Annotated in this window: 50 protein-coding genes, 6 tRNA genes and 2 pseudogenes (1 of these 58 only partly in view); 18 read left to right on the top strand and 40 right to left on the bottom strand. The window is 72.9% G+C overall.

Annotation, left to right across the window (positions count from 1 at the left end):
* The 6 genes and pseudogenes from ABD350_RS24705 to ABD350_RS24680 all read right to left on the bottom strand — a co-directional run.
* Positions 1–442, bottom strand: partial view of a carbohydrate ABC transporter permease gene (locus ABD350_RS24705; protein WP_382466904.1) — the start only. It extends 530 nt beyond the left edge of the window; only the first 442 of its 972 coding nucleotides appear in the window; the start codon lies at positions 440–442; its stop codon lies off the left edge, out of view.
* Entirely contained in the window at positions 442–1,725 is a 1,284-nt protein-coding gene (locus ABD350_RS24700) for an ABC transporter substrate-binding protein (RefSeq protein ID WP_344350505.1), read from the bottom strand. Before ABD350_RS24700 ends, ABD350_RS24705 begins: the two co-directional genes overlap by 1 nt.
* A 347-nt stretch (positions 1,726–2,072) precedes the next feature.
* Positions 2,073–2,603 (bottom strand): annotated as a pseudogene (locus ABD350_RS24695) (alpha/beta fold hydrolase); the annotation flags it as partial.
* Positions 2,604–3,016: 413 nt separating this feature from the next.
* Positions 3,017–3,497 (bottom strand): annotated as a pseudogene (locus ABD350_RS24690) (alpha/beta fold hydrolase); the annotation flags it as partial.
* 983 nt (positions 3,498–4,480) lie between these two features.
* A tRNA-Val gene (locus ABD350_RS24685) sits at positions 4,481–4,552 on the bottom strand.
* Between the two features lie 85 nt (positions 4,553–4,637).
* Entirely contained in the window at positions 4,638–5,102 is a 465-nt protein-coding gene (locus ABD350_RS24680; RefSeq protein WP_344350504.1) for a TIGR02611 family protein, read from the bottom strand.
* A gap of 191 nt (positions 5,103–5,293) precedes the next feature.
* Between ABD350_RS24680 and ABD350_RS24675 the strand changes: the two genes are divergently transcribed.
* Complete coding sequence (locus ABD350_RS24675; RefSeq protein WP_004002642.1) at positions 5,294–5,707, top strand: SsgA family sporulation/cell division regulator; 414 nt, start codon at positions 5,294–5,296, stop codon at positions 5,705–5,707.
* A 420-nt stretch (positions 5,708–6,127) separates the two neighbouring features.
* Positions 6,128–6,688, top strand: coding sequence for a CGNR zinc finger domain-containing protein (locus tag ABD350_RS24670; RefSeq protein WP_344350503.1), 561 nt, complete (start codon positions 6,128–6,130; stop codon positions 6,686–6,688).
* 99 nt (positions 6,689–6,787) lie between these two features.
* Here ABD350_RS24670 and ABD350_RS24665 read toward each other — a convergent pair whose 3' ends face one another.
* On the bottom strand, positions 6,788–6,940 hold the full coding sequence (locus tag ABD350_RS24665) for a hypothetical protein (protein WP_344350502.1): 153 nt from the start codon (positions 6,938–6,940) through the stop codon (positions 6,788–6,790).
* Positions 6,941–7,092: 152 nt separating this feature from the next.
* Entirely contained in the window at positions 7,093–7,554 is a 462-nt protein-coding gene (locus ABD350_RS24660; RefSeq protein WP_344350501.1) for a hypothetical protein, read from the bottom strand.
* Positions 7,555–7,739: 185 nt separating this feature from the next.
* Here ABD350_RS24660 and ABD350_RS24655 point away from each other — a divergent pair, with 185 nt between their 5' ends.
* A complete protein-coding gene (locus ABD350_RS24655) occupies positions 7,740–8,273 on the top strand; it encodes a DsbA family protein (RefSeq protein WP_344350499.1) in 534 nt (177 codons plus the stop codon).
* Between the two features lie 258 nt (positions 8,274–8,531).
* Here the strand turns inward: ABD350_RS24655 and ABD350_RS24650 are convergent, their stop codons facing one another.
* From ABD350_RS24650 to ABD350_RS24640, 3 genes are all read right to left on the bottom strand, one after another.
* A complete protein-coding gene (locus ABD350_RS24650) occupies positions 8,532–9,356 on the bottom strand; it encodes a GNAT family N-acetyltransferase (RefSeq protein WP_344350498.1) in 825 nt (274 codons plus the stop codon).
* Positions 9,357–9,466: 110 nt separating this feature from the next.
* Positions 9,467–10,288: an aminotransferase class IV gene (locus tag ABD350_RS24645; protein ID WP_344350497.1), complete on the bottom strand. Its 822-nt coding sequence runs from the start codon at positions 10,286–10,288 to the stop codon at positions 9,467–9,469.
* Positions 10,285–11,340 carry a chorismate-binding protein gene (locus ABD350_RS24640; RefSeq protein ID WP_344350496.1) on the bottom strand — a complete coding sequence of 352 codons (1,056 nt, stop codon included), beginning with the start codon at positions 11,338–11,340 and terminating at the stop codon, positions 10,285–10,287. The genes ABD350_RS24645 and ABD350_RS24640 overlap by 4 nt, the downstream gene beginning before the upstream one ends.
* A 178-nt stretch (positions 11,341–11,518) precedes the next feature.
* Here ABD350_RS24640 and ABD350_RS24635 point away from each other — a divergent pair.
* The 5 genes from ABD350_RS24635 to ABD350_RS24615 all read left to right on the top strand — a co-directional run bounded on the left by ABD350_RS24635 (position 11,519) and on the right by ABD350_RS24615 (position 11,987).
* Positions 11,519–11,591, top strand: a tRNA-Gly gene (locus ABD350_RS24635).
* Between the two features lie 38 nt (positions 11,592–11,629).
* Positions 11,630–11,703, top strand: a tRNA-Cys gene (locus tag ABD350_RS24630).
* A gap of 1 nt (position 11,704) precedes the next feature.
* Positions 11,705–11,776 (top strand) — tRNA-Val (locus ABD350_RS24625).
* Positions 11,777–11,814: 38 nt separating this feature from the next.
* Positions 11,815–11,886, top strand: a tRNA-Val gene (locus tag ABD350_RS24620).
* Between the two features lie 29 nt (positions 11,887–11,915).
* Positions 11,916–11,987, top strand: a tRNA-Val gene (locus ABD350_RS24615).
* A gap of 52 nt (positions 11,988–12,039) precedes the next feature.
* Here the strand turns inward: ABD350_RS24615 and ABD350_RS24610 are convergent.
* The 3 genes from ABD350_RS24610 to ABD350_RS24600 all read right to left on the bottom strand — a co-directional run bounded on the left by ABD350_RS24610 (position 12,040) and on the right by ABD350_RS24600 (position 13,897).
* Positions 12,040–12,339: a TFIIB-type zinc ribbon-containing protein gene (locus ABD350_RS24610; RefSeq protein WP_344350495.1), complete on the bottom strand. Its 300-nt coding sequence runs from the start codon at positions 12,337–12,339 to the stop codon at positions 12,040–12,042.
* An 80-nt stretch (positions 12,340–12,419) separates the two neighbouring features.
* A complete protein-coding gene (locus ABD350_RS24605) occupies positions 12,420–13,466 on the bottom strand; it encodes a phosphotransferase family protein (protein WP_344350494.1) in 1,047 nt (348 codons plus the stop codon).
* A gap of 254 nt (positions 13,467–13,720) precedes the next feature.
* Entirely contained in the window at positions 13,721–13,897 is a 177-nt protein-coding gene (locus tag ABD350_RS24600) for a hypothetical protein (RefSeq protein ID WP_030613749.1), read from the bottom strand.
* Between the two features lie 604 nt (positions 13,898–14,501).
* Here ABD350_RS24600 and ABD350_RS24595 point away from each other — a divergent pair.
* A complete protein-coding gene (locus ABD350_RS24595; protein WP_344350493.1) occupies positions 14,502–15,950 on the top strand; it encodes a serine/threonine-protein kinase in 1,449 nt (482 codons plus the stop codon).
* Between the two features lie 278 nt (positions 15,951–16,228).
* On the opposite strand, the gene ABD350_RS24590 is transcribed toward ABD350_RS24595, so the two are convergent.
* The 10 genes from ABD350_RS24590 to ABD350_RS24545 form a co-directional block, all read right to left on the bottom strand.
* Positions 16,229–17,047 (bottom strand): TrmH family RNA methyltransferase, encoded by an 819-nt coding sequence (locus ABD350_RS24590; protein ID WP_344350492.1) that lies wholly within the window; start codon positions 17,045–17,047, stop codon positions 16,229–16,231.
* Between the two features lie 124 nt (positions 17,048–17,171).
* The gene (gene cobA, locus ABD350_RS24585) at positions 17,172–18,404 is read right to left on the bottom strand and encodes a uroporphyrinogen-III C-methyltransferase (protein ID WP_344350490.1); all 1,233 of its coding nucleotides are present in this window, start codon (positions 18,402–18,404) and stop codon (positions 17,172–17,174) included.
* A 278-nt stretch (positions 18,405–18,682) separates the two neighbouring features.
* Positions 18,683–23,203 (bottom strand): nicotinate-nucleotide--dimethylbenzimidazole phosphoribosyltransferase, encoded by a 4,521-nt coding sequence (cobT, locus tag ABD350_RS24580; RefSeq protein WP_344350488.1) that lies wholly within the window; start codon positions 23,201–23,203, stop codon positions 18,683–18,685.
* A 343-nt stretch (positions 23,204–23,546) separates the two neighbouring features.
* Positions 23,547–24,830 carry a precorrin-6y C5,15-methyltransferase (decarboxylating) subunit CbiE gene (cbiE, locus tag ABD350_RS24575; RefSeq protein ID WP_344350487.1) on the bottom strand — a complete coding sequence of 428 codons (1,284 nt, stop codon included), beginning with the start codon at positions 24,828–24,830 and terminating at the stop codon, positions 23,547–23,549.
* A 91-nt stretch (positions 24,831–24,921) separates the two neighbouring features.
* Positions 24,922–25,560, bottom strand: a complete 639-nt coding sequence (locus tag ABD350_RS24570) for a GNAT family N-acetyltransferase (protein ID WP_344350486.1) — start codon at positions 25,558–25,560, stop codon at positions 24,922–24,924.
* A gap of 161 nt (positions 25,561–25,721) precedes the next feature.
* The gene (locus ABD350_RS24565; protein WP_344350484.1) at positions 25,722–26,549 is read right to left on the bottom strand and encodes a MetQ/NlpA family ABC transporter substrate-binding protein; all 828 of its coding nucleotides are present in this window, start codon (positions 26,547–26,549) and stop codon (positions 25,722–25,724) included.
* 21 nt (positions 26,550–26,570) lie between these two features.
* Positions 26,571–27,401 carry a MetQ/NlpA family ABC transporter substrate-binding protein gene (locus tag ABD350_RS24560; RefSeq protein WP_344350483.1) on the bottom strand — a complete coding sequence of 277 codons (831 nt, stop codon included), beginning with the start codon at positions 27,399–27,401 and terminating at the stop codon, positions 26,571–26,573.
* Between the two features lie 65 nt (positions 27,402–27,466).
* Positions 27,467–28,204, bottom strand: coding sequence for a methionine ABC transporter permease (locus ABD350_RS24555; protein ID WP_344350481.1), 738 nt, complete (start codon positions 28,202–28,204; stop codon positions 27,467–27,469).
* The gene (locus ABD350_RS24550; RefSeq protein WP_344350479.1) at positions 28,201–29,292 is read right to left on the bottom strand and encodes a methionine ABC transporter ATP-binding protein; all 1,092 of its coding nucleotides are present in this window, start codon (positions 29,290–29,292) and stop codon (positions 28,201–28,203) included. Before ABD350_RS24550 ends, ABD350_RS24555 begins: the two co-directional genes overlap by 4 nt.
* Positions 29,293–29,581: 289 nt before the next feature.
* The gene (locus ABD350_RS24545) at positions 29,582–30,232 is read right to left on the bottom strand and encodes an HAD family hydrolase (RefSeq protein WP_344350478.1); all 651 of its coding nucleotides are present in this window, start codon (positions 30,230–30,232) and stop codon (positions 29,582–29,584) included.
* 69 nt (positions 30,233–30,301) lie between these two features.
* On the opposite strand from ABD350_RS24545, the gene ABD350_RS24540 reads away from it, so the two are divergent.
* Positions 30,302–30,661, top strand: coding sequence for a hypothetical protein (locus ABD350_RS24540; protein ID WP_181795687.1), 360 nt, complete (start codon positions 30,302–30,304; stop codon positions 30,659–30,661).
* A 1-nt stretch (position 30,662) separates the two neighbouring features.
* A complete protein-coding gene (locus ABD350_RS24535) occupies positions 30,663–31,082 on the top strand; it encodes a hypothetical protein (RefSeq protein ID WP_344350476.1) in 420 nt (139 codons plus the stop codon).
* A gap of 72 nt (positions 31,083–31,154) precedes the next feature.
* Here the strand turns inward: ABD350_RS24535 and ABD350_RS24530 are convergent, their stop codons facing one another.
* The 3 genes from ABD350_RS24530 to ABD350_RS24520 form a co-directional block, all read right to left on the bottom strand.
* Positions 31,155–31,652, bottom strand: coding sequence for a GNAT family N-acetyltransferase (locus ABD350_RS24530; RefSeq protein WP_344350558.1), 498 nt, complete (start codon positions 31,650–31,652; stop codon positions 31,155–31,157).
* Positions 31,653–31,697: 45 nt separating this feature from the next.
* Positions 31,698–32,204: a sigma-70 RNA polymerase sigma factor region 4 domain-containing protein gene (locus ABD350_RS24525; RefSeq protein WP_344350475.1), complete on the bottom strand. Its 507-nt coding sequence runs from the start codon at positions 32,202–32,204 to the stop codon at positions 31,698–31,700.
* Between the two features lie 90 nt (positions 32,205–32,294).
* Complete coding sequence (locus ABD350_RS24520; protein ID WP_344350474.1) at positions 32,295–33,470, bottom strand: glycerophosphodiester phosphodiesterase; 1,176 nt, start codon at positions 33,468–33,470, stop codon at positions 32,295–32,297.
* 322 nt (positions 33,471–33,792) lie between these two features.
* Here ABD350_RS24520 and ABD350_RS24515 point away from each other — a divergent pair, with 322 nt between their 5' ends.
* Positions 33,793–34,482: a lysophospholipid acyltransferase family protein gene (locus ABD350_RS24515; RefSeq protein ID WP_381563165.1), complete on the top strand. Its 690-nt coding sequence runs from the start codon at positions 33,793–33,795 to the stop codon at positions 34,480–34,482.
* A 122-nt stretch (positions 34,483–34,604) separates the two neighbouring features.
* Entirely contained in the window at positions 34,605–36,218 is a 1,614-nt protein-coding gene (locus ABD350_RS24510; protein ID WP_344350472.1) for a multicopper oxidase family protein, read from the top strand.
* Between the two features lie 20 nt (positions 36,219–36,238).
* Here ABD350_RS24510 and ABD350_RS24505 read toward each other — a convergent pair whose 3' ends face one another.
* From ABD350_RS24505 to ABD350_RS24485, 5 genes are all read right to left on the bottom strand, one after another.
* Positions 36,239–37,765, bottom strand: coding sequence for an MFS transporter (locus ABD350_RS24505; protein WP_344350470.1), 1,527 nt, complete (start codon positions 37,763–37,765; stop codon positions 36,239–36,241).
* Entirely contained in the window at positions 37,762–38,313 is a 552-nt protein-coding gene (locus ABD350_RS24500) for a TetR/AcrR family transcriptional regulator (protein ID WP_344350468.1), read from the bottom strand. Before ABD350_RS24500 ends, ABD350_RS24505 begins: the two co-directional genes overlap by 4 nt.
* A gap of 83 nt (positions 38,314–38,396) precedes the next feature.
* On the bottom strand, positions 38,397–39,368 hold the full coding sequence (locus tag ABD350_RS24495; protein WP_344350467.1) for an aldo/keto reductase: 972 nt from the start codon (positions 39,366–39,368) through the stop codon (positions 38,397–38,399).
* A gap of 164 nt (positions 39,369–39,532) precedes the next feature.
* The gene (gene argH, locus ABD350_RS24490) at positions 39,533–40,966 is read right to left on the bottom strand and encodes an argininosuccinate lyase (RefSeq protein WP_344350465.1); all 1,434 of its coding nucleotides are present in this window, start codon (positions 40,964–40,966) and stop codon (positions 39,533–39,535) included.
* A gap of 115 nt (positions 40,967–41,081) precedes the next feature.
* Positions 41,082–42,284: an argininosuccinate synthase gene (locus ABD350_RS24485; protein WP_344350464.1), complete on the bottom strand. Its 1,203-nt coding sequence runs from the start codon at positions 42,282–42,284 to the stop codon at positions 41,082–41,084.
* A 126-nt stretch (positions 42,285–42,410) separates the two neighbouring features.
* Between ABD350_RS24485 and ABD350_RS24480 the strand changes: the two genes are divergently transcribed.
* The 5 genes from ABD350_RS24480 to ABD350_RS24460 all read left to right on the top strand — a co-directional run bounded on the left by ABD350_RS24480 (position 42,411) and on the right by ABD350_RS24460 (position 46,405).
* Complete coding sequence (locus tag ABD350_RS24480) at positions 42,411–42,998, top strand: pyridoxamine 5'-phosphate oxidase family protein (RefSeq protein WP_344350463.1); 588 nt, start codon at positions 42,411–42,413, stop codon at positions 42,996–42,998.
* Positions 42,999–43,001: 3 nt separating this feature from the next.
* Complete coding sequence (locus ABD350_RS24475; RefSeq protein ID WP_344350461.1) at positions 43,002–43,706, top strand: L,D-transpeptidase family protein; 705 nt, start codon at positions 43,002–43,004, stop codon at positions 43,704–43,706.
* Between the two features lie 82 nt (positions 43,707–43,788).
* A complete protein-coding gene (locus ABD350_RS24470; protein WP_344350459.1) occupies positions 43,789–45,171 on the top strand; it encodes a ferredoxin reductase family protein in 1,383 nt (460 codons plus the stop codon).
* A 17-nt stretch (positions 45,172–45,188) separates the two neighbouring features.
* Positions 45,189–45,626, top strand: a complete 438-nt coding sequence (locus tag ABD350_RS24465; RefSeq protein ID WP_344350458.1) for an FMN-binding protein — start codon at positions 45,189–45,191, stop codon at positions 45,624–45,626.
* 38 nt (positions 45,627–45,664) lie between these two features.
* Complete coding sequence (locus ABD350_RS24460; protein ID WP_344350557.1) at positions 45,665–46,405, top strand: FAD:protein FMN transferase; 741 nt, start codon at positions 45,665–45,667, stop codon at positions 46,403–46,405.
* 95 nt (positions 46,406–46,500) lie between these two features.
* On the opposite strand, the gene ABD350_RS24455 is transcribed toward ABD350_RS24460, so the two are convergent.
* The 8 genes from ABD350_RS24455 to ABD350_RS24420 form a co-directional block, all read right to left on the bottom strand.
* Positions 46,501–47,046, bottom strand: coding sequence for an arginine repressor (locus ABD350_RS24455; RefSeq protein ID WP_289967386.1), 546 nt, complete (start codon positions 47,044–47,046; stop codon positions 46,501–46,503).
* Between the two features lie 7 nt (positions 47,047–47,053).
* Positions 47,054–48,259, bottom strand: a complete 1,206-nt coding sequence (locus ABD350_RS24450) for an acetylornithine transaminase (protein ID WP_344350457.1) — start codon at positions 48,257–48,259, stop codon at positions 47,054–47,056.
* Positions 48,256–49,155, bottom strand: a complete 900-nt coding sequence (gene argB / locus ABD350_RS24445) for an acetylglutamate kinase (protein WP_344350455.1) — start codon at positions 49,153–49,155, stop codon at positions 48,256–48,258. Before argB ends, ABD350_RS24450 begins: the two co-directional genes overlap by 4 nt.
* Positions 49,152–50,303 (bottom strand): bifunctional glutamate N-acetyltransferase/amino-acid acetyltransferase ArgJ, encoded by a 1,152-nt coding sequence (gene argJ / locus ABD350_RS24440; protein ID WP_344350454.1) that lies wholly within the window; start codon positions 50,301–50,303, stop codon positions 49,152–49,154. Before argJ ends, argB begins: the two co-directional genes overlap by 4 nt.
* An 88-nt stretch (positions 50,304–50,391) precedes the next feature.
* Positions 50,392–51,420, bottom strand: a complete 1,029-nt coding sequence (argC, locus tag ABD350_RS24435) for an N-acetyl-gamma-glutamyl-phosphate reductase (protein ID WP_344350452.1) — start codon at positions 51,418–51,420, stop codon at positions 50,392–50,394.
* 45 nt (positions 51,421–51,465) lie between these two features.
* Positions 51,466–51,834 carry a GtrA family protein gene (locus ABD350_RS24430; protein WP_344350451.1) on the bottom strand — a complete coding sequence of 123 codons (369 nt, stop codon included), beginning with the start codon at positions 51,832–51,834 and terminating at the stop codon, positions 51,466–51,468.
* Entirely contained in the window at positions 51,834–52,784 is a 951-nt protein-coding gene (locus ABD350_RS24425) for a glycosyltransferase family 2 protein (protein WP_344350450.1), read from the bottom strand. The genes ABD350_RS24430 and ABD350_RS24425 overlap by 1 nt, the downstream gene beginning before the upstream one ends.
* Positions 52,785–52,806: 22 nt before the next feature.
* On the bottom strand, positions 52,807–55,356 hold the full coding sequence (locus ABD350_RS24420; RefSeq protein WP_344350449.1) for a YfhO family protein: 2,550 nt from the start codon (positions 55,354–55,356) through the stop codon (positions 52,807–52,809).
* Positions 55,357–55,498 lie beyond the last annotated feature (142 nt).

The raw sequence follows: 55,498 nt of genomic DNA, 5'->3' as shown, positions 1-55,498 counted from the left end.
AGCCGACCGAGACGCTCGCGCCGATGAGCGAGGGGGCGTAGAAGGCGGCCCGGTAGAAGGCCTGGCCGCGGCGGCTCTGCGCGAGGAGCAGGGCGACCCCGAGGGCGAGCAGCAGCTTGAGCGGGGTGCCGATGACGACGTACTTGGCCGTCACCTCCACCGACTTCTGCCAGCGCGGGTCGTCGAACATCTTGGTGAAGTTGTCGAGACCGACCCACTCAGGGCTGGTGAAGAGGTTGTAGTCGGTGAACGCGAAGTAGAGGGAGGCGATCATCGGGCCTGCGGTCAGCAGCAGGAACCCGGCGATCCACGGGGACATGAACAGATAGCCGGCGAGATTCTCCCGCCGCCGGCCCGGCCGTCCCGTCCTCGCGGTGGCGGCCCGGCGCGCGCCGCGGGTCGCGGGCACGGAGTCCTTGACGAGCGTCACGGCGTTTCCCATCAGGCCTGGAAGGCGGCTTCGGCCTCGGTGAAGAACTGCTTCACCGCGTCGGAGACCTTGGACTTGCCCTGTCCGAGGTCGCCGCCGATGCGCAGGAAGGCGGCCTCGATGGTGTCGGCACCGGAAGGGTGCGGGGTGATCGCGCCGAGGACGCCGGCCTTGGCCGTGTCCTCCTCGTACCGCGCGATCTCCTTGTTGATCACATCGGCCGGCTTGTACGCCGCGTACTGCTCGGTGCTGGTGAGGATGCCGCGGTCGTACCCCATGATCTTGCCGACCCGGGGGTCGTGGACCATGAAGTCGATGAACTGCGCGACCTCCTTGGGGTGCGAGGTGCGGGCGGAGGCGCTGAGCATCAGGGAGGCGAGGTACTGGCCGGTGTGCTTGCCGTCCGTGGTGGGGATGGGCGCGAGGCCGTACTCGCTGTCGCCCTCGGCCGCGTAGCGGACGGTGAAGTTGTCCCAGGTGAACTCCGAGGCGCCGTGGCCGGCGGAGAGGGAGGACTTGGGTTTGTCCTGCTGGACGACCTTGGGGTCGGTGACGGCGCCGGCCTTGACCCGGTTCAGGCCGTCGGTCCACCACTCCGTCAGATCGGTCTGGTCGAACCCCAGTCCGTCGTCGGTGAAGAAGGCCTTGCCGTTCTGGCGCAGGTAGAGGTCGTACAGGTACATGATGGTGAAGTAGCCGGTGTCCCCGGGGACTCGCGTCTTGTCCCGGATGGTCTCCAGGGCCTTGAAGTACTCGTCCCAGGTCCAGCCCGGCCGGGGTTCGACGCCCGCCTTCCGGAAGACCTTCTTGTCGATGACGAGTGACATGGTGTTGGAGCCGACCGGAATTCCGAGCTGCTTGCCGTCGACCTCGCCGACCTTCGTGACGCCCGCGCGAAAGTGATCCAGGCTCAGATGACCGGCCTCCACCTGAGGCCGCAAGTCGAGCAGAATTCCGCGCTTGTCGTACTTCCTGAGGAAAGTGACGGCGCTTTGGAAAACGTCCGGGGGGTTTCCGCCGGCGGCCTGGGTCTGGAACTTCTCCCAAAAAGATTCATACGTCTGGAAGTCGGTTTTTACCTTGATCTTGGGGTATTTCTGCTCGAAGAGGGCGATGGACTGATTGATCTTCTTGGCCCGCTCCTCGGCACCCCACCAGGAGTAACGGATCGTCACCGTGCCGTTGCCGGAGCCGCTTCCACCGCCGCAGCCGGTGGCCGCGGCGAGCCCGAGCGTGGCCGCCGACGCCCCGGCCGCCTTCAGGATCGTACGCCTGTCAAGATTCCTGGTTCCCACAGTCGGGCCTCCCCGCAGCATTTCCGCCCCGCGCATGAATCGTTTCAAGTAAGCGCTTGCTGGCACAAGGTACGAAGGGGTCCGGGGTGCGTCAATGACCCCGACAGGATTTTCTTGCGGCCGACGGGAGTGGCACGGGGGACGGGCGTCCGCCCCCACCGCCGGAAACGGGCCGGCCCGTCGGCCGTTCCCACTGGTGAGGGAGACGCGGCCGACGGGCCGAACGAACCGGAACGGGCCGGACGGGCCGGGCAGGCGGACCGGGCGGGCCGGGCAGGCCGGGCAGGCGGACCGGGCGGGCCGGGCGGGCGGGCGGGCCGGACGGATTGGACGGGTCGGACGGGGAATCAGGCGGGCAGGGAGGCCAGCCAGTCGAGCAGGATCCGGTTCGTCTCCTCCGGGCGCTCCTGCTGGACGAAGTGCCCGCAACCGTCCAGGATGTGCGAGCCGAGAAGGCCGGGCAGGGTCTCGGGGTAAGCCTTGACGGCGTCGGCCAGCCAGGCGAGGGAGGCGTCGCGTTCACCCCCGATGAACAGTGAGGGCCGCGTGATCGGCTGCCCCGCCCAACGGGCCAGGTCGGCCCAGTCGCGGTCCATGTTCCGGTACCGGTTCAGGGCGCCGGTCATCCCCGTCCGCTCGAACTCACCCGCGTAGACGTCGAGGTCCCCCTCCCCCAGCCAGGACGGCAGTACGCCGACGGGGAAACGCTCGCGCAACGTCCCGCCGGCACCGGTGAAGTGCGGGTCGGGGGCGCCGGGGGCGGGCATGGTGTCGGCGGACAGAGCCGCGTAGAAGCCCGCGAGCCAGCCCCGCACATCGGGTTCCATCTCGGCTTCGGCCCGTCCGGGCCGCTGGAAGTAGGAGACGTAGAACTCCTGGGGGCGGGGGCGGTCACCGGCCGCTCCACTTGACTTCTTGCCATCGGGGGCCGTGCCCGCGGGAGCTGTGCTGGCGGATGCCGTGCCGCCGGGTGCCGTGCCGACAGGAGTTGTGCCGCCGGGTGCCGTGCCGACGGGAGCTGTGCCGCTCGGTGCCGCGTTGCCGGGCTCCTCGGCAGGGAGCGCCTCGAAGTCGGGCCCCTCGGCGGCGGGCACCTCGCCGCCGGGTCCTCCGGTGCCGGGCCGCTCGCTGCCAGGCGCGTCACCACCGGATGCCGAGTCGCCGGGTGTCGTGCCGCCGCCGGATGTCGTACCGCCAGGTGTCGCGCCTAGGGACCCCTCGACACCAGGCCGCTCGCCGCCGGGCTCCTCGATGCCAGGCCCCTCGCCGCCGGGCCCCTCGTCTGTGTCGGCTCCGCTCATGCGGGCGAAGACCTCGCTGGGGCGGGGGCCGCCGGGCGGGGTGTACGGCACGCCGAGCAGGCCCACGGCCCGGAACACGTCCGGCCTGGTCAGAGTGGACATCGCGGCGATCGTCGCGCCCCAGTCGTGCCCGACGACCACGGCGGAACGCTCGCCCAGCCCCTCCACCACGGCGACGTTGTCCGCGATCAGGTCGAGCATCCGGTACTCCTCCACGGCCTCCGGTTTGGAGGACCGGCCGTACCCACGGACGTCGATCGCCACCGCGCGGTACCCCGCCGAGGCGAGCGCCGCCAACTGATACCGCCAGGCGTACCAGGACTCCGGGAACCCGTGCAGAAGCAGCACCAAGGGCCCGCTGCCCTGCTCGACCAGGTGGATACGGCCGGCCGGGGAAGGGAGGAGGCGGTGGGTGGGAGTGCTGGAGGGCGCGGCGGAGGCGGCGGGGCTGGAGGCGGTGGTGAGTGGCACGGGGTCTCCTGGGGCTTGTAGGAGCTGGGAGTGGGGGCCGGGGTGGTGTCCTGAAGGTGGGGTGGGGGCTCGTGGGGGTTTAGGGGCGCCGTCAGTCGGCTCTGGGGGGCGGGGGTGGCGCGTCGCTGGGCGGGGGATGGGGTGGGTGACGTGCTGGGAGCAGGGCGAGCCGTAGGCGTGCCGCCGGCCGATTGATTCCGGGCGCGGCCCGACGAAAGGGCCGGTGGGACGGTTCCGGTGTGCTGAAGGCGTGGGCGGGTGTGGGGGCCGTGCTCGGGGCCCTGGACACGATGATCCGGCGGGTGGGCGGGCCCGGACGAGGCTTGTTGCCGGTTCGGCAAAACACGTCTTCCCGGCGGTGAGCCGAACCGGCCACCGTCCGTAGGACCAAGTGACAGAGCGAGTGTCTGGCGCCAGGCCGAGTCGCCGGTCGGGAACGGGTCCGGCGTGCTGGAGGCGTGGGCGGTGCGAGTGTGCGGGTGCCGGAGGCGGTGGGGTGGCGTTGCTTCATCAGGGAGTGTCCCGGACCGTCGCCCCCTTGCGCCGACGCGGTCGGTGGGAGGCTCGGGAAGGCCACGGGTCCTGGAGGGAGGGCGGGGGGCCTCTGAGGGCGGGGGCCAGGCGCGCCAGGGTCCCGTGAGGCCGCTGGGGCGGGCGAGGTACCGAGAGGGCCGGAAAACGTCCAGGAGGCCCGGCTGGGCAGCCTGTCGGGGGCTCTGGAAGTCCCCAAGGGCCGGAGGGACGGCAGAGTCCTTCGGACTCGGGGACTCAGGGGCTCGGAGGCGCAGGGCGCGGCGGTGGGAGGGCACGAAGGCGGGAGGAGACGAAGGTGCGCGGGCGTATGGCGGCTGGAGGGCGCGGCCGGTGATCCGGCACGGTGGTGCACCGGATCACCGCGCCCAGGAGCGGCCGGCGAAGGCTGCGGAACCGTGTGGATACGCCGACGGCCCATCTGCCTGTCGCAGATGGGCCGTCGGTCCGGGTGGGCGATACTGGGTTCGAACCAGTGACCTCTTCGGTGTGAACGAAGCGCTCTCCCACTGAGCTAATCGCCCGGGCGCAGGAAGAACATTACCCCATGTCAGGGGGTGCTTCCGACCAGGGGCCGGGCGACCGACGCGACCGACCCCCGGCGCCGCGTCACTGGTCCTTGATCTTCCAGGGCATGACGAGGCCGAACTTCCACAGGTAGATCCCGACGAGCACGGCGATGATCACCAGCCCGATCACGGTGAGGGTGATGTTGCGGCGGCGCACCCTGGGATCGAGGGCCCGCTGGGCCGCCTCGGTGACCTTGCGCTTGGTCCAGCGGAGCACGAGCTGGGCCCAGACGAACTCGGTCGCCCAGATCGCCATGCCGCCGAAGATCACCACCCAGCCGGGCCCGGGCAGCGGCAGCATGATGATGCCCGCGACGACCACCGCGAGGCCGATCACGAAGACCCCGACCTGCCAGCTCAGATGCAGGAGCCGTCGGGACTTGATGAATTCCGGCGCCCGCGAGCCCAGCCCGCGCTCGGCCTCTTCGCCGGTCGCGGACCGGTCCGTCTCCGCCTTGTTGTCTGCCACGGCGACCTCGCCCGGTTCGTCACTCCCCGTATTCATACAGACAAACCCTACCCGAGTGAAACCAGTCACCGGAATGGTCGTAGATCCGGTACGAGTTCTCGGCCGGAAGAGTTACATAAACACACGCAAAACCCTCAGAGGGGTTTACAACGGCACCGTAGGTGGCATGTCGATTTCGCCGACGTGCGAATCCCCGAGCGCACACTGAGCGAAAGGCCCTGGCGCTTATGAACACCACGGTCAGCTGCGAGCTGCACCTGCGCCTCGTTGTGTCGAGCGAGTCCTCCCTGCCTGTCCCCGCAGGCCTGCGGTACGACACGGCCGACCCCTACGCCGTGCACGCCACCTTCCACACCGGAGCCGAGGAGACCGTCGAGTGGGTGTTCGCCCGCGACCTCCTCGCCGAGGGCCTGCACCGGCCCACCGGCACCGGCGACGTCCGCGTCTGGCCATCCCGCAGCCATGGTCAGGGCGTCGTGTGCATCGCCCTCAGCTCCCCGGAGGGAGAGGCGCTGCTCGAGGCCCCCGCGCGGGCCCTGGAGTCCTTCCTGAAGCGAACCGACGCCGCCGTGCCGCCCGGCACGGAGCACCGGCACTTCGACCTGGATCAGGAGCTTTCGCACATCCTGGCGGAGAGCTAGGCCGCGGCCCTTCCGAGCAGCCCGGCGCCGTCCACTCGGGGAGACGGCTCGGGCCAAGACAACCGCATACGGCAACGGACCGACGCCGCCGCGTGAGGGTTCACGGGCGGCGTCGGTCTGCCGTCGGCCCGCCGTCCACGGTGGGCGATCGGCCGACCGCCGTACGTGTGCGGCGGGGGTCCGCAGGTCCGGCCGCGGTATGCGCGCGGTCGGCCACCGCTCCGCGTTGTCCGGCCGCCCCTCGGCCTTGCCCCGCCCTCATGCCGCGCGGGCGGAGGGGTGTGCCTGGAACCCCGTGCGGCGCGGGGACGTTCTACCGGCAATCGGGGTCCGGGAGGGCGGGTGCGGTCGGCGCGGTTGTCGCTACCATCGGCCAGCATCGGCGGGCGCCCGCCCGTCCCCCAGGCCAGGGAGCGAAATGTGCTGATCACCCACGACACCCGGTGTGCCCTCGACACCGTGGTGGATCTGGTGAACTCCGCGCCCGAGGACGATGCGGCGGCGGACGGTCTGCCCGACGTCCAGGCACTCACCGATTTCGTGCGAAGCCACGAAATCAGCGATGTCGGCGTGCTGTCGGAGCTGGATCTCTCGGCGGTGCGCAGGCTCAGGGGGCGGTTCGCCGCGATCTTCGCGGCCCCGGACGCCCGGTCCGCGGCCTTGCTGATCAACGAGTTGGTCGCCGCCGCGGGCACCACCCCCCGGCTGACCGACCACGACGGCTACGACTGGCATGTGCACTACTTCGCGCCGGGCGCCTCCGTGGCCGACCATCTCGCCGCCGACTGCGGAATGGCGTTGGCCTTCTTCGTGGTGGCCGGGGAGCAGGAGCGGCTGCGGCGCTGCGAGGCACCGGACTGCCGGCGTGCCTTCGTGGATCTCTCCCGCAACCGCTCGCGTCGCTACTGCGACAGCCGTACCTGCGGGAACCGGCTGCATGTCGCCGCCTACCGGGCCCGGCGCAAGGAAGCGGCGGGCTGAGCGGGGGCGGATGGGGACCGGTCACCCACGGTGCCCCGGACAGGGTGCTCCGATGCGACGTCGGTCCCGGCGGGTGGCGCCGGGACGGACGTGTACGGCTCACAGCAGCAGCAGGTCGTGCAGCGCAGCCATGAGCAGCAGACACCCGATCACCGCTAGGAAGATCATCAGCGGTGGCTGGGAAAGGGCGAAGAGGCACCCGCGAGGCTCGTCCTTGGGCGGCACGGCCTCGCTCTGTGTAGTGTCCAGCATCTCGCGGCAGATCATGGCGCACCCGGTGCCCGGTCGCGATCAGCGCTCGGAGATCTTGGGAGTTCGCCGAATACCGTGAGGTCTCGTCCGGCTGGTGAACGATTCCGGCCGTCCGGGGACTCACTGTGTCCCTTCAGCCAGTCATGTGACTGTCATATGCCGTGCTTCTTGAGGATGGCCTCGATGTCGCTGAAGTCCTCCGACGCGCCGGCGGACCGGGGGGTGGGCCGGGAAGCGGAAGGGCGGGCCGAAGCGGGTGGGCCGGCCGTCGTCCCGCCGAGGGGCGGTGCCGTGGCCGCGGGGGCCACCGCCTCCCGCTCCGCCCGTCTTGCCGCCTTGCGCTCGGCACCGGTGGTTCCGCGCCGGCGCTCCACGGCTCGCGTACCGGCGAACAGGAGCCAGGCCGCGCCCAGCACTCCGAAGCCGGCCCAGGCGGTGGGGCTCAGCGCGGTGTCGGCGACCCAGCCGACGGCCCCGGTCATCACCAGGCCGACCGGGACGAGCGAGTAGGCCGCGAGGCGGGCCGCCGTCAGGAAGCGTCTGCGGTAGGCCGTGACCACCGCGATACCCAGGCCCGCCGCGGAAACGGCGGAGCAGACTGTCTCGGCAATCATCCGGTCCTCCTGGCGGGCTCGGTCGTCGCTTCCATCGTGCACCGCCGGATCCCCGCGAGGCCATGGTCCAGCCGGACATCAGGGACATCTCCGGGTCCTCTCCTACTGGGGCCTTGGTGCGCGGCCGGTCCCGGGCGCCGAGGTCCGGTTGGGCCGCCCGGGCCCGGCCTGGAAGACTGGTGGGCATGAGCGACTCCTCCCCTGCCCGCACCGCCGCCCTCGTCCTCGACGTCTGGTGTGAGCTGCAGTGCCCCGACTGCCGTACGGCCCTGGACGACGTACGCGCCCTGCGTGCCCGTTACGGCGACCGGCTGGAGTTGCGGCTGCGGCACTTCCCGCTGGAGAAGCACAAGCACTCCTTCGCCGCCGCGCAGGCCGCCGAGGAGGCGCTGGAGCAGGGCAAGGGCTGGCCGTATGTGGAGGCCGTGTTGGAGCGGGTGGCGGAGCTGGACCGTCAGGGGGAACCCTTCCTGGTCGAGGTGGCGCGGGAACTCGGACTGGACGCGGAGGAATTCGACACCGCGCTGATCGACGGCCGGCACATCCTGGCCGTGGACGCCGACCAGGCCGAGGGCAAGGCCATCGGCGTGACCGGCACGCCGACGTACGTCATCGGCGGCGAGCGTCTGGACGGCGGCAAGAGCCAGGAGGGGCTGCGCGAACGCATCGAGCACATCGCGGACCGCCTGCTGGCCGACCGCGCCTCCGAAGAGGGCTGAGCACCGGCCCGGGCGCCGGACAGGGCCGAGCACCGGCCCTGTCGGCAGCCCAGCCGGCGGACGGTCTGCGTACCGGCCGAGCGGCCGCCGCCGAACGGCCCGCGCACCGCGCCGGGACGATCGGCCCTGGAGTGCCTGGCCGCGGAGGCCGCCCGGCACAGCGCTCGTTCCGGCGCCCGTTCCGGCGGCTCCTCCGGCACGCCGGGCGCTCTGCCGTGAGGGCGCGTCGCGGAGCGGAGGTTGCGCCCGTGGCGCCGTCTACAGCAGGGGCTTGCTCAAGAAGCGGGTCACCGTTTCGTAGCCGAGTGACGTGTACAGGGTCTCGGCGGGGGTGTTTCCCGCGAAGACGTTGAGGCCCAGGACCGGGCGGCCGGAGCCGATCGCCTGGCGTTCGGCCAGGAGCATGAGCGTACGGCCGTGTCCGCGGCCCTGGTGGGCGGGATACGTCCGTACGTCGAACACGAACGCCTTGTCCTCCTGGAGTGCCACCCACAGGATGCCCACCGGGCCGCCGTCGTGCTCCAGCACGCTCAAGAGCATGTCGTCGGTCGCGAGGCCGTGCGGCAGCAGCCGTGCGTGGTCGTCGTGGGACTTGGCACGGGCGGCGGCCTCCGGGATGCCGAGGTCGGTCCACGTGCGCGCGAACCGCTCGTGCTGCGCCTCCAGCCAGGCGTCGAACTCCTCCCCCGTCATGGGCCGCGCACGGCTGCCCGGGGGCAGCGCGGGCGGGGTGGTGTCGAGGCGTTTCTCCATGCCGCGGTTGCGCACGGTGTAACCGAGGGTGCGGAACAGGCGCAGGGCGGCGTCCGCCGCGACGGGCACCGGGACCTCCAGCTGCGCGCAGCCCCAGCCGCGGGCCACCTCCTCCGCGGCCAGCGCCGCCACGGTGCCCCGCCCGCGCCGCCGGTCGGGCTCGGCGATCCGCAGGTCGATGATGCGGGCCACGGAGTCGCCGAGGGTCGGCGAGGTGCCGAGGTGGATCTCGCCGACGGGACGGCTGTTCACGCACACCGCGTAGCGCCGGGAACGGGTCCCGTCGGGGTTCTGCCGGAGCGGCTCGGCCGGCCGCAGGGTCGTCGTCATCACAGAGGTTCTACCCACGCCGACCGGCCGAGTCAGCCGGTTTTCGGCCCCCGCCCACGGCCCGGGCGCCGGGCGGGCCGTGGGTCGCCGTCGCCGGTCCGGTTCCCGGCTCAGGGGTCCTGGTCCTGCCCGGACCGCTCCTCGAAGACGCGCATCGCCTCGGCGGTCACCCGGCCCCCGGTGCCCGGCAGTTCGCGGTCGTCGACGCGGTGCAGGGCCTGTACGTCCCGCAGGGACGAGGTGAGGAAGACCTCGTCGGCGCGCTGGAGGACGTCCAGCGGCAGGTCGGTCTCCCGGGCGCCCGTCCACTCGACGACCAGGGCGCGGGTGATGCCGGGCAGACAGCCGGAGGTGACCGGCGGGGTGTGGATCTCGCCGTCCAGGACGACGAAGACGTTGGTCGCGCTGCCCTCGCAGAGCAGTCCGGCCGTGTTGCCGAACAGCGCCTCCGAGGCGCCGAGTTGGCGGGCGCGGTCGAGGGCGACGAGGTTCTCGGCGTACGACGTGCTCTTCACGCCGGCGAGGGCGCCGCGCTCGTTGCGGGTCCACGGGACGGTGACCGCCGCGGTGGAGTCGGGGCGGCGGGTGGTCTCGGCGACGGTGACCACCAGGGTCGGGCCGTGCTCGCCGCGGCCGGCGCCAAGCGGGCCGTGGCCGCCGGTGCAGGTGATCCGCAGCCGCCCCAGGGGCAGGGGATTGGCCTCCAGGACGGCCGTACAGGCGCGGCGGATCTCGTCGTGGTCGGGGTCGGGCAGGCCGAGGACACGGGCCGAGCGGGTCAGCCGGTCGAGGTGCCGGGTGAGCGCGAACGGCCGGCCGTGGACCGTCTTGACGGTCTCGAAGACGCCGTCGCCGACGGTCAGGCCACGGTCGAGGACGCAGACCCGGGCGGTTTCCGCCTCGCACAGTCCGCCGTCCAGCCAGATCCTCATCCGAGGGCCTCCTCGGTCTCCCCGTACGCGCCCGACGCCAGCGCGAGCAGCCGGGACGCCTTCAGCTCGGTCTCCCGCCACTCCTGCTCCGGGTCGGAACCCCAGGTGATGCCGGCGCCCGTGCCGAACCGCAGGACGCCGTCGGCGCGGTCGATCCAGAAGGTGCGTATGCCCACGGCCAGCTCGGCGGTGCCCCGGTCGGCGTCCACCCAGCCGATGCCGCCGCAGTAGGGGCCGCGCGGCGCCGTCTCCAGCGCCTCGATGATCTTCAGGGCGCTCGGCTTGGGGGCGCCGGTGACCGAGCCGGGCGGGAAGGCGGCGGCCAGCAGCTCGGGCCAGCCGGCGTCCGGGCGCAGCTCGCCGCGCACGGTGGAGACGAGATGGACGAGTCCGGGGTGCTTCTCGACCGCGCACAGGTCGGGAACGGTCACGCTGCCGGTCGCGCAGACCCGCCCGATGTCGTTGCGGACCAGGTCCACGATCATCACGTTCTCGGCGTAGTCCTTGTCCAGGAGGTCCGCCTCGGTGCGCCCGGTGCCCTTGATCGGTCCCGACTCGACGGTACGGCCGTCCCTGCGCAGGAACAGCTCGGGCGAGGCGGTGGCGATCTCGACGCCGTGCTCGGGCAGGCGGATCGTTCCCGCGTACGGGGCCGGGTTGCCGCGGGCCAGTACGGCGGTCAGGGCGTCCACGTCGGCGCCGGGGGCGACGGGCGCGCTGAGCACGCGGCAGAGGTTGGCCTGGTAGACCTCGCCGGCCGCGATGTGCTCGCGGATGCGATGGACGGCCGCCGTGTACCCGGCGCGGTCCAGGGAGGACGTCCACCGGCCCGGCTCCGGGCCCCGCCACCGGCCGGGCCGCGGCGCGGGGACCGGCTCCTCGCGTACGTCGGCGAAGCGGGCGCAGGTCAGCTTCCCCTCGAAGTCCGCGCAGACGGCCCAGAAGCCGGTGGAGTCCAGGGCGGCCGGGTCGCTGGTGACGTCGAGCAGGCCGGTGGCGACGCGGTCGCCGAAGCGGGCGAGAGGGGGGAGACCGGATGGGTGGTGGAGCACATGGCCGAGTCTAGGTCGGGTGTCCGCCGGGTGACTCCGGGATGTCCCGGAGGGGGCGCTGACCACGGGGTACGCGGGGCGCACCGCAGCACGCTGCGCAAACGCGTTTTTGTACTGGCCGGGGAATCCGCTAGAGTTCAACACGTCGCCGGGACGCGGAAGCGGACCGAAACGACAAGCGGACGTAGCTCAGTTGGTAGAGCGCAACCTTGCCAAGGTTGAGGTCGCGAGTTCGAGCCTCGTCGTCCGCTCGAAGGAAGAAGGGGTCATCCCGATCCCCTACACTCCTGGTGGAGTGGCCGAGAGGCGAGGCAACGGCCTGCAAAGCCGTCTACACGGGTTCAAATCCCGTCTCCACCTCCAAGGACGATTAGCTCAGCGGGAGAGCGCTTCCCTGACACGGAAGAGGTCACTGGTTCAATCCCAGTATCGTCCACTGGATCTTCGGATCCCGGATCTTCTCGAAGGTCCCCCGCGCGATTAGCTCAGCGGGAGAGCGCTTCCCTGACACGGAAGAGGTCACTGGTTCAATCCCAGTATCGCGCACCGCCTGTGACCCCCGGGTCACGGTCCGCGGACGATTAGCTCAGCGGGAGAGCGCTTCCCTGACACGGAAGAGGTCACTGGTTCAATCCCAGTATCGTCCACACAGCAAGAAGCCCCCGGCCGTCTCGTACGGCCGGGGGCTTCTTCGTGTGCTCAGCTGGAGAACAGCATGCGGCCGAAGCTCTTGTGGCGCTGGTGGCCGTAGTGACCGTGGTCACCGTGGTGGCCGCCGTGCGGGGCGCCCCAGGCGGGCGTGGGCGGGGCCGCCGCGGGGTAGGCCTGCGGGGCGGGCGGCGGGGGCGGGGCCGGCTGGGACCACTGGGCCTCCAGGCGGGTCAGCGCCTCCAGCTCGCCGTAGTCGAGGAAGATGCCGCGACAGCCGCTGCACTGCTCGATCTGGACGCCGTTGCGGTTGTAGGTGTGCATCGGCGCATGGCACTTCGGACACTGCATGCTCGGCTCAACTCCTCGCCGGTCGGTACTGCTTCGTGTTTCCCCAGGACAGACACCGTCCGGCCCGGGGCGGTTGCAGCCTAGCCCGGGATTTCGGGCGCCCGGCGGGGAGGGTGCGCGGGAGCGGACGGCATGCGCGCGCAGGCGTCGGCCAGGGCCTGCTCCACCTCGTCCAGCGGGCGGCCTGCGGTGAGCGCCTTGGTGAGCGCCAGGGCGGTCGTCTGCACGGTGAGCGCGCGGGCCGGGACGTCCAGGGCGGGCCAGGGGTCGCCGTCCGCGGGCACGGCCGGGCCGCCGGCCCGGCGGTAGGCGGTCAGGAAGCGGGTCCAGTCGTCGGGCGGCAGGAGTCCGCAGGCGTACCAGGCGGCGGGGCGCGCGAGGTCCCAGGCGGGGAGCCCGGCGCCGAGGTCGTCCACGTCGATGAGCCGCCACGGGCCGTCGGGCGCGGGGTGCCGGACGAGCTGGCCGAGGTGCAGATCGCCGTGGCAGAGGGCCGCCGGGCCGGGCATCGGGGCCGCGTCCCTGGCCCAGGCGGGCAGGGCGGCCCAGGCGGCCAGCACCGGGTGGGCGTAGGGGCGGGCGGGCCCGTGGGGCGTGGCGCGCAGGGCCGCGTGGAGCCGGTCGAGGGCGCGGGCGGCTTTGGCCGGGCCGCGCATCGGGGGGAGGCCGGCGGGGACGGGGGTGCGGTGCAGCCGGGCCAGGAGGGTGGCTACGGCCTCCCAGGGGGCCGCGTCGGGGTCGTCCCGGTCCACGGGGGTGCCGTACGGCCAGAGGGTGACCAGGCGGCCCTGGGGGGCGTACGAGTCGTGCGCGTACGGGTCGTACGGGTCGTCCGGGTCGCGCAGGAGGGTCGGGGCGGGGGTGAGGGGGGGTAGCAGCAGGTCCGGGAGACGGGCGGCCGTGGCGACGCGGAGGGTCAGTGCGTCGGGGTCGGTGTCCGGGGCGTGGGCCTTGGCCACGGCGTCGGCGTGCCGGACGACCGTGGCGTCGGGGCGGACGGCGAGGGGGGTGGTGGCGCACGGGCAGGAGACCGGGGTGCCGTGGGCCGCCGCCCTGACCCGGGCGGTCAGGGCGGCTATGAGGGGGTCGGTGGGGGTCTCTGTGCCTGTGGATATGTCTGCGGTCACCGCTGCCTCGGGGAAGGGTCGCTGTCCGGCCGAGGGTACTGGGGTCGGTCGCGGGGACGGCCGTCGGCCCGTGGCCGGGAAGGGCCCGTGGAGACAGCGTGCCCTCTTCGGCGCGCCGTGGCGGGAAACGGCTGATGCCGGCGCAGCTCCCCAGCTGCGCCGGCATTCTTGCCGTCCGCCGTACCCCCGTCCCCACGGGGTTTCATGGATCGATGTCCCCGCCCGGACCGCTCTTCCGGGCCTGGGGTCGCCGCTCAGCGCCCCAGCATCGCACCCACGGACGACGCTTGTGTGGCCACCGTCTCCCAGCCGTCGAAGACGAGCAGGAGCAGGGCCGCGAGGGGAAGGGCCATGAGCGTCGCCACCAACGGGTGGCGACGGCCCGTGCGGCGGGAGGCGAACGCCGGGCGTCGCGGTGCCGTGTGGGCCATGGTCCCTCTCCTGACTGTTCGGTTGTGTCGTCGACAGCGGCGGGCGTCCGAGCTCGGGGGACGAGTAGCGCACCCGCCGCTTGTCCATAAATCTAGGCGGGCCGCGCACGGGGGACGTCATGCCCTCGTACCGATTGCCGGGCCTCCGCGAGGATGAGCCCCGAGCCGCCGAGTACTCCCCTGGGTGGAGACGGGGACCCGGCTATCGGGGTCTTCCCTGAGGGGTCGTCCGCTCTGTCCGGTCATTTCGGAAGCATCCCGCTCACCGGGTGGAGTGACTTCGATCACTCGGACCGGTGCGGGGAGGGGTGTCGGAGGCGGATCGCGATCCGGGACCCGGCCCCGGCCACGCACGGCCTGCGCCCGGCGGCCGGCAGGGGCGCCGCCCGGGGTGCTCCGGCTCCGGGTGAGCCCAACCTCCCGGAACGGCAGGCGAGTTGGGGGCACCGTCGGAGCGAAGTCGCGGTAACGCCTGGCCCGCTGACCGGGTTTCACCTCCTTCGGGCGGCCCGCACAATCCGTCCCGCCGAGAGGGCGCGGCCTATGCGCGCGGGCGGCCGTGGAAACGTAAGCTGTGCCACGTCACAGGGACCGGGCAGCGGGGATGAACATGGCGATGATGCGCCTGAGGCGCGAGGACCCGCGCGTCGTCGGCTCGTTCAGGCTTCACCGACGGCTCGGCGCGGGCGGAATGGGCGTGGTGTATCTCGGCTCCGACAAGAAGGGGCAGCGGGTCGCGCTGAAGGTGATCCGGCCGGACCTGGCGGAGGACCAGGAGTTCCGGTCGCGGTTCGCGCGCGAGGTGTCCGCGGCCCGGCGGATCCGCGGCGGCTGCACGGCCCGGCTCGTCGCCGCCGATCTGGAGGCCGAGCGGCCCTGGTTCGCCACGCAGTACGTGCCCGGCCCCTCCCTGCACGACAAGGTCGCCGAGGAGGGGGCACTCGGTGCGGCGGACACGGCGGCGATCGGCGCGGCCCTGTCCGAGGGGCTGGTCGCCGTGCACGAGGCCGGTGTCGTCCACCGGGACCTGAAGCCCTCCAACATCCTGCTGTCCCCCAAGGGCCCGCGGATCATCGACTTCGGCATCGCCTGGGCCACCGGCGCCTCCACGCTCACCCATGTGGGCACCGCGGTCGGCTCCCCCGGCTTCCTCGCCCCCGAGCAGGTACGCGGCGCGGCGGTCACCCCGGCCACCGACGTCTTCTCGCTCGGCGCCACGCTGGCGTACGCCTCGACCGGTGACTCGCCCTTCGGGCACGGCAGTTCCGAGGTGATGCTGTACCGGGTGGTGCACGAGGAACCGCAGCTGGCCGGCGTACCGGACGCGCTGGCTCCGCTGGTCCGGGCCTGCCTGGCGAAGGACCCCGAGGAGCGGCCCAGCACGCTGCAGCTGTCGCTGCGGCTGAAGGAGATCGCCGCCCGGGAGGCGCAGGGGCTGAACGACGTACGCCCGCCCCACCCGCGGGCCGCCGAGGCCGACCGGCCCACCGGACGGCTCGCCGACACCTACCCCGAGCCGCAGCGCGCCCAGCGGCGGGGCTCCCCCGGCACGCCGCCGCCTCGCCCGGGCGTCCCGGTCCGGGGCGGTACGCCGTCCAGGGGAGGCGCCTCGGCACGCGGTGACGTTTCGTCCCGTGGGGGTGTGTCCGGGCGCGGCGCCGGCGGTGGGCGCGGCGGGGCCGCGTCCGCCCGGCCGGGTACGGTACGCCCCACCCCGGCGCCCCGCGGCGGCGGCCCGCGCTCCGGCGGCGGCAGCCGTCCGGCTCCGCGTGGCGGTTCCGCGCGGCGCCCGACGGGGACCGGCCTGCGGCCCGCCAATCCGCGGCTGCTGCGGCAGCGGCTGTTCGTGTTCGTGGTGGTGACGCTGCTGGTGGCGCTCGGCATCGCGGTGGCCCAGGGCTGCCAGGGTCCGGCACGCGGGCTGGGCGGCGACGGCGGGGTCCAGCGGGCACGGCACGCGCAGCCGGGCGCCCCGGCACATCAGGACCCGATGGCGCGGCCCGGCAATCCGCCGACGGGTGACGGCGGGTTCACGGCGGACCGGTCGGCGTAGACCCCGGACCACGGCACCTGGAGCCTGCGGCCGGCCTCCGGGACCTCAGAGGCCGGGCGAAGCCCGGGAGCCGGACGCACGCCGGAAGCGGCTCCGCGCGTCCGGCGCCCAGGGCGACGGCCGGGCGCCGAGGACAGTGGGCGGGCTCCCAGGACAATGGGCGGGCCCCCAGGGCGGCGGACCGGCGCCGGGAGCGAAGGCCCGGTCCCCAGGACGACAGCCCGGTATCGAAGGCCGTGGGCCGGGGCCCCGGGTCGGAGGCGGTGCCGGGGTTGGGGTCAGGGGTGGGGGCGGCCCGTCGCTACCGCGTAGAACGCCACCGCTGCCGCCGCGCCCACGTTGAGGGAGTCGACGCCGTGGGACATCGGGATGCGGACCCATTCGTCGGCGGCGACCAGGGCTTGCGTGGACAGGCCGTCGCCCTCCGCGCCGAGCATGAGCGCCACCCGGTCCATGCGGTGCGGCGCGGCCTCGTCCAGGCTGCTCGCCTTCTCGTCCGGGGTGAGCGCGAGCACCGTGAAACCGGCCTCCCGGACCGACTCCAGCCCCTTCGGCCAGGTCTCCAGACGGGCGTACGGCACGGAGAACACCGCGCCCATGGAAACCTTGACGCTCCGCCGGTACAGCGGGTCGGCGCAGTCCGGCGACAGCAGTACCGCGTCCATGCCGAGGGCCGCCGCCGAGCGGAAGATCGCGCCGATGTTGGTGTGGTCGTTCACCGACTCCATGATCACCACACGGCGAGCGGTGCGGAGCAGTTCGCCGGCCGTCGGCAGCGGCTTGCGCTGCATGGACGCGAGGGCGCCCCGGTGCACGTGGTAGCCGGTGACCCGTTCGGCGAGTTCCGGGCTCACGGCGTACACCGGGGCCGGGATTTCGTCGATGACGTCGCGCATGGTGTCGATCCACTTGGCCGAGAGCAGCATGGACCGCATCTCGTAGCCCGCTTCCCTGGCCCTGCGGATGACCTTCTCGCCCTCGGCGATGAACAGGCCCTCCGCGGGCTCCCGCCGGCGGCGCAGCTCCACGTCGGTCAGGCCGGTGTAGTCGGTCAGGCGGGGGTCGTCGGGATCCTCGACGGTGATGAGCTCGGCCACAGGGTGATACTGCCTTGTCCTGGATGTGCTGCCAACGGCTGGGGAAGGGACGCGAGGTTACGTTGTGTTACCCGGAGTCAGTTGTGTTACCCGGGGCCACCCGGGTGGGTCCCGGCGGGTGTGATCAGGCCGCGGGCTCCGGGCCGACCCCCACGACCTCGCCGACGACGATGACCGCCGGAGGCTTCACGCCCTCCGACCGTACCGTCTCGGCCACCGTGGCCAAGGTGGCGTCCACCCGGCGCTGGGCGGCCGTGGTGCCCTCCTGGACCAGGGCCACCGGCGTCGTCGGCGGCTTACCGTGGGCGACGAGCGTCTCGGCGATCTTCCCGATCTTGTCGACGCCCATCAGGATCACCAGGGTGCCGGTGAGCTTGGCCAGCGAGGGCCAGTCGACCAGGGAGCGCTCGTCGTCGGGCGCCACATGGCCGCTGACCACGGTGAACTCATGGGCGACCCCCCGGTGCGTGACCGGGATGCCGGCCGCGCCCGGGACCGAGATGGAGCTGGAGATACCGGGAACCACCGTGCACGGGATGCCGGCCTCGGCGAGCGCCTGGACCTCCTCCATGCCCCGGCCGAAGACGAACGGGTCGCCGCCCTTGAGCCGGACCACCGCCTTGCCCTGTTTGGCGTGCTCGATCAGCGCGTTGTTGATGGCCTCCTGGGCCATGTAGCGGCCGTAGGGGATCTTGGCCGCGTCGATCACCTCGACGTGCGGCGGCAGCTCGGCGAGCAGATCGCGCGGGCCCAGCCGGTCGGCGATGACGACGTCCGCCTCGGCGAGCAGGCGCCGGCCGCGGACGGTGATCAGGTCGGGGTCGCCGGGGCCGCCGCCGACCAGGGCCACGCCGGCGGTGCGGGTGCGGTGGTGCGGGGCGACGAGGGTGCCGTCGCGCAGGCCCTCCACGACCGCGTCCCGGATGGCGGCGGTGTGGCGGGGGTCGCGGCCGCGCGCGTGGGTGGTCAGTACGGCGACGGTGACGCCCTCGCTGTGGCCGGTCGCCGGGGTCCAGGCCGTGGCCTGGTCGGCGTCGTCGGAGCGGACGCACCAGACGCGGTGCCGCTCCGCCTCGGCGGAGGCGCGGTTGTTGGCGTCCGGGTCGCTGGTGGCGATGAGGGCGTACCAGGCCGCGGCGAGGTCGCCTTCGGCGTACGCCCGCCGCTCCCAGATGATCTCCCCCGCCTCGGCCATGGCCTCGACCGAGGGAGTGGCCTGCGGGGATACGACGGTGATGTCCGCGCCGGCCGCGATCAGGGCGGGCAGGCGGCGCTGGGCCACGGTGCCGCCACCGAGGACGACCACGCGGCGGCCGGAGAGGCGGAGGCCTACGGGGTAGGCGGGGTGTTCGGCCATGAGGGCGTCCTCCGGTGGCTGTGCGGTGGCGCTGACGTGCGGATTTTACGGTGGCGGCGGTGCGGGTGGGGGCAGGTGTCCGGTGGCTGGGCAACGAAGCTGGGCACCGGTGCCGGGCACCGGTCCGTGGACACCGGTCCGTGGAGGCCGGTCCGTGGACGCCGGAAGACGCCCGGCACCGCGCGCCGGGCGCCCGTCCCCTACTTCTGCTTCCGGACTTCTGCGTCCGGACTTCTGCTTCCGGACTTCTACTTCCGGTGCTTCTACTTCTCGTGCCTCTACTTCTCGGTGACGCCCGCCGCGTCGAACGTGGCCACCTCGTGCATGGCCCTCGCCGTGCTCTGGACCAGCGGGAGTGCCAGCAGGGCGCCCGTACCCTCGCCGAGGCGGAGGTCGAGGTCGACCAGGGGGCGCAGGCCCAGCTTGTTCAGCGCGGCGACGTGGCCCGGCTCGGCGCTGCGGTGACCGGCGATGCAGGCCGCGAGCACCTCGGGGGCGATCGCGCGGGCGACGAGGGCCGCCGCACCGGCGCTGACGCCGTCCAGGATCACCGGCGTACGCAGGGACGCGCCGCCGAGCAGCAGGCCGACCATGGCCGCGTGCTCGAAGCCGCCGACGGCCGCGAGAACGCCGATCGGGTCGGCCGGGTCCGGCTGGTGGAGTTCCAGCGCGCGGCGGACCACCTCGGTCTTGCGGACCAGCGTCTCGTCGTTGATGCCCGTGCCGCGCCCGGTCACCTCGGCCGGGTCGGCGCCGGTGAAGACGGAGATCAGCGCGGCGGACGCGGTGGTGTTGGCGATGCCCATCTCACCGGTGAGCAGCGCCTTGTTGCCGGCCGCCACCAGATCGCGGGCGGTCTCGATGCCCACCTCGATGGCCGCCTTGGCCTCCTCGCGGGTCATCGCGGGGCCGGTGGTCATGTCGGACGTACCACCGCGGATCTTGCGCGGCAGCAGGCCCGGTGTGGCGGGCAGGTCGGCGGCGACGCCGACGTCCACGACGCACACCTCGGCGCCGACCTGGGCGGCGAAGGCGTTGCAGACGGCTCCCCCGCCGAGGAAGTTGGCCACCATCTGGGCGGTCACCTCCTGCGGCCAGGGGGTGACGCCCTGGGCGTGCACGCCGTGGTCGCCGGCGAAGACCGCGACGGCGGCGGGTTCCGGGATCGGCGGCGGACACTGCCGGGACAGCCCGCACAGCTGTGCGGAGATGATCTCCAGCATGCCGAGCGCGCCGGCCGGCTTGGTCATGCGCTTCTGGCGCTCCCATGCCTCGCCGAGCGCCTTGGCGTCGAGCGGGCGGATCTGTGCGACGGTCTCGGCGAGCAGGTCGTGGGGTTCCTCTCCGGGCAGGGCGCGGCGGCCGTATGTCTCCTCGTGCACCACCCAGGACAGGGGGCGTCGCTTGGACCAGCCGGCCTGCATCAGCTCGGGCTCGTCCGGGAACTCGTCGACGTACCCGACACACAGGTAGGCGACGACCTCCAGATGCTCGGGCAGGCCGAGCGCGCGGACCATCTCCCGCTCGTCGAAGAAGCTGACCCAGCCGACGCCGAGGCCTTCGGCGCGGGCGGCGAGCCAGAGGTTCTCCACCGCGAGCGCCGAGGAGTAGGGCGCCATCTGCGGCTGGGTGTGACGGCCGAGGGTGTGCCGGCCGCCGCGGGTGGGGTCGGCGGTGACGACGATGTTGACCGGGGTGTCGAGGATGGCCTCGATCTTCAGTTCCTTGAACTGCTTGGCCCGGCCCTTCGGCAGCGACTTGGCGTACGCCTCGCGCTGTCGCATCGCCAGTTCGTGCATCGTCTGCCGGGTCTCGGCGGATCTGATGACGACGAAGTCCCAGGGCTGCGAGTGGCCCACGGACGGCGCGGTGTGCGCGGCCTCCAGGACCCGGAGCAGCACCTCGTGCGGGATGGGGTCGCTGCGGAAACCGTTGCGGATGTCGCGGCGCTCGCGCATCACCTTCAGGACGGCCTCGCGCTCGGCGTCGGCGTAGGGCGGCGCGGCCGGGCCGGTGGACTGTCGTGCTTCCGCCACCGCGGCCGTGCCTTCTTCCTGGTCGGCGGCCCTGGTGTCCAGGCCCTCCGTGTCCCCCGTGTCTTCCGTGTCCCCCGTGTGCTGTACGGCATCCGGGGTGGGCTGCGCGTCCGCCCCGGCCGGTACCTGGGCCGGCTCGCCCTCGCGGGGCGCGGGCACCGTGGCCACCGGTTCCGGCTGCTCCGGCGGGGCCTGCGGCTCGGCCGCGGACCGCACCGCGGGCTGCGGCGCGGTGGGCGCCAGGTGCGGGGCGGTGGGCACCTGCCCCTGCACCGGCACGAACTGCCCGAGCGGCTGCTCGGGGTCCGGTACGACGGTGTCCGGCGCCGGCGCGGATGCCTGCGGCCGGGGGTCGGGCTGCGGCTGCGACCGGGGACCGGCGGTCGGTGCGGGTTCGTCGGCCGGTGCCGTCTGCGGCTGCTGCTCCGGTGCGGCGGGAGCGGCCGGGGCCCCGGCCTCCGCTGCGGCGCCCTGCGGGGCGTTCTCGGCGAGCTGGGGCCCCTGCGCCGGGAGGACGGCCGGCTCGGTCGCCTCGGCCGGTGCGTGGGACCCCGGTGCCTCCGAGGCCTGGGCCACGGCGGGCTGGGCAGCCGGTACGGCGTCCGGTGCGCCCGGGCCCGGCTGAGCCGGAGCGGCGATGGGCGCGGGCTCGGCGGGGGCCTGCGGGGCTGCGGGCTCGGCCACCTGGGCGGCGGGGTCGGTGCCCGGAGCGGCGGGGGCACTGCCCGGGGCGGCGGGCTGGGCCGCCGGAGCGGCGCCGTCGGCCGGGGCTTCGGAAGCGGCCGGGACCTCGGTGGAAGCGGGGGCGGAGGCCTCCGCCATCTCCTGGGCGGTGGCCTGGGCCGCGTCCTGGACGGCGGCGGGGGCGGCGACCGGGGCCGCCTCCTGGACGGCGGCCGGGACCTCGGCGGAGGCCGGGGCGGGGGCCTCCGGCATCTCCGGGGCGGTGGCCTGGACTTCGGCGGGGGCCTGGTCGGGGGCCTGGGCCGCGCCCTGAGCGACGTCTTGTACGGCGGCCGGGGCGGCGGGCGCCACTGGCTCCGGGGCGTCGGCGGCAGGCTGGGCCTGGGCGGGGTCGGCGACCTGCGGGGCCGTGTCCGGCTGCACTCCCTGAGTGGTCCGGGGGTCCTCGGCGGGCTGCGCGGCCTCGGTGGGCTGCGCGGCCTCGACCGGCTCCGCGTCCGTGCCCGGCTGGACCGGATCGGTCAGGGCAGGGTCGGCTACGGGAGGTTCGGTTGCGTGAGGTTCCGTTACGTGAGCTTCGGTCACGGCGGCCTCGGCAACGACGGGTTCGGGTCCGCCGGGTTCGGTCGCGGCCGCTTCGGCGGTCTCGACCTCGGCCTCGGCCTCGGCCTCAGGGGTCACCGCAGCGGTCTCAGCGGCAGCGGCAACCTCGGCATGCGTCGCAGCGGCCTCGGCAGCCTGCGCGAGCTGCGCGGCCTGTTCCGGTGTCACCTGGACCGCAACGTCCGGCTCCGCCGTGTCGACGTCGACTGCGTCCGCGCCGCCCTCGTCCCCGGCCTCGGCGGTCGGCGCCTCCGCCGGTGCGGTGTACGCACCGTCGTGACCGTGCGCGACGGGGAACCGGCCGGTGTCACCGGACGTGTTCTGGGCCGCCGTCTGGCTCGCGAGGCGGGCCATCGTGGCCTGGGCCGCGTCGGCCGGCTCGGTGGAGGCAGGAGCGGCGGGGGTTGGAGCGGCGGGGGTGACGGGCTCGGCTGGGCCAACCGTTTCCGCAGCCGGTGCCTGCGCGCCGACCGGAGCCTGGGCGGGGTCCTCGACCGGAGCCTGAACCGGTGCCGGGGCCGGTGCCGGGGCCGGAACTTCGGCCTCCACCTCGGCCTCGACCGGAGCCTGGTCCTGCGCGGAAGCCTGAGCCTGGACTTCGGCCGGAGCCGGAGCCTGGCCCTGAAGCACGCCCTGCCCCTCGGCCGGAACCTGAGCCTCAACCTCGGGCTGGACCTGAACCTGGGCCTGGGCCTGAACCTGGACCTGCGTCTCGCCCTGCCCCTCGCCCGGAACCTGAGCCTCACCCTCCGGCTGGGCCGGGACCTGGGCCTGGGCCTGGCCCTCAGCCTGTACGTCCGTCGGAACCCGAGCCTCGCCCTGGGCCTCTCCGTCGGCCTGCCCCTGCTCCTCGCCCGGAACCTGTACGTCGTCCTGAACCAGAGCCTCCTCCTGAGCCCGGGCCTGGGTCTCGGTGTGGGCCGGAGGCTGGGGCTCGCCTGCCGTGCCCCACGGGGCCGCGTTCTGCGGGGCCGTGTGGGGATGGGCGTCGAGGTACTCGGGGCCGGGGGCCGGCGGGCCGGGCTGGCGGGCCGGCGCTCCGGCGGGGCCGCGGTCGGCGAGGGAGCGGACCGGGCTCGCGGAGGCGTCGGGGATCGGCGGGCCGAGGTGCAGCGGACGGCGCGGCGGCTGCGGCGCGGACGCCGGGTCGTGCGGCGCCGAGAGGATGGGCGACGGCGGCACCGACGCGGGACCCGGGTGGGGCAGGCGGACACCGCCGAGGTCGACCGAGCCGGTGTCACGGCCGGCCGTCTCGTGCGGGCCCGGCTCGTGGACGGCCTCCACCACCGGTTCCGGGGCAGGTGGCGGCACCTCGTTGCCCCACGCGCCCTGGGCACCCGGCAGCAGCAGGTCTTCGTCCTCGGCGGGCGCCTCGGAGAGGTAGGTGTACGCGCCGTGCGCGGGGACGCCCGGCTGCTCCACCATGCCTGCGCTCTCCGGCTGCCCCTCGCCCGGGACCTGGCCGGTGTCGGTCATGCGTACCCCTCGCCCATCGGTTAGTGCTCCCTACGACCAGCTCACCCGGAACGGCGCACCGACCGCCCCGCAGTGAAGAACGAGCGTCCGTGCCCAGCGGCACGAACGACCCGCCGGAAAAGGCGACAAAGCCATTCAGTGGCATTGTCCCGGCCGTTCCGCCGTCGCGACAGCATGATCCGCGACAGCCCGCTGTGGACTGCGCCACGTTGCGCGTCCTCCGGTTCCGCAGTACCACACCCGCCCAAGACGGGCGTGCGATCCGGACATTGGCGAACGAAGTTCGGGCCACCGGTGCGGTACAACGATCGGCCAGCCTACCGCGCGCGGTACGACAACAGGATCACGGGGCGCGATCGGGCAGGACCCCGCTGAGCAGGAACGCGACGTTCCGCTCGGTCTCGGTCCAGGCCCTGGTGTCGAGTTCGACGGACTGGACCAGGGCGCACTGGACCCGGTAGCCGTGCTCGGTCAGGTCGCGGCCGACGCGTTCGGCGGCGTCCCGGGTGGCGGCGTGGGTGACGATGCGCCGCGGGCGCCGGTCGGCGACCGCGGAGACGACGGCCGGGCCCCCGCCGCCGACCCGTACGACGTCCGGTTCGGGCAGGTTCTCCAGGACGTGCGGGGCACTGCCGTAGACCACCTGGAGCTGGACCCCGAAGCGGCGGGCGGCCCCCTCGGTGCGGGTGCAGGCGGCCGGGTCGTGGTCGACGGCGATGACGGCCGCGCCGGCCCGGGCGGCCTCGGTGGCGAACGCGCCGGCGCCGCAGCCGATGTCCCAGACGAGGTCGCCGACCCGGGGCCCGAGGCGGGCGAGTTGGGCGGCGCGCAGCAGTTCCTTCTCCCCCTCGCCGAGCCCGGCGGCCGAACCGCCGCCCGGACCGTTGCCCGTACCGCCACCCGGACCGCCGCCCGGCACGGAAGCCGGCCCGTCGGTGTAGCTGGCGTCGGGCTGTACCCAGCCCCGCGGGCCCGTGGCCGGGTCGCGGCCGGCGATCCACCCGCCGCCCTCCGCCGCGCCGGCCGGTCCGCCGATGACGATGACCACGTTGGGGTCGCGCCAGGTGTGGTCGGCGGCCTTGTCGGAGGTGACGACGCTGACCTGTTCGCGGTCGGTGCCCAGTTCCTCGCAGATGACGAAGGTGCGGTGCACGCCCTCCAGCAGGAGCCCGAGTTCGGCGGGGCCGGCGCCCGGCGCGGTGAGGACGGCGACCTTGGCGTGGGCGCGGCAGACGTTCACGGCGCGGCGCAGGGTGCGCGGGTGGGCGACGACCACCTGGGCGTCGTCCCAGGGCATGCCGGCCCGGGCGAAGGCGGTGGCGACGGAGGAGACGGCGGGGACGACCTCGACCTCCAGGCCGAACTCGGGCGCGCGCAGGGTGCGTACGACGCCGAAGAAGCCGGGGTCGCCGTCGGCGAGGACGACGGCGGTGCCGCGGTGGGCGGCGATGCGGCGGGCGGCCAGCGGGAGGCTGCCGAGGCGGACGCGTTCGGCGGTGGGCGGCACCTCGGGCAGCGCCAGGTGGTGGGCGGCTCCGGCCACGAGGGTGGCGGCGCCGAGGGCGCCCCGTGCCGCGGCGGTCAGTGGCGTGCCGTCCCAGCCGATCACCGTGACCCGGTCGGCCATCGTCGTCAGTCTCCAGTGGTTCTGCGCGGGTCTTCGGGGAGGGAGCCCGGTACGCGGGCTCCGTGAGCGTACCTGGTGAAGCTCGGAGGTCTCAGTTCCAGTCCGAGTACGAGGTGAAACCACTGGCGTCGGCCGGCTGCTCGCCGACGCCGGCGAGGTCCTCGGGCAGCAGGCTCCAGACGATGATGTCGGTGCGTACCCGGGCCCAGGAGCCGTCCTCGGCCCTGGCGCGGGCTATCCAGGCGTTGCGCAGCACGCCCTCGCTGATGCAGCCGATCTTCTGGGCGACCTGCTGGGAGGCGGTGTTGTCGGCGGCGGTGCGCAGTTCGATCCGCTCGAAGTCCTGGTCGTGGAAGAGCCACTGGGCGGTGGCGAGGGCCGCTTCGGAGGCGTAGCCCTCGCCCCGGGCCCAGGGCGCGATGACGTAGGCCAGTTCGCTGGAGCGGACGCGCCAGTCGGTGTTCCTCAGGTGCACGATGCCGACGAGCCGCTGGGTGAGGAACTCGGTGACGGCGAGGACGATGCCCCGGCCCTCGGTGCGTTCCCCGGGGGCGAGCCGGGTGATCCACCGGCGGGCGTCGGCCTCGGTGTAGGGGTGGGGGACGGTGGTCCAGGCGACGACCTGTTCGTCGTTCATCATCTCGGCCAGGGCGGGCACGTCGTCCTCGTCGAGGGGACGCAGCACCAACCGCTCCGTGCTGATGGAGATGTTGGGGAAGGTGCTCGTCATGCGCCGCTCCGTAACCTTCGGAAGTTCCTCGGAAGACCGTCAGGGCCGTCAGGTCCGCTGAACTGCCCAGCATGCAGCATGAAACCACCGGAGCGCACGACGGGGTCCGCTCCCCCCGAGGGAGCGGACCCCGTGCGTCGCCGTACGCGGTGTGCGTGCGGTCAGCCGCCGGTCGCGGGCAGGACGGACCCGTGGTACTTGTCCTTGATGAAGGCGCGGACCTCGGGTGAGACGAGCAGTCCGGCGAGCTTCTTCACCCGTGGGTCGTCCTCGTGGCCGCGTTTGACGGCGAGGAGGTTGGCGTAGGGGTTGTTCTTCGCCGACTCCAGCAGGATGGCGTCCTCGGCGGGGCTCAGACCCGCGTCCTGGGCGTAGTTGTTGTTGACGACCGCGGCGTCCACGTCGTCGAGCGAGCGGGGCAGCTGGGCGGCCTCCAGCTCCTTGAACTTCAGGTGCCGGGGGTTGTCGGTGACGTCCCGGGGGGAGGCGTCGGTGCCGGCGCCCGCCTTGAGCTTGATGACACCGCCGGCGGCGAGCAGCTTCAGGGCGCGGCCCTCGTTGGTGATGTCGTTGGGTACGGCGACGGTGGCGCCGTCGGCGAGTTGGGTGACGTCCTTGACCCGGTGCGAGTAGACGCCCATGGGCGGCAGGTAGGGCTTGACGACCGAGACCAGGTCGGTGCCCTTGGACTTGTTGAAGTCGTCCAGGTAGGGCTGGTTCTGGTACAGGTTGGCGTCCAGCTCGCCCTCCTGGAGGGCGGTGTTGGGCAGGACGTAGTCGGTGAACTCCTTGATCTCCAGCTTCAGGCCGGCCTTGGCGGCGAGGTGGTCCTTGATGTAGGTGAGCACCTCACCGGCCGGGACGGCGGTGGCGCCGACGACGAGGGTGCCGTCCTTGCCACCGCCCTTGCCGGAGTCCGTGCCGGAGCCGCAGGCGGTGAGGCCGAGGCCGAGGGCCAGGGCGGCCACGGCGGCGACGGACGTGCGCATGGCTTCAGTCCCCTCGGCGGCTCAGAACGACGGGATGACCGAGCCCTGGTACTTGTCCTCGATGAACTTCTTGACCTCGGGCGAGGTGAGGAGCTTCGCGAGTTTGGTCACCCGCGGGTCCTTCTCGTTGCCCTTCTTCACGGCGAGGAAGTTGCCGTAGGGGTTGTCCTTGGGGGACTCCAGGACGAGGGCGTCCTTCGCGGGCTTCAGGCCGGCGGAGATGGCGTAGTTGCCGTTGACCACGGCCGCGTCGACGTCGTCCAGGGAGCGCGGGGTCTGGGCCGCCTCGACCTCCTTGAACTTGAGGTTCTTGGGGTTCTTGGTGATGTCCCGCGGGGTGGCCTCGTTGCCGGCGCCGTCCTTGAGGGTGATCAGCCCGTTGTCGGCGAGCAGCTTCAGGGCGCGGGCCTCGTTGACGGCGTCGTTCGGGACGGCGACGGTCGCACCGCTCTTGAGGGCGTCGGCCTTCTTGACCTTGTGGGAGTACAGGCCGAGCGGTTCCAGGTGCACCGTGACGACGGGCACGATGTGGGTGCCGCGCTTGTTGTTGAAGTCGTCGAGGTACGGCTGGTTCTGGAAGTAGTTGGCGCCCACCGAGCCGTCCTCGGTCGCCGTGTTCGGCGCGATGTAGTCGGTGAACTCCTTGACCTCCAGGTCGAGGCCCGCCTTCTTCGCCAGCTTGTCCTTGACGAAGTTGAGGATCTCGGCGTGCGGGGTCGGGCTCGCGGCGACGATCAGCGGACCGTTGGCGTCGAGGGAGCCGGAGTCCTTGTCGGAGCCGCAGGCGGTCAGCCCGAGGGTCAGGGCTGAGGCGGCGAGGACGGCGGTGGTGAGCTTGGCGGTGTTACGCACGAAAAGTGCCTTTCCTTAAGGGTGGTGCGACCCCGGGTACGAGTGGCCGGGGAGCTCTGGGTGCCTTACGCGACCTTGCTGATCTCTGCCGCCGCGGGCTCCTTGGCCTTCAGCAGGCGGAGCTTGGGGGCCGGGCCGGAGCGGGCGCCGCGGCGGTGCAGGGAGCGGGCGGCGAAGTCGCCGGCGAACTGGATGAGGGAGATGACGACGGCGAGGATCGCCACCGTGATCCACATCAGTTCGGTCTCGAAGCGCTGGTAGCCGTAGCGGACGGCGAGGTCGCCGAGGCCGCCGCCGCCGACCGTGCCGGCCATGGCGGAGTAGCCGATGAGGGCGATGATCGTGGTGGTGGTGGAGGCGATCAGGGAGGGCAGGGCCTCGGGGACGAGGACCTTGCGGACGATCGTCCAGGTGTTGCCGCCCATGGACTGCACGGCCTCGACGAGCCCCTGGTCCACTTCGCGCACGGCCGTCTCGACCAGGCGGGCGAAGAAGGGGATGCCGCCGATGGCGAGCGGCACGATCGCCGCGGTGGTGCCGATGGTGGTGCCGGTGACCCAGCGGGTGAAGGTCATCAGCGCGACCATCAGGATGATGAACGGCATGGACCGGCCGACGTTCACGACCTGGCCGATCACCTTGTTGGCGAGGACGTTCTGCAGCAGGCCGCCCCGGTCCGTGAGGACGAGGAGGAGACCGAGCGGCAGACCGGCGACGACGGCGATCACGGTGGACCAGAGCACCATGGTGAAGGTCTGGCTACACGCGTCCGACAGCAGCGGCTGCATCTCCGACCAGGTCACTTGGCACCTTCCTTCACCAGCGGGGCGTCCTGGCCCACGACGTCGATCTGCAGGCCCTGTTCGCGCAGGAACCCGATCGGGACCACATTGTCCTCGTAACGGCCGGGCAGTTCGATGCGCATCCGGCCGACCTGGAGGCCGGCGACGGTGTCGATGGCGGCGCCGAGGATCGAGATGTCGATGTTGTAGGTGCGGGCGAGCTGGGAGACGACCGGCTGGGTGGCGCTCTCGCCGTGGAAGGTGACGTCGAGGACGGTCCGGTCGGCGCCGGTGGCCTCGCCGCCCACCGGGAACAGCGCGGCGGCCAGCGTGGAGCCGGGGGTGGCCAGCAGCTCGCTGACGGTGCCGGACTCCACGATGCGGCCCCGCTCCATGAGGGCGGCGGAGTCGCAGATCGACTTCACCACGTCCATCTCGTGGGTGATGAGCAGGACGGTCAGGCCCAGCTGCCGGTTCAGGTCGCGCAGCAGCTGGAGGATGGAGCGGGTGGTCTCCGGGTCCAGGGCGCTGGTGGCCTCGTCGGAGAGCAGCACCTTGGGGTCGCCGGCCAGGGCGCGGGCGATGCCGACGCGCTGCTTCTGGCCGCCGGAGAGCTGGGCGGGGTAGGCCTTGGCCTTGTCGGCGAGGCCGACGAGGTCCAGCAGCTCCAGGGCCTTGCGGGAGCGCTCCTTGCCGGACTTGCCGAGGATCTCCAGCGGCAGCTCGACGTTGTCCTGCACGGTCCGCGTGGACAGCAGGTTGAAGTGCTGGAAGACCATGCCGATCCGGCTGCGGGCGCGGCGCAGCTCCCGGCCGGCGCGCGGGCCGCGCCCCGCCAGGGCGGTGAGGTCCTGCCCGGCGACGGTCACGGTGCCGGAGGTGGGGCGCTCCAGCAGGTTGACGCAGCGGATGAGGGAGGACTTGCCGGCGCCGGACTGGCCGATGACGCCGTAGACCTCGCCTTCGCGGACGTGCAGATCGACGCCGTCGAGGGCGGTGACCTCACGGCCGCGGGAGCGGTAGACCTTGGTCAGGCCCGAGGTGGTGATCACGTGGGTTTCCGTCACTGTCGAGTGCGCGGGCGTGGGTGTGCCCGGGCACGGGTGCATGCGGTTGCGGCATGGAGCGGGGGGTGTGCGTCTCGTACGGCCTACGGCGCACGGACATGCCACGGGTCTCGCTTCGGGGCGCGAGGCTCAACTGATGCGGGGGCCCTCTAGAAGGCGCACATTCGACACATCAGGCGACACATACAACGAGCACCGGGCGTCATGGTCGCCTCGGTCGCAAGGGTGCGGCAGCTCGTCCTGGTCATGCGATCAGTAAACCAGACGGGCGGTCTCGAACGGTCGCCGCTGTCCGGATGGTGGACAGAGGCGGACAGGGCGGGCCGGGGGCTCAGCCGCGGCGGGATATCGTCACGCCCCGGTCGGTGACCAGTGCGGACAAGGCCGACAGGTCGTCCACCACCAGGTCGGCGTCCAGGTCCGCGGCCCGGTGGGTTGTGGCCAACGCCACGGTGGTCATGCCGGCCGCGCGCCCGGCCCGCAGTCCGGCGGGGGCGTCCTCGAAGACGACGCAGTGGGCGGGGTCCGCGCCGAGCTGCCGGGCGGCCAGCAGATAGGGCTCGGGGTCGGGCTTGCCGCGGGTGACGTCGTCGGCCGAGACGAGGGCCTTCGGCGCGATGCCGACGGCGCCCAGGCGGGCCTCGGCGAGGCGGCGGGTGGCGGAGGTGACCACTGCCCAGCGGTCGGCAGGCAGGGCGTCCAGGAAGTCCCGGGTCCCGGGCAGCAGGCGCACGCCGCCGTTCGGCACGTCCTCGACCTCCAGCTGCTCGACCCGGGCGACCGCCTCCGGGACCAGGTGCGCGGGCAGCAGGTCGGCGACGATCTCGACGGCCGGGCGTCCGTGCAGTTCCACGCGGCCGAACTCCTCGGCGGTGATCCCGTACTCCCCGGCCCAGCGGGACCAGCAGCGCTCGACGGAGTCGAGGGAGGAGACGAGGGTGCCGTCGTTGTCGAACAGGAGGGCGTGCGCGTGGATCGTCATGGCCCAGACCCTACGGCGTTCGGCGGGGGCGGCGGCTCGGGCACGTTTGGGCCGTATTAAGGTCACGGCATGCTCAACGCCCTGATGCTGGTGACCGGGGTCGCCGCGCTCCTGCTCGCCGCCTGGTGCGGCTGGGCCGCCTACCGGGACCAGCCGACGAAGGACTGGCACTTCATCGGCATGGCCGTGGTGTCGGTGCTGGCGCTGGTCCAGCTGGTGGCCGGGATCGTGCAGCTGGCGCGGGGCGGGAAGCCGGAGCAGGGCACGACGATCTTCGTGGCGTATCTGCTGGGCTCGTTCGCGTGTGTTCCGGCCGCGGGGTTCATGTCGCTGGCCGAGCGGACCCGCTGGGGTTCGGTGACGGTCGCCGCGGCCGGGGTGGTGCTGGCCGTCCTGGAAGTACGGCTCTACGACATCTGGGGAGGCTGAGGTGACGGCGGTCCAGGAGAAGCCGGCCCGGCTGATCAGCGGGCCGGGCATGCTGCTGGTCTGGTTCTACGGCGTGATGGTGGTCGGCGCGCTGTCGCGGTCCGTGTACCAGATCGCCACGGAGTTCGACCGGGCGCCGCTGGCGTACACGCTGTCGGCCCTGGCGGGTGTGGTGTACGCGTTCATCACCTACACGCTGGTGCGGGGCGGGGAGACCGCGCGCAGGGCGGCGCTGGTGTGCTGCGCCGCCGAGCTGGCGGGGGTGCTGATCGTCGGTACCTGGACGCTGGTCGAGCCGTCGGCGTTCCCGGACGCGACCGTGTGGTCCGAGTACGGGATGGGGTATGTGTTCATCCCCGTGCTGCTGCCCTTGTCCGCGATGTACTGGCTGCGGAGGGCGCGGGCGCGGAGGGGCGCCTGACGAACGCCGGCGGGCGCGGGTCGTCCGTGGCTTGTCGCGCGCTTCCCCGCGCCCCTTCGGGGGCGCTTTTCGTCACGCCGTGGCGACGAAGGCGCCCGTCTCCTTTTCCAGGATGATCATTTCCACGCCGTCGTCTCCCTTGGCCCGGCCCACCGTCTGGTAGCCCACCCTGCGGTACAGGCGGAGGTTGCCCTCGCTGCGGTGGCCGGTGTGGAGGCGGAACCGGGTGGCGCCGTGCCGCTCGGCCAGTGCGGCCTCGGCCGCGCGCAGCAGCCGGGCGCCGATGCCGTGGCCCTGGAGGCGGGGGTGGACGCAGAGCTTGGTGATGGCCGCCGCGCCGTCCTCGGTCACCTTGCCGTGCACCGAGCCGATCACCTCCTCGCCGAGCCGGGCGACGAAGACGCAGTCGGTGGCGACCTCCTGGCGGACGGAGTCCAGGGTCTGCACGAGCGGGTCGATGCGGTAGTTGCCGTACAACGCGGCCTCGCTCTGGAAGCACAGGTACTGGAGCCTGAAGATCTGCTCCGCGTCCTGCCCGGTCGCCGCCGAGATGGTCACGCTCATGCCCATGTGCGCACGCCTCCCGCTCACCTGATCACCTGTCGTCCCCCACTCCTATCCCCGCGGTTCGCACGCCGCAACCTCCGGTGTGAGCAATCTCCGCAGACAACCGAGACATCTGGAACGTTCCGGTCCCAGACTGCCCTGTGAGATACCCAACTCCCCCGCGATCTCCCGGTAGGTGAGGTCCTTCGGGGAGAGCAGCGCCTCCATCAGGCGGGGGCAGCGCCCGGGCAGCCGGCGGACCGCCCGGCGCAGGGCGCGGTGGCGGGCGGCGGTCAGGGCGTGCTGTTCGGGCCCGGGACCGAGGAGGTCGGCGGGTTCCCCGTCGTACGGCCGTTCCCGCCGGGTGATGTGCCGACAGCGGCGGGCCTCGGCGCGGACGGCCTCGCGCAGCCAGCCGGGCGGGTCCGGTGGCGGCCCGTCGGTCTCCAGCCGCTCCAGCAGCCGGAGCCAGACGGCCTGCTCCAGATCGCCCGGCTCGCCACCGGAGACATAAGCCTCGGCGGAGGCCTCGGCGGCCAGCAGCGGGCGCAGGGTGGCTACCAGGTCGTACGTCATATGCGGAACGACGAGCCGCCCCGGCGGCGGGTTGCCGTGACGGCGCACACTCACCCCGAACGGGTGTCGACCGGTGCGGGGTTGACGGCGTCAGCCGGCCAGGAAGTCGGCGCGGGCGAGCAGTCCGGTGTCGGGGTTGTCGGTGAAGACGCCGTCGATGCCGGTCGCGAAGTACTCGGCGAAGGCGCCGAGGACATCGCCGTAGCCGTCGGCGGCGGTGCCCCTGCGGTACTCGGCGGGCAGGAAGGGGTTCTCGTTGCGCAGGGTGTAGGGGTGGACGACCAGGCCCACCCGGTGCGCGTCGGAGACGAGCGTGGTGGGTCCGTCCAGGGTGCCGTCCGCCTTCCTGGGGATGACCAGGTCCACGGTGGGTCCGATGCCCTGCGCGTAGCCGGCGATCTCCCGCAGGCCCTTGGGGGTGACGAGGTCGGCGACGGTGCGCGGGTCGCCCGTCGCCACGAAGTCGTAGGGCCGGCTGTTCGCCGAGGAGAGCAGGACGACCAGCGGGTTGTCGACCAGCCGGTTCAGCCGCTGGATGCTGGTCGGTTCGAAGGACTGGAGGATGACCGGGGAGTGGCGGCCGTCCTTGCCGTACTTGCGCAGCAGCTTCGCCACCCGCTCCTCCAGGCCGAGGCCCAGTTCGCGGAAGTAGGTGGGGTGCTTGACCTCCGGGTAGATCCAGACCTGCCGGCCGCGCCTGCGGGTCTGCTCGTCCTGCCACTTCAGGACCTCTTCGAAGGTGGGGATGTCCCAGCGGCCGTCGTAGAGGGTGTTGTGCGGCCGGTTGGCCGGGACGCGCTCGACGGCGCGCAGCGTCTTCAGTTCGGCGAGGGTGAAGTCCTCGGTGAACCAGCCGGTCGTGGGGACGCCGTCGAGCACCTTGGTGGTCTTGCGGCCGGCGAACTCGGGGTGGGCGGCGACGTCCGTGGTGCCGCCGATCTCCGGCTCGTGCCGGCAGACCAGGTGGCCGTCCCTGGTGGGCACCAGGTCGCCGGCCTCGACCACGTCGGCGCCCAGGTCCAGCGCCAGGTCGTAGGAGCCGAAGGTGTGCTCGGGCCGGTAGCCGCTGGCTCCCCGGTGGCCGATGACCGTGGGCACCGGCAGGCTCTTCAGTCCGCGGCCCGGGCGCCCGGCCGGGCGGGCCGCGTCGGCCCGTGCGGTGCCGGTCAGCCCGAGGACCGTTCCGCCCGCGCCGAGCACCGCGGCACCGAGCAGTGCCCGCCGTCCCGTTCGCTGCGTCTGATCGTTCTCCTGGTCGCCGTCCATGCGCGCCCTCCTGCCGTTCGTTTCTGCGGTGCGCGCCGATCGTAGGGGCGTACACATGACCGAAGGGAGGCCCTCGTTCGAACACCGGGGTGCCGTCGGGTGTCCGGCGGGCGGCGGAGGGTGACGGGGCGGGGGCGGGGCCGCGGCCGGCGCGATGTCCGTCACACGCGCACAAGGCTGTTACCCGCCGTCCCGGCGGCGCCACCGCAGGTAAACCCGTGTCAACAGTTCGTAAGACCTCGGCGAAGCGGGCGTCTCCGATGTGCGCGCGGACCTGCCCCGCGAGTAATGTCCTCACCTGCACAGACTCATATCGCCCCCTTTGACATCGGAGGACCCGTTGTCCCGCTTCGCGCTCATCAAGGCAGTGCTCGGACCGATCATGCGCCTGATGTTCCGCCCCCAGGTGGAGGGCGCGGAGCACATCCCCGGGGACGGCCCGGTGATTCTGGCCGGTAATCACCTCACCTTCATCGACTCGATCGTGCTGCCGCTGGTCACCAAGCGGCAGGTGCACTTCATCGGCAAGGACGAGTACGTCACCGGAAAGGGCGTCAAGGGTCGGCTGATGGCCTGGTTCTTCACCGGTGTCGGCATGGTCCCGGTGGACCGGGACGGGGCGAACGGCGGGGTGGCGGCGCTGATGACCGGGCGCCGCATCCTGGAGGAGGGCCGGATCTTCGGGATCTACCCGGAGGGCACGCGTTCGCCCGACGGCCGGCTGTACCGGGGCCGTACCGGTATCGCCCGGCTGACGCTGATGACCGGCGCGCCGGTGGTGCCGTTCGCCATGATCGGCACCGACAAGCTCCAGCCGGGCGGCAAGGGCCTGCCGCGGCCGGGCCGGGTCACGGTGCGGTTCGGCGAGGCCATGGAGTTCTCGCGCTACGACGGCATGGACCGGGACCGGTACGTCCTGCGGGCGGTGACGGACTCGGTGATGACCGAGGTGATGCGGCTGTCCGGGCAGGAGTACGTGGACATGTACGCCACGAAGGCGAAGGCCGCCTGAGGCCCCGGGCGCGGGGCGTGGGACCCCCGCTCGTCCGCCTGCTGGTGGAATCTGCCCCCGACACATCGGGCATTCGGCCGCATTACCGGGCCACCTGACCACCCAACATGTCTTATTTAGACATGTTCACACCTTCTCGGCGTACCCTGCTCCGCACCCCCCTCGCCGCCGCCGGCGCGGGATTCCTGGCAGCCTGCACCGGTTCCGGCCCGGAATCCGGCTCCGGACCCGAACACCCCGGCGGCGGAGAGCGGTTCGTCCCGGCCGGGCCCAGAGGGTATGTCAATCCCTCGGATCCCGAGGTCCTGGCCGCCGAACGCAGACGCGGGGCCGGCCGCGAGCGCGTCTTCCGGTTCACCGCCGCCGAGTCCGAACTCGACATCGGCGGGCACTCCGTCCGGACGTGGGCGTACAACGAGGAGGTGCCGGGCCCGCTGGTGCGGGTCACCGCCGGTGACGTGCTCGACCTGACACTGGCCAACCGGTTGCCCGAGACCACCACCCTGCACTCCCACGGCGTGCGGCTGCGCTGTGACATGGACGGCGTCCCCGACCTGACCCAGCGCGCCATCCACCCCGGCACCGACTTCCGCTACCGCTTCACCGTCGCGCACCCGGGAACGTACCTGCTGCACTCCCACGTCGGCATGCAGCCCGACCGGGCCCTGTACGCGCCGCTCGTCGTGGAGGACCCCAGGGAGCCCCTCTCCTACGACAAGGAGTGGGTCGTGGTCCTGGACGACTGGCTCGACGGCGTGGAGGGCTCCACCCCCGAGAACGTCCTGGAACAGCTCAAGCCGGGCGGCGCCATGGACATGGGGGGCATGGGCATGGGCCCCGGCCACCCGACGACGGCGCACCCGGCGCCGTCGAAGAAGGCGAAGCCGACGGGCCCCAACCGGGTGCTGCACAAGTCCCACAGCCGCATGCTCCACGGGGAGGGCGGCAGCGTCGCCTACCCGCACTACCTCATCAACGGCCGGCTGCCCGCCGGTCCGTCGGTGTTCCGCTGCCGTCCCGGCGAACGGGTGCGGCTGCGCATCGTCAACGCCGGTTCCGAGACCGCGTTCCGGGTGGCGCTGGGCGACCACAAGATGACCGTCACGCACACCGACGGCTACCCGGTGCGGCACCGCGAGACCGACGCGCTCCTCGTCGGCATGGCGGAGCGGTACGACGTGCTGATCACCGCCCGGGACGGCATGTTCCCGCTGGTCGCGCTCCCCGAGGGCAAGAAGGGCAGGGCCCTCGCCGTCCTGCACACCGGCAAGACGCGCAAGTCCCTGCCCCCGGGCGAGGTCCACCCGCGGGAACTCGACGGCAACACCGTCCCCGCGCGCCGTCTGCTGCCCCACGAGTCGGTGGCCCTGGACGACCGGGACCCCGACCGCGAGGTGCGCATCCGGATCACCGGGACGATGGCGAAGTTCGACTGGGGGTTCGACCACAAGGCCTACACCCCGCAGCAACGCCACCCGGTCCGCACCGGTGAGCGGGTGCGGCTCACCCTCATCAACGCCACCGACATGTGGCACCCCATGCATCTGCACGGGCACACCTTCGCGGTCACCGGGCTGGACTCCGCGGGCGCCCGCAAGGACACCGCGCTGGTGCTGCCGCACCGGAAGCTGGTGCTCGACTTCGACGCCGACAACCCGGGGCTGTGGATGCTGCACTGCCACAACCAGTACCACTCGGAGAGCGGGATGATGACGGTCCTCGGCTACAAGAAGTGACCCGGGCCCCGAGGGACCGGTCAGCTCCCGGCACTCTCCAGTTTCTGGCCCCGCAGCAGGAACCACGCCACCGCCGACGCCGTCAGCAGGACCACCGCGCCCGCCGCCGACGCCAGGTGCAGGCCGTGGACGAAGGACTCGCGGGCCGCGTCGAGCAGCGCCTCCGCCTGGTGCGGGGGCAGGTGCGCGGCGGCCTGCACCGCCGCGCCCAGCGACTCGTGGGCCCCGGCCGGGGTGCCGGCCGGGCCCGTGAAGTCGCGGTAGACACCGGTCACGATGGAGCCCAGCAGGGCGATGCCGAGGGCCGCGCCCAGCTCGTACGCCGTCTCGGAGACCGCCGAGGCCGCGCCCGCCTGGTCCTTGGGGACGCTGGAGAGGATGACGTCGGCGGTCACCGTGAAGGAGAAGCCCGCGCCGACGCCGACCACCAGCAGGGCGGCGCCGAGGACGGGATAGCCGGCGCCCTGGCCGAGCGTGGTGAGCACCGCCAGGGCGACACCGACCGCGGCCAGACCGCCCGCGACCACCGCGCGGACCGAGAAGCGGCGGGCCGCCCGGCCCGCGACCAGACCGGCCGCCACCGCGCCCACCGCGGCGGGCAGTTCGGCCAGGCCCGCCTCGAACGGACGCCGGTCCTGGACGAGTTGCAGGAACTGGGAGAGGAAGAACACCAGGCCGGACATGCCGAGGACGGTCAGCAGGTCGGCGAGGACCGCCCCGCTGAAGCCGCGCCGCCGGAACAGCCGCATGTCCAGCAGCGGCAGCGGCATGGTCAGCTGGCGGCGGACGAAGCCGTACAGCGCCGCCGCGCCCAGCAGGCCGGCGCCGAGGGCCGGCCAGGACAAGCCGTGCGCCGCCGCCTCCTTGACCGCGTAGACGAGGCCGATCATGCCGGCCAGCGACAGCAGGACGCTGGTCAGGTCCCACGGGCCCGGGTGCGGGTTGCGGGACTCGGGCAGGGTGCGGATACCGACCAGCACCAGGACGGCCATCACCGGCAGGTTGATCAGGAAGACCGAGCCCCACCAGAAGTGTTCCAGGAGGAATCCGCCGGCGATCGGGCCGACGGCCATGCCGGCGGAGGCGGTGGCGCCCCAGATGCCGACGGCCAGGCTGCGTTCGCGCGGGTCGTGGAAGATGTTGCGGATCAGGGCCAGGGTGGCGGGCATCAGGGTCGCGCCCGCGACGCCGAGCAGCGCCCGGGCCAGGATCATCAGCTCGGGCGTGGTGGCGTAGGCGTTCAGCACGGACACCGCGCCGAACGCGGTGGCGCCGCAGAGCAGGATCCGCTTGCGGCCGACGCGGTCGCCGAGGCTGCCCATGGAGACGAGCAGACCGGCGATGACGAAGGAGTAGACGTCGCCGATCCACAGCAGCTGGGTGCCGGAGGGGTGGAGGTCTTCGCTGATGTAGGGGGTCGCCAGGCCGAGGACGGTGGCGTCGACGGCCACCAGCAGCACGGCCAGGACGAGGACGGACAGCGCCAGCCAGCGGCCCGGGCGCTTCACCGCCTCGGTCGTCCGGTCCGGCCGCAGGGTGCTGGTCATGGTTCCTCTCTTCGCAGAGCGCCGCCGAGCAGCAGCTCGGCGATCATGGTCGGGAAGTCCCGGGAGGCCACCCGGCCGTCCAGGGTGGCCCAGGCGCACGAGGCGATGAGCCCGTACAGCGCCTCGGTGAGCCAGACCGGGGTGAGATCGATACGGAATTCGCCGGCGCGCTGACCGCGCTGGAACAGGGCGCCGATCCGGGCGTCCAGGCGCTGCCAGCCCTCGTTCAGCCCGTCGCCCTCCCACAGCTGGTTCTCGCCGTAGAGGAACGAGAGCAGTCCGGCGGCCGGCTGGATCTCGCGGACCAGCCGGCGGACGGCCTCGGCCGCGGGGCCTTCCTCCGGCCGGGCACGGTCCAGCGCGCCCTCGCACTCGGCGATGCCGAGCTGTTCCAGCGCCCGGACGAGCGCGTCGCGGCCGGCGAAGTGGCGGTGCAGCGTGGCCCGGCTGATCCCGGCGGCCTTGGCGACCTCGTCCATGGTCGCGGTGGATTTGCGGGTCAGCAGGGCGGCTGCGCTGCGCAGCACGTGGTCACGGTCGATGGCCATGAGACAAGAGTAGCCCAGATGAGACATTGATGTCTCACACCGGGCATGTGTGACTCATTTCTCCCGCTCGTTGGGGGTGTGCGTCAGTGCCAGGGCAGTTGCCGGCGCCGTTCCCAGTAGGTGTGCGGGTCCTCGCGCAGCGGGGCGAGACGGGTCAGCCGGTCCGCGTCCAGGTCGACGGCGGGGGCGTGCAGGTTGGACAGCAGCTGGGGGACGGTCGCGGCACCGGAGAGGACCACGCCCACCCAGGGCCGGCGCAGGATCCAGCCGAGGGCGACCGCGTCGCAGCCGAGTCCGGTGGCCGCGGCCACGGCCTTCAGGGCGTCCGGGGCGTGCGGCCCGGCCAGCCGGCCGTTCGCCATGCCCTCCTTGACGATCACGGTGAGCCCGGCGTCGTGCGCCTCGGCGAGGGCGGGACCGGCCGAGGTCTCCAGGAGGTTGTACGTCGACTGGACGGTACGGAAGAGGGGCTCGCCGCCGACCGTGACGGCGAGGGCCGCGCGGATGGTGTCGGCCTGGGCGGGGCCGCTGGTGGAGAAGCCGACGGTGAGGCCCCGGGCGGCGGCCTCCGCCAGCCTGGCGTGCAGGTCCCTGTCGGTCAGGGCCGGGCTGTCCGGGGTCACCGAGTGGATCTGGTAGAGGTCGAGCCGGTCGCCGAGCAGGGCGTCGCTCTCGGCGCGCTGCCGGTCGTAGGCGGCGAGGCTGTGGTCCTTGACCTCGTGCGTCCCGGCCTCCGTCGACCAGCCGGCGGTGTAGGTGTAGCCCCATTTGCTGCCGATGACCACGTCGTCGATGCCGGGGTTGCGCCTGAGCCAGTCCGCGAGGAACTCCTCGGAGCGGCCGTAGGAGCGGGCGGCGTCGACATAGCGGACGCCCTGGGCGTAGGCGGCGTCGAGGAGGGCGTGGGTCCGGGTGCGCAGTGCCTCCGCGCTGCGGTCCGCCCCGAGGTCATCGTCGCGGCGGAGGTTGATGTAGCCGGGGCGGCCCACCGCGGCGAGGCCGAGGCCGATGCGGCAGGTGGGGGTGGTCGCTGTCGCCAGCCGGGCGAAGGGCATCACGGGGTCCGTTCGGTCGGGTCCGGTACGGTTTCGACCAACGTAACCCTTGACGACCTTCGCCTCGGGGGCCGGGCTGTGCGGTGCGTCGGCCGGTGCGGGTGCTTCGTGGCCGCTCGCGCCCGCGCGGCGGCAGCCGCATAGCGCCCGCGGCCCCGCGTCCCTCAGGTCCGCTGCCGAGCCGTCGCCCAGGTGTGCTGCTCTGCCACGTCCGCCTTCACCTCTGCCAGCTGGACCGCCACCGCGCTCGGGGCCGTGCCGCCGCGACCGCTGCGGGAGGCGAGGGCGCCGGGGACGTTGAGGACCGTGCGGACCTCGGGGGTGAGGTGGGGGGAGATCTTCGCGAACTGCTCGTCCGTGAGGTCGTCCAGCTCCTTGCCCTCGGCCTCGGCGACCTTGACGCACTCCCCCGCGACCTCGTGCGCCACCCGGAACGGCACGCCCTGCCGCACCAGCCACTCGGCGATGTCGGTGGCCAGCGAGAAGCCCGCCGGGGCCAGCTCCTCCATGCGCTCGCGGTGGACGGTGAGCGTGGCGATCATGCCGGTGAAGGCGGGCAGCAGCACCTCCAGCTGGTCACAGGAGTCGAAGACCGGCTCCTTGTCCTCCTGGAGGTCGCGGTTGTAGGCGAGGGGCAGGGCCTTGAGGGTCGCCAGCAGCCCGGTCAGGTTGCCGATCAGGCGGCCGGACTTGCCGCGGGCCAGCTCGGCGATGTCCGGGTTCTTCTTCTGCGGCATGATCGAGGAGCCGGTGGAGAAGGCGTCGTGCAGGGTCACGAAGGAGAACTCCTTCGTGTTCCAGATGATGATCTCCTCGGCGATCCGGGAGAGGTTCACGCCGATCATCGCGGTGATGAAGGCGAACTCGGCGACGAAGTCCCGGGAGGCCGTGCCGTCGATCGAGTTGCCGGCGCTGCCGCGCTCGAAGCCCAGGTCCCGCGCCACCGCCTCCGGGTCCAGGCCCAGGGAGGAGCCGGCCAGGGCGCCCGAGCCGTACGGCGAGACGGCCGTGCGCTCGTCCCACTGGCGCAGCCGCTCGGCGTCCCGGGACAGGGACTGCACATGGGCGAGGACGTGGTGGGCGAAGAGCACCGGCTGGGCGTGCTGGAGGTGGGTGCGGCCGGGCATGGCCACGTCCGGGTGGGCCTCGGCGAGGCCGATCAGGGCGTCCTGGAGGTCGGCGATCAGGCCGCCGATGATCCGGGCGTGGTCGCGCAGGTACATCCGGAAGAGGGTGGCGACCTGGTCGTTGCGGGACCGGCCGGCGCGCAGCTTGCCGCCGAGGTCGGGGCCGAGACGCTCCAGCAGGCCGCGCTCCAGGGCGGTGTGCACGTCCTCGTCGGCGATGGTGCCGACGAAGGTGCCGGCGGCCACGTCGGCTTCCAGCCGGTCGAGCCCGGCGATCATCCGGGTCAGCTCGTCCTCGGTGAGCAGCCCCGCCTGGTGCAGCACGCGCGCGTGGGCACGCGAGCCGGCGATGTCGTAGGGCGCGAGCCGCCAGTCGAAGTGGACGGACGCGGACAGCTTCGCCAGGGCCTCGGCGGGTCCGTCGGCGAAACGGCCGCCCCAGAGCCGTACGTCACCGCTGTTGCTGCTCACTTGCGTTGCTCCTCGAAGCTCGTGATGTGCCACCGCCTCCCCACACGTCCGGGCGGGGAGGCGGCTGTCGGGCCGATGCGGGCGAGGTGACCTCGCGGGTTACGCCAGGTCTGCGTCAGGCTCCGCCTGCCAGATCACGCCGCGCGGCGATCTTCGACGACAGGCTGTAGATGTCGATGAAGCCCTTGGCCGCCGACTGGTCGAAGGTGTCGCCCGTGTCGTAGGTGGCGAGGTCGAAGTCGTACAGCGACTCCTGGGAGCGGCGGCCGGTGACGACCGCGCGTCCGCCGTGCAGGGTCATCCGGATGTCGCCGGAGACGTGCTGGTTGGCCTCGTTGATGAAGCCGTCCAGGGCGCGCTTGAGCGGGGAGAACCACTGGCCGTCGTAGACCAGTTCGCCCCAGCGCTGCTCGACCTGGCGCTTGAAGCGGGCGAGTTCGCGCTCGACGGTGACGTTCTCCAGCTCCTGGTGGGCGGTGATCAGGGCGATCGCGCCCGGGGCCTCGTACACCTCGCGGGACTTGATGCCGACCAGGCGGTCCTCGACCATGTCGATCCGGCCGATGCCCTGGGCGCCGGCGCGCTCGTTGAGCTGCTGGATGGCCTGCAGGACGGTGACGGGCTTGCCGTCGATGGCGACCGGGACGCCCTCCTTGAAGGTGATGACCACCTCGTCGGCCTCGCGGGGGGCGGCCGGGTTGGACGTGTACTCGTAGATGTCCTCGATCGGGGCGTTCCAGATGTCCTCCAGGAAGCCCGTCTCGACGGCGCGTCCGAAGACGTTCTGGTCGATGGAGTACGGGGACTTCTTGGTGGTGGCGATCGGGAGCTGCTTGGCCTCGCAGAAGGCGATCGCCTTGTCCCGGGTCATGGCGTAGTCGCGGACCGGGGCGATGCACTTCAGGTCGGGGGCGAGGGCGACGATGCCGGCCTCGAAGCGGACCTGGTCGTTGCCCTTGCCGGTGCAGCCGTGGGCGACCGTGGTGGCGCCGTGCTTCTTGGCGGCGGCGACCAGGTGCTTGACGATGGTCGGCCGGGACAGGGCGGAGACCAGCGGGTAGCGGTCCATGTACAGGGCGTTGGCCTTGATCGCCGGAAGGCAGTACTCGTCGGCGAACTCGTCCCTGGCGTCCGCGACCTCCGCCTCGACGGCTCCGCACGCGAGGGCGCGCTTGCGGATGACGTCCAGGTCCTCGCCGCCCTGGCCGACGTCGACCGCAACGGCGATGACCTCGGCGCCCGTCTCCTCGGCGATCCAGCCGATGGCGACGGAGGTGTCCAGACCGCCCGAGTAGGCGAGTACGACGCGCTCGGTCACGGGTTTCTCCTCACAGTGCATTCGCTGACATGCATGAGTATGCAGGGCTCTGCATGATTCGTCAATCAGCCCTGGGAGTGAGAAATAGTTAGACAGTCGAAGAAATCTCGGCGATCATCGTTGGACATGGGAAAGACCTATGAGCGCATAGACGGCAGACTGCGCGCCTTCATCGAGGAACAGCCGCTCTTCTTCACCGCGACCGCCCCGCTCTCCGGCGACGGCACGGTCAACCTCTCCCCCAAAGGGCTCAAGGGCTCCTTCGCGGTGCTGGACGAACACACCGTGGCCTACCTGGACTTCGCCGGGTCCACCGCCGAGACCATCGCCCATCTGCGGGAGAACGGGCGGATCACACTGATGTGGTGCGCCTTCCAGGGCCCGCCCAACATCGTGCGCGTGCACGGCCGGGGCGAACCCGTCTTCCGTGACGACCCGCGCTTCCCGGACCTCCTCGCCCGCTTCCCCGACATCGACCCCGCCACGCACGGACTGCGCGCCGTCATCGTGGTCCACGCCGACCTGGTCCGCGACAGCTGCGGCTACGCCGTCCCCTTCATGGCGTACGAGGAGGACCGCGACCTGCACGCCAGGCGCTTCGCCCGCGAGGACGACGCCTCGCTGAGCGCGTACTTCACCAAGAAGGAGCACATCGCGACCAGCCTGGACGGACTGCCCGGGCTGCCGTTGCCGCTGCCGCCGTCTAGCGTCTGAGCCATGCGCCCCGGTGTGGTCCTCTGCCTCGTCTCCGCCACCTGTCTCGCCCTGCTCGGCGCCGCCCCCGGCCGGAACCCGGATCCGCTGCCGGCCCGGATGGCGGACACCGGCGGCGGCAGCCAGCTGATCGTCGCCCAGGCCCCGGACACCGGCGCCACCGAGGGCACGGTCGACTGGTGGGACCTCAGGCACGGCCGGTGGATCCCGGCCGGATCCGCGCCGGCCCGCTTCGGAGCGGGCGGGCTGGTGGAGGGCACCACCCGCCGGCAGGACACCGAGACGACCCCGACCGGCCTGTACGACCTCCCCTTCGGCTTCGGGACCGAGCCGGCACCGGCCGGGACGAGCGTCGAGTACCGGGCCGTCGGGGACGGTTCCTGGTGGTGCCAGGACAACGACTCCCGCTCCTACAACCGCTGGACCGACCCGCTGCCCGCCGACTGCCGCGCCGCCGAGTCCGAGCACCTGGCCGACTACCGGGAGCAGTACGCCCACGCCCTGGTCATCGGCTTCAACTACGACCGGCCCGTGCGCGGACGCGGAGCCGGGATCTTCCTGCACGTCAACGGGGGCCCGGCGACGTCCGGCTGTGTGTCGGTGCCCAAGGAGGCGATGGAGCGGATCCTGCGCTGGGCGGTGCCGGACCGGGACCCGCACATCGCGGTGGGGACGGCGGACGGGGCCACCGCCGTCACCCGCTACTGAGGCACCCTCCGGGCGCGCCGCTGAACACTCGGCGCGCCCGGCGCGTATCCGTGGGCCGAGGGTCGAGTCCCACGGAGGAACCGTGACCACCACGCTCGCGGGCGGACGCGCCGCCCGCCGACAGACGATGCGCCGCGTCCGTCCGCGCCGCTCCCCGGCCGCCTTGCTGCTGCTCGCCGGGTGGGCGGGCGCGGCGGCCGTGCTGTGGCTGTGGTGGCACACCACGCCCGCCATCGCCGACGGCACCGGCCGCATCCTGGGCGCGGGCCGCATCACCGGTCTGCTGGCCGGCTATCTGATGGCGCTCGTCGTGCTCCAGATGGCGCGCGTACCGGCGCTGGAACGGCGGGTCGGCTCCGACCGGGTGGCCCGGTGGCACGCGATGACCGGCCGGTACACGCTGAGCCTGGTCGCGGCGCACGTCTTCCTCACCATGTGGGGGTACGCGCGTCAGGCCGGCCGATCGCTCGGCGGCATCCTCGCGCAGACCGTCGAGTCCGTCGGCACGCTCCCAAACCTGGGCAAGGCGGCCCTCGGCACCGGCCTGTTCGTGCTCATCGGGCTGACCTCGATCGGCCCGGTCCGCCGCCGGCTGCCGTACGACGCCTGGTACCACCTCCATCTGCTGACGTACGCGGCGGTGTACCTGACGTTCTGGCACCAGATCGGCACGGGCAACGAGTTCGCGGCGGAGCCCGCCGCCAGGACCTTCTGGTACGGCCTGTACGGCACGGTCACCGCGCTGGCGGTCTGGTACCGCCTGCTCACCCCCGTCCGGCTGAACCTCCGGCACCGGCTGCGGGTGGCGGCGGTCGTCGAGGAGGCGCCCGGCATCGTGTCGGTGCTGATCGGCGGGCGCCGGCTGCACCGGATGGGCGCGGAGGCGGGCCAGTTCTTCCGCTGGCGCTTCCTCGCCCCGGGGCTGCGCCTCAGCTCGCACCCGTACTCGCTGTCGGCCGCGCCGCGCCCGGACACACTGCGGATCACGGTGAAGGCCAACGGGGACCACAGCGCCCGGCTGCGGGAGCTGACGCCCGGCACCCGGGTGTGGGCGGAGGGCCCGTACGGCGCCCTGACCGCGCGGCGCCGCAGCCGGGGCAAGGTGCTGCTGGTCGCGGGCGGGGTGGGCATCACGCCGATGCGCGCCCTGTTCGAGACGCTGCCGGGGGCCGCCGGGGACCTCACCCTGCTGTACCGGGCCGGCACCACCCGGGACCTGGCGCTGTGGGACGAACTGGCGGCGATCGCCGAGGAGCGGGGCGCCCGGCTGATGTACGCGGTGAACAGCCCCGGCGGCGAGCGCCCGGACATCTCCGCGCGGAGCCTGCGGCGGAAGATCCCGGACCTCGACCGGCACGACGTCTTCCTGTGCGGCCCGCCCGGGTTCGCGCGGTCGGTGTACGAGGCACTGCGCGGGGCGGGGGTTCCCGCCCGCCGTATCCACCACGAGTCGTTCGAGATGTGAGCGGAGGTGCGTAAGCGATGAGGAAGAGCCACCCCCTGCGGCGGACCGTGCTGGCCACCGCCGCGACCGTGTCCGGTGTCGTCCTGCTGGTGTCGCTGAAACCGGCGCCGGATCCGGCCGCGGCGTCGGCGGCGGGCACGGCTCCGCGACGGCCGGCGGCCGGGGCAGCCGCCCCGGCCGGGGCGCGTACGGTCACCGGCGAGGCGGTGCGGACGCCGTACGGGCCAGTGCGGGTGCGGATCACGGTCGCCGCCGGGAGGATCACCGGGGCGGAGGCGGTCCAGGCGCCCTCGGGCGGCCTGAGCGGCCGCAAGACGGAGCTGGCCGTGCCCCGGCTCGACCGGGCGGCGGTGGCGGCGGGGAACGCCGACATCGACACCGTCTCCGGGGCCACCTACACCAGCACCGGCTACCGGCAGTCCTTGCAGTCGGCCCTGGACCGGGCCGGGGGCTGATTCCGGTGACCGAGCCGGTGCGGCACGCGGAGGAGGTCATGGGGACGGTCTTCTCCATCGACGTGCGCGGCGGCGACCCCGGGGCGGTCCGGGCGGCACTGGCCAAGGCGGTGCGGGGGCTGCACGCGGCCGACGCCGCATTCAGCACCTACCGCGAGGACAGCGACGTGTCGCGGCTGGGCCGGGGCGAGCTGACGGTCTCCCGGTGCGCTCCGGAGGTGGCCGAGGTGCTGGGGCTGGCGGCGGAGGCGGAGCGGGTGAGCGGGGGCTGGTTCAGCACGCGGTACCGGGGCGCGCCGGACCCCACCGGCATCGTCAAGGGCTGGGCGGCCGAGCGGGCGGCGCGGGAGCTGGCGGCGGTGGCCGGGGTGCGCGGGGTCGCTGTCAACGGGGGCGGCGACGTCCAGCTGCTGGGCGCGCCGGAGCCGGGGCGGGCCTGGCGGGTGGGGGTGGCCGATCCGCTGCGGGCCGGGGGCCTGGCCGCGGTGGTCTCGGCGGCGGGGGCCCGGGAGTGGGCGGTGGCCACGTCCGGTACGGCGGAGCGGGGCGCGCACATCGTGGACCCGCGGACCGGTCGCCCGGCGGTGACGGATCTGGTCGCGGTGACGGTGGTCGGGCCCGGCCTCGCGTTCGCCGACTGCTGGGCCACGGCCGCGTTCGCGATGGGCACGCGGGAGGGACTGTCCTGGCTGGAGTCCCTGCCGGACGCGGAGGGCCTCCTGATCACGACGGACGGGGAGGCGCGGTGCACGGCGGGCCTTGGGGCGTGGCTGGAGTGAACGGCGACTGGGCAGCGCCCCGCCAGGGGCGCGGGGAACCGCGCGACCAGCCACAACCGGCCCGCACCCGGCACTCCCCCGCCGCCGCCCCCCTTTCAGTGGCCGTTCTGTGCCAGCCGCAGCAAATGGTCCGCCAGGGCCTGACCCCCGGTGGGATTGCGGCTGATCAGCAGCAACGTGTCGTCACCGGCGATCGTGCCCAGGATGTCGTGGAGTTCCGCCTGGTCGATGGCGGAGGCGAGGAACTGCGCGGCGCCGGGCGGCGTGCGCAGGACCACGAGGTTCGCCGAGGCCTCCGCGGAGATCAGCAGCTCCTGGGAGAGCCGCCGCATCCGCTCCTCCTTCGCCGACTCCCCGAGCGGAGCCCGCGGGGTGCGGAATCCGCCCTCGCTCGGCACCGCGTAGATCAGGTCACCGTCGGTGTTGCGGATCTTGACCGCGTTCAGCTCGTCGAGATCCCGGCTGAGCGTCGCCTGTGTGACGCTCAGCCCGTCGTCGGCGAGCAGCTTCGCCAGCTGGCTCTGCGACCGCACCGGCTGCCGGTTGAGGATGTCCACGATCCGCCGGTGCCGTGCCGTACGGGTCTGCGGTACGGCGGGCCCGGCCCCCACGCCCTGCTCGTGGTCCTGCGCCTCGCTCATCGTCGTCTCATTCTCCGGATCGTCCGTCCCCGTCGACAGGGTTCGCCGCGTCGAGGATGCCGGGCAGCGCCCGGAGCAGCGCGTCCACCTCGTCGTCGCGCAGATTCAGCGGCGGCATGAGCCGTACGACGTCGGGGGCGGGCGCGTTCACCAGGAACCCGGCCTCCTGGGCCGCCTGCTGCACCCGCGGTGCGCACGGCCCGGTGAGCACGATACCCAGGAGCAGGCCGGCACCCCGGACATAATCGATCACCGGGTGGTCCAGGGCCTCGATTCCGTCGCGCAGCCGCCCGCTCTGCCGCTTGACGTTGTCGAGCAGGCCCTCGCCCTCGATGGTGTCGAGCACGGCGAGTCCGGCGGCGCAGGCGACCGGGTTGCCGCCGAAGGTGGTCCCGTGGTGGCCCGGCCGGAGCAGTTCGGCGGCCCGGCCGAAGGCCACGGTCGCGCCGAGCGGCAGCCCGCCGCCGAGCTGCTTGGCGAGGGTGACGATGTCGGGCAGTACGCCGTCGTGGGCCTGGTACTCGAACCAGGTCCCGGTCCGGCCGATGCCGGTCTGCACCTCGTCCAGGACCAGCAGCGCGCCGGTGGCGGCGGTGATCGCGCGGGCGGCCTTGAGATAACCGGCCGGGGGCACGACCACGCCGTTCTCGCCCTGGACCGGCTCGATGATCACCAGGGCGGTGTCCTCGGTGACCGCGGCGGCCAGCGCCTGGGCGTCGCCGTAGGGGACGTGGGTGACCTCGCCGGGCAGCGGCCGGAACGGGTCCCGCTTGGCGGGCTGGCCGGTGAGCGCGAGGGCGCCCATCGTCCGGCCGTGGAAGCCGCCGTCGGTGGCGACCACATGGGTGCGCCCGGTCAGCCGGCCGATCTTGAAGGCGGCCTCGTTGGCCTCGGCGCCGGAGTTGCAGAAGAAGACCCGCCCGTCCCGGCCGAAGAGGCGCAGGAGCCGTTCGGCGAGGGCGACGGTGGGCTCGGCCATGAAGAAGTTGGAGATGTGGCCGAGGGAGGCGATCTGCCCGCTGACGGCGGCGACGACGGCGGGGTGGGCGTGGCCGAGCGCGTTGGTGGCGATGCCGCCGACGAAGTCCAGGTACTCCCGGCCCTCGGCGTCCCACACCCGGGTGCCCTCGCCGCGCACGAGGGGCAGGCGCGGGGTGCCGTAGTTGTTCATGAGCGCGCCCTGCCACCGCGCGGTCAGTTCCTGATTGCTCATGACTCCCCCTGTTCGTCCGGCACGACCATGGTGCCGATGCCCTCGTCGGTGAAGATCTCCAGCAGGATCGAGTGCTGGACCCGGCCGTCGATGACCCGGGCGGTGTTCACGCCGTTGCGCACGGCGTGCAGGCAGCCCTCCATCTTGGGCACCATGCCGGCGCTCAGGTCCGGCAGCAGTTTTTCCAGCTGGGAGGCGGTGAGGCGGCTGATCACCTCGTCGGAGTCCGGCCAGTCCACGTAGAGCCCCTCGACGTCGGTGAGGACCATGAGGGTCTCGGCGCCGAGGGCGGCGGCGAGTGCCGCGGCGGCCGTGTCGGCGTTGACGTTGTAGACGTGTCCGTCGTCCTCGGAGCGGGCGATGGAGGAGACGACCGGGATGCGGCCGTCGGCCAGCAGGGCCGCTATGGCGCCGGTGTCGATGGCGGTGATCTCGCCGACCCGCCCGATGTCGACCGGCTCGCCGTCGATCTCGGGGGTGTGCCGGGTGGCGCTGATGGTGTGCGCGTCCTCGCCGGTGAGGCCGACGGCGAGCGGGCCGTGCCGGTTGAGCAGGCCGACCAGCTCGCGCTGCACCTGCCCGGCGAGCACCATCCGTACGACGTCCATCGCGTCCTCGGTGGTGACGCGCAGGCCGGCCTTGAACTCGCTGGCGATGCCGTGCCGGTCGAGGGCGGCGCTGATCTGCGGGCCGCCGCCGTGCACGACGACCGGCCTGAGACCGGCGTGGTGCAGGAAGACGACGTCCTGGGCGAAGGCGGCCTTCAGCTCCTCGTCCACCATGGCGTTGCCGCCGAACTTGATGACGACGACCTTGCCGTGGTGCCGGGTCAGCCAGGGCAGCGCCTCGATGAGGATGCGGGCCTTGGGCAGCGCGGTGTGCTTACGGGTTGTCATGAGGAATAGGCGCTGTTCTCGTGGACGTAATCGGCGGTCAGGTCGTTGGTCCAGATGGTCGCGGTCTCGGTGCCCGCGGCCAGGTCGGCGACGATGTGGACCTCGCGGTAGCGCATGTCGACCAGGTCGCGGTCCTCGCCGACGGAGCCGTTCCTGCACACCCAGACGCCGTTGATGGCGACGTTGAGCCGGTCGGGTTCGAACGCGGCCCGGGTGGTGCCGATCGCGGAGAGCACACGGCCCCAGTTGGGGTCCTCGCCGTGGATCGCGCACTTGAGGAGGTTGTTGCGGGCGATGGAGCGGCCCACCTCGACGGCGTCCTCCTCGGTCGCCGCGTTGACCACCTCGACCTTGATCTCCTTGCTGGCGCCCTCGGCGTCGCCGATGAGCTGCCGCCCGAGGTCGTCGCAGACCCGGCGTACGGCCTCGGCGAAGTCGTCGTAGTCGGGGACGACGCCGGAGGAGCCGGAGGCGAGCAGCAGCACGGTGTCGTTGGTGGACATGCAGCCGTCGGAGTCGACGCGGTCGAAGGTGACCCGGGTGGCCGCCCGCAGCGCCTTGTCCAGTGCCTCGCTCTCCAGGTCGGCGTCGGTGGTGAGGACGACCAGCATGGTGGCGAGGCCGGGGGCCAGCATGCCGGCGCCCTTGGCCATGCCGCCGACGGTCCAGCCGGCCCCGGTGACCACGGAGGTCTTGTGGACGGTGTCGGTGGTCTTGATGGCGATGGCGGCCTTCTCGCCGCCGTGCTCGCTCAGGGAGGCGGCGGCCGTCTCCACGCCCGCGAGGACCTTGTCCATGGGCAGCGTCACACCGATCAGGCCGGTGGAGCAGACGGCGACCTCGATGGCGCCCCGGCCGAGCACCTCGGCGACCTTCTCGGCGGTGGCGTGGGTGTCCTGGAAGCCCTTCGGTCCGGTACAGGCGTTGGCGCCGCCGGAGTTCAGGACGACGGCCGAGACCTGGCCGCTTGCCAGGACCTGCTCGGACCACAGCACCGGGGCCGCCTTGACGCGGTTGGAGGTGAAGACGCCCGCGGCGGCACGGCGGGGCCCGTTGTTGACCACCAGGGCCAGGTCGGGGTTGCCGTTCTCCTTGATCCCGGCGGCGATCCCCGCCGCCGTGAATCCCTTGGCTGCCGTGACGCTCACTGCATCTCCTTGTTCGCTTCTCCGCCCGTGCAGCGCAGCGGTGCGGCCATCATCGTCGTCTGCGGCCCGGTGGCTGCACGTGCGTCGCTCACGGTGCGACTCCGATCGTGGAAAGCCCGGTGGTCTCGGGAAGACCCAGGGCGATGTTCATGCTCTGGACGGCACCGCCGGCGGTGCCCTTGGTCAGGTTGTCGATGGCGCTGATCGCGATGACACGGTCCACCGCGGCGTCGTGGGCGACCTGCACCTGGACGGCGTTGGAGCCGTGGACGGACCCCGTGGCGGGCCACTGGCCCTCCGGGAGCAGGTGGACGAAGGGCTCGTCGGCGTACGCCTTCTCGTAGGCGGCGCGGACGCTGTCGGCCGTCACGCCCGGCGCGGCGGACGCGCTGCACGTGGCGAGGATCCCGCGGGGCATCGGGGCCAGGGTCGGGGTGAAGGAGACCCGCACGGGCTCCCCGGCGACGGCGCTGAGGTTCTGGATCATCTCGGGGGTGTGCCGGTGGCCGCCGCCGACGCCGTACGGCGACATCGAGCCCATGACCTCGCTGCCCAGCAGGTGCGGCTTGGGGGACTTGCCCGCGCCGGAGGTGCCGGACGCGGCGACGATCACCGCCTCGGGACCGACGAGGCCGGCCGCGTAGGCGGGGAACAGGGCGAGGGAGACGGCGGTCGGGTAGCAGCCGGGCACCGCGATGCGCTTGGACCCCTCCAGCGCATCGCGGGCGCCCGGAAGTTCGGGGAGGCCGTAGGGCCAGGTGCCGGCGTGCGGGGAGCCGTAGAACCGCTCCCAGTCGGCCGGGTTCCCCAGCCGGAAGTCGGCGCCCATGTCGACCACGAGGACGTCGGGGCCGAGCTGTTCGGCGACGGCCGCGGACTGCCCGTGCGGCAGCGCGAGGAAGACCACGTCGTGCCCGGCGAGGGCCTCGGGCGTGGTCTCGGCCAGCACCCGGTCGGCCAGCGGCGTCAGGTGCGGCTGGAGCGCACCGAGCCGCTGCCCGGCGTTGGAGTTCCCGGTCAGGGCACCGATCTCGACCTCGGGGTGCGCGAGGAGCAGCCGCAGGACCTCTCCGCCCGCGTATCCGCTCGCTCCGGCCACCGCCGCACGTACTGCCATGTCCATCCTCCTCTGGATGGCATGACTATACGTATCGCTGCACGTTTATGCAATGGACTTGGGGAGCATCACCCAGCGGGAGACGACGTAGGTGACCGGGATCGCCGCGGCGGACGCGACCAGCGGGGCGAAGCGGCTCCCGGCGTGCAGCACGTCCACGATCAGATACACCCCGGCCGTCGTGATCACGAAGTTGGTGACGTTGGTCAGCGGAAACAGCAGGAATTTCCGCCAGGTCGGCGGCGTCCGGTAGGTGAAGCGGGCGTTCAGGAAAAAAGAACCGACCATGGCGAGCGTGAAAGCCAGGATGTGCGCCGCGAGATACGGCAGGCCGGTCAGCAACAACAGGTAGAGACAGTAGTAGGTCGCCGTATTGACGACACCGACCGCCGCGAAGGTCAGTATCTGCCGCATCAGGGAATGAGGTCCTTCGTCCGTTCCGCATTGGTAGCCTTCACCAGGAAGTGCGGACGCCCCTTCACCTCGTAGTAGATGCGGCCGGTGTACTCCCCGATGACTCCCAGCATGACCATCTGGACGCCCGCGAGGGCGGTCACGGCGGTGATGATGGTCACATAGCCGGGGGTCTGCACGCCGTGGACGAGCGCGGCGCCCACGATCCAGGCGGTGTACACCCCCGCGCACAGCAGCAGGGTCACCCCGAGCCAGAGGGCGGCGCGCAGCGGGCGGTTGTTGAAGGACAGCAGGCCGTCGAGGCCGTAGTTGAGCAGTCCGCGCAGGTTCCAGGAGCTGCGGCCGGCCTCGCGGACGGCGTTGTGGTACTCGAAGGTGGTGCTCGGGAAGCCCACCCAGGCGAACAGGCCCTTGGAGAAGCGGTTGTACTCGGTCAGCTCCAGCACCGCGTCCACCACCCGGCGCGACAGCAGCCGGAAGTCCCCCACGCCGTCCACGAGTTCGACGTCGACCAGGCGGTTGACCAGCCGGTAGTACAGGCGCGCGGTGAGGGTCCGGGTGAGTCGGTCGCCGGTGCGGGTGCGCCGGGCGATGACCTGGTCGTGGCCCTGTTCGCGCAGCTCGACCATGCGCTTGATCAGCCGCGGCGGGTGCTGGAGGTCGGCGTCCATGACGATCACCGAGTCGCCCGAGGCGTGCCGCAGGCCGGCGAGCAGGGCCGCCTCCTTGCCGAAGTTGCGGCTGAAGGAGACGTAGCGCACCCGGGGGTCGCGCCCGGCCAGTTCCTCAAGGACGGCGAGGGTGCGGTCCCGGCTGCCGTCGTCGACGTAGACGAACTCCATGTCGTGACCGAGGGGCAGCAGTTCCTCGGCGACCTTCTGGACCTCCTCGTGGAAGCGGGCGAGGACGTCCTGCTCGTTGTAGCAGGGCGCGACGATGGATATCAGCATGGTGGTCTCCCCCTGGGCGCGGTCAGTGAGCGGAGGTCGCCCGCTCGCGCGGTGATGTGGTCGTGGGCGGCACCGGGGCGCGCCGGCGGCGCAGGGCGCTGCCGGCGGTCAGCACGGCGAGGACGAGCAGTGCCGCGCCCCCGACCGCCGTGCCCAGCCGGAGGCCGGGCGGATGGAAGGTGCAGGTCAGGCTGGTGGATCCGGGGTCGAGGGGGACGGCGATCAGGCCGTGGTACTCCCCCGCCGGCCGTTCCGGCGCGTTCCCGGCGGCGCACCGCCAGCCGGCGATGCGGGGCGCGGCGAGGACCGCGATGCCCCGGCTCCCGGCGGGCAGCCGGGCGTGGACGGTGCCGTCGGAGACGGTGACGCCGGATGCCCCGCCGGCCGTCAGGCGCGCGGCGGCGGTGCGCAGCCGGCCGGTGTCCAGGCAGCCGATCGCGCCGGGCGGGATGCGGCCGGGCCGGGTCGGGGTGAGCCGGATGGTCAGCCGGCCGGAGGCCGGGGCGGTGCCGAGCGGGGCCATGGCGGCACGGTTGCGGGTGTCCTTGGAGGTGAACAGCGTGGCGGCGCCGTCGGCGAGCCGGGCGGTGCCCGAGAAGTGCGGGGCCCACAGATGGACCTGGGTTCCCGTCGGGCAGCGGGCGGTGATCACCGGCCGGGTCCGGGCGGTGCCGGAGCCGGTCCGGCGGTACGGCAGCGGTCTGCCGGAGTCGTCCCGCACGGTGAACCCGGGGACGGTGTAGACGCGGCTGCCGAGCAGGATCTCCTGGTTGCGGTAGGGCGAGTCGCCGAAGGGCCGGGTGTCCGGGCGGGGCCGCACGGTCACCAGGGGCGGCACGTCCCGCCGGGTCAGGTGTGCCGGGCCCGTGGCGGGCGGCGAGTGCCGCTGGTGCGGGTCGGGCGGGGAGTGCACCCGGGCGCCGACGGAGAAGATCACGTCGGTGACGGCGTTGTCCAGGCTCTGCACGCTGCGCCCCCGGGAGGTCCAGCCGCCGCCGAGCGCGGTCAGGGTGCGGCTGAGGACGTCGGAGGTCAGGCTGCTGTAGTACTGGGCGCCCTCGCCGCCCACCAGCAGCGGGTCGTTGCCGACGGTCTGCTCACGGCCGGGGTCGGTGCGCCGGCGGGGCCAGCCGTCGGCCTCGGCGATCAGCGCGGACTGCCGTTCCTGCCGTTCGCCCCAGGGGGCGTAGTCGTCCAGGTGCGCGAGGTGCAGCCGGGTGGTGACGGCCGTGGTGGCGGCGCTCTCCCCGGCCTGCGCGCCGAGCAGCAGGGCGACGGCCAGCCCGGCGAGCGGCCCGCGCCGCCCGGCGCGGGCCAGCAGCGCGAGGCCGCCCAGCGCGCCGGCGACGGCGAGCAGCAGCACCGGCCAGGTGAGCGGCCGCAGCACGGTGCTGCGGCCGGCGAGGGCGGTGATCAGGGCGAACAGCCCGGCGGCCAGGCCGAGGGCGCGCGGGCCGGGCGGGCCGTAGGACAGGGTGTGCCAGGCGGCGATGACGAGGAATCCGCAGACGACGAAGGTCTGCCGGTAGGGGCTGCCCTGCGGGGTGGCGAAGGCGTGCCAGAGCAGGTGGGTGGGCGCCCACTGCAGGGACAGGACGGCCAGGAGCACCAGGGCCGTCCAGCCGGCCCGGACCCGCCCGGGGACGGCCCGGTGGAAGGGCAGGGCGAGGGCGAGCAGCAGCGCGGTGGTGCCGACGTAGAGGGCCGGGGAGCCCCAGCCGTACGCCGTCGGCAGCAGCCGGGCCAGCACGTCCTCGGCCGGCACCGGGGCGAAGGCGCGCACCCGGCCCGGGTAGGCGTGCCGGGTGCCGAAGTAGACGGTCAACACCAGCGGGGCGGCGAGGCCCACCCCGAGGGCGGTGGTGAGGGCGGCGCGGCCGGCCGCCGCGAGGGCCTGCCGGCGCGGCGGCCGGGTGAGCACCAGCCTGAGCAGCAGCACCAGGGCGGCGCCGAGGGTGGCCATGTAGGCGGTGTAGAAGTTGGCGGTCCAGGCGAGGGCGACGAGGAGCACGCCGGGCAGGCGCCGGCGTCCGGTGCGCGCCCATTCGCCGACCAGGCACAGCAGGGGCAGGGCGATCAGCCCGTCCAGCCACATCGGGTTGTAGTCGGCGTCGGCGAGCGTCCAGCCGCACAGCGCGTACGAGGAGCCGAGCAGGCCCGCCGCCCACCAGCGGCCGGGCCGGCAGGCCAGCAGCAGCCCGGTCATGGCCGCGGCGGCGCAGGCGAGCTTCAGGACGGTGATCGCGTACACCGCGAGGTCGATCTCGTCGCGGGGGAAGAGGGCGACCAGCGGGGCGAAGGGGCTGCCGAGGTAGGTGCCGAGGTCGGGCAGGAAGGAGGAGCCGTAGCCGGACTGCCAGTTGACGAGGAGTCCGCCCTCGGCCCTGCCGTGCAGCAGGTCCCACAGGTGGGCGTGGAACGGCACGAACTGGTTGCCCAGGTCGTTGACGCTTCGGGTGCGCGGGCCGAAGGGGTAGCTGCGCGCGAGGGCGTCACCGGCGCAGAACGCGGTGACCGTGAGGACGGCGGCGAGCAGGCAGGCGGCCCGCCCCGGCCGGGATATCGCTTTCACGCCCGGTTCCCGTCCGGGTGCGGCCGGGAGTTCCCGCCGGCATTGCCGGGTGCGTCCGGTGGAGTGCTGCGGTGCATTTTCGGCGTCCTCACAGAATGCGTACCCCGTCTATTCGCGGACTTAGACGGAGCGCGTTTCCTGT

This window comes from Streptomyces nogalater, assembly GCF_039532885.1.
Classification (GTDB): Bacteria; Actinomycetota; Actinomycetes; order Streptomycetales; family Streptomycetaceae; genus Streptomyces; species Streptomyces nogalater.
This window is presented reverse-complemented; position numbering and strand designations above follow the sequence as displayed.

Excerpts from the sequence above, each read along its gene's own strand:
- ABD350_RS24680 (WP_344350504.1), bottom strand. The coding sequence starts at position 5,102 with ATGAATACGGGGAGTGACGAACCGGGCGAGGTCGCCGTGGCAGACAAC.
- ABD350_RS24675 (WP_004002642.1), top strand. The coding sequence starts at position 5,294 with ATGAACACCACGGTCAGCTGCGAGCTGCACCTGCGCCTCGTTGTGTCG.
- ABD350_RS24665 (WP_344350502.1), bottom strand. The coding sequence starts at position 6,940 with ATGCTGGACACTACACAGAGCGAGGCCGTGCCGCCCAAGGACGAGCCT.
- ABD350_RS24660 (WP_344350501.1), bottom strand. The coding sequence starts at position 7,554 with ATGATTGCCGAGACAGTCTGCTCCGCCGTTTCCGCGGCGGGCCTGGGT.
- ABD350_RS24655 (WP_344350499.1), top strand. The coding sequence starts at position 7,740 with ATGAGCGACTCCTCCCCTGCCCGCACCGCCGCCCTCGTCCTCGACGTC.
- ABD350_RS24650 (WP_344350498.1), bottom strand. The coding sequence starts at position 9,356 with ATGACGACGACCCTGCGGCCGGCCGAGCCGCTCCGGCAGAACCCCGAC.
- ABD350_RS24645 (WP_344350497.1), bottom strand. The coding sequence starts at position 10,288 with ATGAGGATCTGGCTGGACGGCGGACTGTGCGAGGCGGAAACCGCCCGG.
- ABD350_RS24610 (WP_344350495.1), bottom strand. The coding sequence starts at position 12,339 with ATGCAGTGTCCGAAGTGCCATGCGCCGATGCACACCTACAACCGCAAC.
- ABD350_RS24600 (WP_030613749.1), bottom strand. The coding sequence starts at position 13,897 with ATGGCCCACACGGCACCGCGACGCCCGGCGTTCGCCTCCCGCCGCACG.
- ABD350_RS24595 (WP_344350493.1), top strand. The coding sequence starts at position 14,502 with ATGAACATGGCGATGATGCGCCTGAGGCGCGAGGACCCGCGCGTCGTC.
- cobA (WP_344350490.1), bottom strand. The coding sequence starts at position 18,404 with ATGGCCGAACACCCCGCCTACCCCGTAGGCCTCCGCCTCTCCGGCCGC.
- cobT (WP_344350488.1), bottom strand. The coding sequence starts at position 23,203 with ATGACCGACACCGGCCAGGTCCCGGGCGAGGGGCAGCCGGAGAGCGCA.
- cbiE (WP_344350487.1), bottom strand. The coding sequence starts at position 24,830 with ATGGCCGACCGGGTCACGGTGATCGGCTGGGACGGCACGCCACTGACC.
- ABD350_RS24570 (WP_344350486.1), bottom strand. The coding sequence starts at position 25,560 with ATGACGAGCACCTTCCCCAACATCTCCATCAGCACGGAGCGGTTGGTG.
- ABD350_RS24565 (WP_344350484.1), bottom strand. The coding sequence starts at position 26,549 with ATGCGCACGTCCGTCGCCGCCGTGGCCGCCCTGGCCCTCGGCCTCGGC.
- ABD350_RS24550 (WP_344350479.1), bottom strand. The coding sequence starts at position 29,292 with ATGCACCCGTGCCCGGGCACACCCACGCCCGCGCACTCGACAGTGACG.
- ABD350_RS24545 (WP_344350478.1), bottom strand. The coding sequence starts at position 30,232 with ATGACGATCCACGCGCACGCCCTCCTGTTCGACAACGACGGCACCCTC.
- ABD350_RS24540 (WP_181795687.1), top strand. The coding sequence starts at position 30,302 with ATGCTCAACGCCCTGATGCTGGTGACCGGGGTCGCCGCGCTCCTGCTC.
- ABD350_RS24530 (WP_344350558.1), bottom strand. The coding sequence starts at position 31,652 with ATGGGCATGAGCGTGACCATCTCGGCGGCGACCGGGCAGGACGCGGAG.
- ABD350_RS24525 (WP_344350475.1), bottom strand. The coding sequence starts at position 32,204 with ATGACGTACGACCTGGTAGCCACCCTGCGCCCGCTGCTGGCCGCCGAG.
- ABD350_RS24520 (WP_344350474.1), bottom strand. The coding sequence starts at position 33,470 with ATGGACGGCGACCAGGAGAACGATCAGACGCAGCGAACGGGACGGCGG.
- ABD350_RS24510 (WP_344350472.1), top strand. The coding sequence starts at position 34,605 with ATGTTCACACCTTCTCGGCGTACCCTGCTCCGCACCCCCCTCGCCGCC.
- ABD350_RS24505 (WP_344350470.1), bottom strand. The coding sequence starts at position 37,765 with ATGACCAGCACCCTGCGGCCGGACCGGACGACCGAGGCGGTGAAGCGC.
- ABD350_RS24500 (WP_344350468.1), bottom strand. The coding sequence starts at position 38,313 with ATGGCCATCGACCGTGACCACGTGCTGCGCAGCGCAGCCGCCCTGCTG.
- ABD350_RS24495 (WP_344350467.1), bottom strand. The coding sequence starts at position 39,368 with ATGCCCTTCGCCCGGCTGGCGACAGCGACCACCCCCACCTGCCGCATC.
- ABD350_RS24480 (WP_344350463.1), top strand. The coding sequence starts at position 42,411 with ATGGGAAAGACCTATGAGCGCATAGACGGCAGACTGCGCGCCTTCATC.
- ABD350_RS24475 (WP_344350461.1), top strand. The coding sequence starts at position 43,002 with ATGCGCCCCGGTGTGGTCCTCTGCCTCGTCTCCGCCACCTGTCTCGCC.
- ABD350_RS24465 (WP_344350458.1), top strand. The coding sequence starts at position 45,189 with ATGAGGAAGAGCCACCCCCTGCGGCGGACCGTGCTGGCCACCGCCGCG.
- ABD350_RS24460 (WP_344350557.1), top strand. The coding sequence starts at position 45,665 with ATGGGGACGGTCTTCTCCATCGACGTGCGCGGCGGCGACCCCGGGGCG.
- ABD350_RS24455 (WP_289967386.1), bottom strand. The coding sequence starts at position 47,046 with ATGAGCGAGGCGCAGGACCACGAGCAGGGCGTGGGGGCCGGGCCCGCC.
- ABD350_RS24450 (WP_344350457.1), bottom strand. The coding sequence starts at position 48,259 with ATGAGCAATCAGGAACTGACCGCGCGGTGGCAGGGCGCGCTCATGAAC.
- argB (WP_344350455.1), bottom strand. The coding sequence starts at position 49,155 with ATGACAACCCGTAAGCACACCGCGCTGCCCAAGGCCCGCATCCTCATC.
- argC (WP_344350452.1), bottom strand. The coding sequence starts at position 51,420 with ATGGCAGTACGTGCGGCGGTGGCCGGAGCGAGCGGATACGCGGGCGGA.
- ABD350_RS24430 (WP_344350451.1), bottom strand. The coding sequence starts at position 51,834 with ATGCGGCAGATACTGACCTTCGCGGCGGTCGGTGTCGTCAATACGGCG.
- ABD350_RS24425 (WP_344350450.1), bottom strand. The coding sequence starts at position 52,784 with ATGCTGATATCCATCGTCGCGCCCTGCTACAACGAGCAGGACGTCCTC.